The 57,671-nt window shown below is 68.1% G+C and carries 48 protein-coding genes (2 of these 48 cut by a window edge); 39 read left to right on the forward strand and 9 right to left on the reverse strand.

Translation table 11 applies throughout. From position 1 onward, the window contains the following. Positions 1-467, reverse strand: partial view of a [protein-PII] uridylyltransferase gene (locus J2739_RS17510; RefSeq protein WP_309903871.1) — the 5' portion only. Its footprint begins 2,122 nt before the window's first position; 467 of the gene's 2,589 nt are visible here — the first part of the coding sequence; it begins with the start codon at positions 465-467; its stop codon lies off the left edge, out of view. A 29-nt stretch (positions 468-496) separates the two neighbouring features. Further along, positions 497-1,321, reverse strand: coding sequence for a type I methionyl aminopeptidase (gene map, locus J2739_RS17515; RefSeq protein ID WP_309903873.1), 825 nt, complete (start codon positions 1,319-1,321; stop codon positions 497-499). A 120-nt stretch (positions 1,322-1,441) separates the two neighbouring features. Between map and purL the strand changes: the two genes are divergently transcribed. The 3 genes from purL to vapC all read left to right on the forward strand — a co-directional run bounded on the left by purL (position 1,442) and on the right by vapC (position 6,131). Beyond that, positions 1,442-5,488 carry a phosphoribosylformylglycinamidine synthase gene (gene purL / locus J2739_RS17520; RefSeq protein WP_309903875.1) on the forward strand — a complete coding sequence of 1,349 codons (4,047 nt, stop codon included), beginning with the start codon at positions 1,442-1,444 and terminating at the stop codon, positions 5,486-5,488. Between the two features lie 62 nt (positions 5,489-5,550). Continuing rightward, on the forward strand, positions 5,551-5,745 hold the full coding sequence (locus J2739_RS17525; protein ID WP_309903877.1) for a type II toxin-antitoxin system VapB family antitoxin: 195 nt from the start codon (positions 5,551-5,553) through the stop codon (positions 5,743-5,745). Continuing rightward, positions 5,742-6,131, forward strand: coding sequence for a type II toxin-antitoxin system VapC family toxin (vapC, locus tag J2739_RS17530; RefSeq protein WP_309903879.1), 390 nt, complete (start codon positions 5,742-5,744; stop codon positions 6,129-6,131). Before J2739_RS17525 ends, vapC begins: the two co-directional genes overlap by 4 nt. A 66-nt stretch (positions 6,132-6,197) precedes the next feature. On the opposite strand, the gene J2739_RS17535 is transcribed toward vapC, so the two are convergent. The 5 genes from J2739_RS17535 to J2739_RS17555 are packed head-to-tail and all read right to left on the reverse strand — an operon-like array spanning position 6,198 to position 9,729. Then, positions 6,198-6,977: a peptidylprolyl isomerase gene (locus tag J2739_RS17535; RefSeq protein ID WP_309903881.1), complete on the reverse strand. Its 780-nt coding sequence runs from the start codon at positions 6,975-6,977 to the stop codon at positions 6,198-6,200. 51 nt (positions 6,978-7,028) lie between these two features. After that, positions 7,029-7,301, reverse strand: a complete 273-nt coding sequence (locus J2739_RS17540; protein WP_309903882.1) for a BolA family protein — start codon at positions 7,299-7,301, stop codon at positions 7,029-7,031. Beyond that, positions 7,298-7,837, reverse strand: a complete 540-nt coding sequence (locus J2739_RS17545) for a septation protein A (protein ID WP_309903884.1) — start codon at positions 7,835-7,837, stop codon at positions 7,298-7,300. The genes J2739_RS17540 and J2739_RS17545 overlap by 4 nt, the downstream gene beginning before the upstream one ends. 3 nt (positions 7,838-7,840) lie before the next feature. Then, complete coding sequence (gene msrB / locus J2739_RS17550; protein ID WP_309903887.1) at positions 7,841-8,251, reverse strand: peptide-methionine (R)-S-oxide reductase MsrB; 411 nt, start codon at positions 8,249-8,251, stop codon at positions 7,841-7,843. Continuing rightward, positions 8,248-9,729: a protein adenylyltransferase SelO gene (locus J2739_RS17555; RefSeq protein WP_309903889.1), complete on the reverse strand. Its 1,482-nt coding sequence runs from the start codon at positions 9,727-9,729 to the stop codon at positions 8,248-8,250. Before J2739_RS17555 ends, msrB begins: the two co-directional genes overlap by 4 nt. Positions 9,730-9,897: 168 nt before the next feature. On the opposite strand from J2739_RS17555, the gene J2739_RS17560 reads away from it, so the two are divergent. The 22 genes from J2739_RS17560 (at position 9,898) to J2739_RS17665 (ending at position 36,318) form a co-directional block, all read left to right on the forward strand. Further along, positions 9,898-11,199 carry a UDP-N-acetylglucosamine 1-carboxyvinyltransferase gene (locus J2739_RS17560; RefSeq protein ID WP_309903891.1) on the forward strand — a complete coding sequence of 434 codons (1,302 nt, stop codon included), beginning with the start codon at positions 9,898-9,900 and terminating at the stop codon, positions 11,197-11,199. A 158-nt stretch (positions 11,200-11,357) separates the two neighbouring features. Further along, positions 11,358-13,004: a 3-(methylthio)propionyl-CoA ligase gene (locus J2739_RS17565; RefSeq protein WP_309903893.1), complete on the forward strand. Its 1,647-nt coding sequence runs from the start codon at positions 11,358-11,360 to the stop codon at positions 13,002-13,004. A 162-nt stretch (positions 13,005-13,166) separates the two neighbouring features. After that, positions 13,167-14,405, forward strand: coding sequence for a branched-chain amino acid ABC transporter substrate-binding protein (locus J2739_RS17570; RefSeq protein WP_309903896.1), 1,239 nt, complete (start codon positions 13,167-13,169; stop codon positions 14,403-14,405). A gap of 100 nt (positions 14,406-14,505) precedes the next feature. Continuing rightward, complete coding sequence (locus tag J2739_RS17575) at positions 14,506-15,453, forward strand: branched-chain amino acid ABC transporter permease (protein ID WP_309903898.1); 948 nt, start codon at positions 14,506-14,508, stop codon at positions 15,451-15,453. 1 nt (position 15,454) lies between these two features. Further along, positions 15,455-16,819 carry a branched-chain amino acid ABC transporter permease gene (locus tag J2739_RS17580; RefSeq protein WP_309903900.1) on the forward strand — a complete coding sequence of 455 codons (1,365 nt, stop codon included), beginning with the start codon at positions 15,455-15,457 and terminating at the stop codon, positions 16,817-16,819. A gap of 79 nt (positions 16,820-16,898) precedes the next feature. Beyond that, positions 16,899-17,669 carry an ABC transporter ATP-binding protein gene (locus J2739_RS17585; RefSeq protein ID WP_309903902.1) on the forward strand — a complete coding sequence of 257 codons (771 nt, stop codon included), beginning with the start codon at positions 16,899-16,901 and terminating at the stop codon, positions 17,667-17,669. Between the two features lie 4 nt (positions 17,670-17,673). Further along, positions 17,674-18,369, forward strand: coding sequence for an ABC transporter ATP-binding protein (locus J2739_RS17590; protein WP_309903903.1), 696 nt, complete (start codon positions 17,674-17,676; stop codon positions 18,367-18,369). 181 nt (positions 18,370-18,550) lie between these two features. Beyond that, positions 18,551-20,653: a 3-hydroxyacyl-CoA dehydrogenase NAD-binding domain-containing protein gene (locus J2739_RS17595; protein ID WP_309903906.1), complete on the forward strand. Its 2,103-nt coding sequence runs from the start codon at positions 18,551-18,553 to the stop codon at positions 20,651-20,653. 22 nt (positions 20,654-20,675) lie between these two features. Then, entirely contained in the window at positions 20,676-22,145 is a 1,470-nt protein-coding gene (locus J2739_RS17600; protein WP_309903909.1) for a M20 family peptidase, read from the forward strand. A gap of 28 nt (positions 22,146-22,173) precedes the next feature. Next, positions 22,174-23,349, forward strand: a complete 1,176-nt coding sequence (locus J2739_RS17605; protein WP_309903911.1) for an acetyl-CoA C-acyltransferase — start codon at positions 22,174-22,176, stop codon at positions 23,347-23,349. A gap of 113 nt (positions 23,350-23,462) precedes the next feature. Next, positions 23,463-25,295 carry an acyl-CoA dehydrogenase gene (locus tag J2739_RS17610; protein WP_309903913.1) on the forward strand — a complete coding sequence of 611 codons (1,833 nt, stop codon included), beginning with the start codon at positions 23,463-23,465 and terminating at the stop codon, positions 25,293-25,295. Next, positions 25,295-25,498 (forward strand): hypothetical protein, encoded by a 204-nt coding sequence (locus tag J2739_RS17615; RefSeq protein ID WP_309903915.1) that lies wholly within the window; start codon positions 25,295-25,297, stop codon positions 25,496-25,498. The genes J2739_RS17610 and J2739_RS17615 overlap by 1 nt, the downstream gene beginning before the upstream one ends. Then, a complete protein-coding gene (locus J2739_RS17620; protein ID WP_309903917.1) occupies positions 25,495-25,779 on the forward strand; it encodes a Dabb family protein in 285 nt (94 codons plus the stop codon). The genes J2739_RS17615 and J2739_RS17620 overlap by 4 nt, the downstream gene beginning before the upstream one ends. A gap of 16 nt (positions 25,780-25,795) precedes the next feature. Beyond that, a complete protein-coding gene (locus J2739_RS17625; protein WP_309903919.1) occupies positions 25,796-26,590 on the forward strand; it encodes an SDR family oxidoreductase in 795 nt (264 codons plus the stop codon). 89 nt (positions 26,591-26,679) lie between these two features. Further along, a complete protein-coding gene (locus J2739_RS17630; protein ID WP_309903921.1) occupies positions 26,680-27,141 on the forward strand; it encodes a PaaI family thioesterase in 462 nt (153 codons plus the stop codon). 12 nt (positions 27,142-27,153) lie between these two features. Beyond that, a complete protein-coding gene (locus tag J2739_RS17635) occupies positions 27,154-28,170 on the forward strand; it encodes an NADP-dependent oxidoreductase (RefSeq protein WP_309903923.1) in 1,017 nt (338 codons plus the stop codon). A 34-nt stretch (positions 28,171-28,204) separates the two neighbouring features. Beyond that, positions 28,205-29,845, forward strand: a complete 1,641-nt coding sequence (locus J2739_RS17640; protein ID WP_309903925.1) for an isovaleryl-CoA dehydrogenase — start codon at positions 28,205-28,207, stop codon at positions 29,843-29,845. Between the two features lie 21 nt (positions 29,846-29,866). Beyond that, positions 29,867-30,805 (forward strand): glutathione S-transferase family protein, encoded by a 939-nt coding sequence (locus tag J2739_RS17645; RefSeq protein WP_309903927.1) that lies wholly within the window; start codon positions 29,867-29,869, stop codon positions 30,803-30,805. A 25-nt stretch (positions 30,806-30,830) separates the two neighbouring features. Beyond that, positions 30,831-31,739, forward strand: a complete 909-nt coding sequence (locus J2739_RS17650) for an SDR family oxidoreductase (RefSeq protein WP_309903929.1) — start codon at positions 30,831-30,833, stop codon at positions 31,737-31,739. A gap of 98 nt (positions 31,740-31,837) precedes the next feature. After that, positions 31,838-32,308, forward strand: coding sequence for a hypothetical protein (locus tag J2739_RS17655; RefSeq protein WP_309903931.1), 471 nt, complete (start codon positions 31,838-31,840; stop codon positions 32,306-32,308). Positions 32,309-32,584: 276 nt separating this feature from the next. Beyond that, the gene (locus tag J2739_RS17660; protein WP_309903932.1) at positions 32,585-32,944 is read left to right on the forward strand and encodes a DUF1428 domain-containing protein; all 360 of its coding nucleotides are present in this window, start codon (positions 32,585-32,587) and stop codon (positions 32,942-32,944) included. Positions 32,945-33,999: 1,055 nt separating this feature from the next. Then, on the forward strand, positions 34,000-36,318 hold the full coding sequence (locus J2739_RS17665) for a hypothetical protein (protein ID WP_309903935.1): 2,319 nt from the start codon (positions 34,000-34,002) through the stop codon (positions 36,316-36,318). Between the two features lie 28 nt (positions 36,319-36,346). Here J2739_RS17665 and sctR read toward each other — a convergent pair whose 3' ends face one another. Continuing rightward, complete coding sequence (gene sctR, locus J2739_RS17670) at positions 36,347-37,006, reverse strand: type III secretion system export apparatus subunit SctR (RefSeq protein WP_309903936.1); 660 nt, start codon at positions 37,004-37,006, stop codon at positions 36,347-36,349. A 17-nt stretch (positions 37,007-37,023) separates the two neighbouring features. Further along, positions 37,024-38,100: a type III secretion system cytoplasmic ring protein SctQ gene (gene sctQ / locus J2739_RS17675; RefSeq protein ID WP_309903938.1), complete on the reverse strand. Its 1,077-nt coding sequence runs from the start codon at positions 38,098-38,100 to the stop codon at positions 37,024-37,026. Positions 38,101-38,384: 284 nt separating this feature from the next. On the opposite strand from sctQ, the gene sctV reads away from it, so the two are divergent. From sctV to J2739_RS17745, 14 genes are all read left to right on the forward strand, one after another. Then, positions 38,385-40,460, forward strand: a complete 2,076-nt coding sequence (sctV, locus tag J2739_RS17680; protein ID WP_309903940.1) for a type III secretion system export apparatus subunit SctV — start codon at positions 38,385-38,387, stop codon at positions 40,458-40,460. Between the two features lie 43 nt (positions 40,461-40,503). Continuing rightward, entirely contained in the window at positions 40,504-40,770 is a 267-nt protein-coding gene (gene sctS, locus J2739_RS17685; RefSeq protein WP_086922159.1) for a type III secretion system export apparatus subunit SctS, read from the forward strand. Continuing rightward, complete coding sequence (gene sctC, locus J2739_RS17690; protein WP_309903942.1) at positions 40,767-42,602, forward strand: type III secretion system outer membrane ring subunit SctC; 1,836 nt, start codon at positions 40,767-40,769, stop codon at positions 42,600-42,602. The genes sctS and sctC overlap by 4 nt, the downstream gene beginning before the upstream one ends. A 5-nt stretch (positions 42,603-42,607) precedes the next feature. Next, complete coding sequence (locus J2739_RS17695; RefSeq protein ID WP_309903944.1) at positions 42,608-43,756, forward strand: FHA domain-containing protein; 1,149 nt, start codon at positions 42,608-42,610, stop codon at positions 43,754-43,756. A 141-nt stretch (positions 43,757-43,897) separates the two neighbouring features. After that, positions 43,898-44,104, forward strand: a complete 207-nt coding sequence (locus J2739_RS17700; RefSeq protein ID WP_068672726.1) for a hypothetical protein — start codon at positions 43,898-43,900, stop codon at positions 44,102-44,104. Positions 44,105-44,174: 70 nt separating this feature from the next. Further along, on the forward strand, positions 44,175-44,597 hold the full coding sequence (locus J2739_RS17705; protein WP_309903946.1) for a hypothetical protein: 423 nt from the start codon (positions 44,175-44,177) through the stop codon (positions 44,595-44,597). Positions 44,598-44,605: 8 nt separating this feature from the next. Continuing rightward, on the forward strand, positions 44,606-45,388 hold the full coding sequence (gene sctJ / locus J2739_RS17710; protein ID WP_309903948.1) for a type III secretion system inner membrane ring lipoprotein SctJ: 783 nt from the start codon (positions 44,606-44,608) through the stop codon (positions 45,386-45,388). 18 nt (positions 45,389-45,406) lie between these two features. Continuing rightward, complete coding sequence (locus J2739_RS17715) at positions 45,407-46,099, forward strand: SctK family type III secretion system sorting platform protein (protein ID WP_309903950.1); 693 nt, start codon at positions 45,407-45,409, stop codon at positions 46,097-46,099. After that, a complete protein-coding gene (gene sctL, locus J2739_RS17720) occupies positions 46,081-46,719 on the forward strand; it encodes a type III secretion system stator protein SctL (RefSeq protein WP_309903952.1) in 639 nt (212 codons plus the stop codon). The genes J2739_RS17715 and sctL overlap by 19 nt, the downstream gene beginning before the upstream one ends. 58 nt (positions 46,720-46,777) lie before the next feature. Then, positions 46,778-48,121, forward strand: coding sequence for a FliI/YscN family ATPase (locus tag J2739_RS17725; RefSeq protein ID WP_309903954.1), 1,344 nt, complete (start codon positions 46,778-46,780; stop codon positions 48,119-48,121). Next, positions 48,118-48,618: a serine kinase gene (locus J2739_RS17730; RefSeq protein ID WP_309903957.1), complete on the forward strand. Its 501-nt coding sequence runs from the start codon at positions 48,118-48,120 to the stop codon at positions 48,616-48,618. Before J2739_RS17725 ends, J2739_RS17730 begins: the two co-directional genes overlap by 4 nt. A gap of 2 nt (positions 48,619-48,620) precedes the next feature. Continuing rightward, the gene (gene sctT / locus J2739_RS17735; RefSeq protein ID WP_309903958.1) at positions 48,621-49,403 is read left to right on the forward strand and encodes a type III secretion system export apparatus subunit SctT; all 783 of its coding nucleotides are present in this window, start codon (positions 48,621-48,623) and stop codon (positions 49,401-49,403) included. A gap of 6 nt (positions 49,404-49,409) precedes the next feature. Continuing rightward, a complete protein-coding gene (locus tag J2739_RS17740) occupies positions 49,410-50,441 on the forward strand; it encodes an EscU/YscU/HrcU family type III secretion system export apparatus switch protein (protein WP_309903960.1) in 1,032 nt (343 codons plus the stop codon). Between the two features lie 347 nt (positions 50,442-50,788). Next, a protein-coding gene (locus tag J2739_RS17745; RefSeq protein WP_309903962.1) for a DUF4781 domain-containing protein crosses the window boundary here: on the forward strand, positions 50,789-57,671 show its 5' portion. Its footprint extends 1,895 nt past the window's final position; the window shows 6,883 of its 8,778 coding nt (coding positions 1-6,883); it begins with the start codon at positions 50,789-50,791; its stop codon lies beyond the right edge, outside the window.

Here is a 57,671-nt window from a genome sequence, read left to right on the forward strand (position 1 = left end):
AAGCTCTTGCGGAACGTGGCATAGAGCTTCTTGTCGCCGGCGACGAGGCGGGATTCGAGCAGCGAAGTCTGGACCGTGACGTCCTTCGCGGCCTCGGCCAGGCATTCGTCCAGGGTGCGCACGCTGGAGCCGATCTCGAGGCCCACGTCCCAGCAATGGCCGATGAAGGCTTCGATGCGCGCCGGGTCGACCTCGGTCGCATGGTCCGGCGGCAGCAGCAGCAGCACGTCGACGTCGGAGTAAGGGAACAACTCGCCGCGCCCGAAGCCGCCGACAGCCACCAGCGCGAGCCGATTGTCGAAGCCGGCGTCGGCCCACAGCGCGTTGAGCGCCTCGTCCGCCAGCGCGGCGAGTTGCCGCAGCACGGTGTGGACGCTGCGGGTCGGCGCGCGTGCGCTGCGCGCCTGGTCGTACAGCGCCTGCTTGTGCGTGCGGTAGGCGTCGCGCAGCGAAGGGATGTCCACCATGGCAGCCTCTCGCAGGCCCGAGGCCGCGTTCAACCCGACGTGCTGGCGAAGGCGGGCGGCGGCGGGCTGCCGGCCGAGAGCGTGAGCACCTCGTAGCCGGTCTCGGTGACCAGCACCGTGTGCTCCCACTGGGCCGACAGCGAGTGGTCGCGGGTGACGATGGTCCAGCCGTCGTACTGGCCGCCCCGCGCGTCTTCCTTGATGTCGCGTTTGCCGGCGTTGATCATCGGCTCGATGGTGAAGGTCATGCCGGGCTTGAGTTCGTCCAGCGTGCCGGGCTTGCCGTAGTGCAGCACCTGCGGCTCCTCATGGAAGCCGCGGCCGATGCCATGGCCGCAGAACTCGCGCACCACCGAGAAGCCGTTGCTCTCGGCAAAGCGCTGGATGGCGAAGCCGATGTCGCCCAGGTGCACGCCCGGCTTGACCTTGACGATGCCGTGCCACATGGCCTCGTACGTGAAGGCGCACAGGCGCTTGGCCGCGATGGAGGCGTCGCCCACGATGAACATGCGGCTGGTGTCGCCGTGCCAGCCGTCCTTGATGACGGTGATGTCGAGGTTGACGATATCGCCCCTCTTCAGCGGCTTGTCGTTCGGGATGCCGTGGCACACCACGTGGTTGACCGAGGTGCAGATGGACTTGGGGTAGGGCACGCTCGAGGCGCCCATGTAGTTGAGGGGGGCAGGGATCGCGCCCTGGACTTGCGTGATGTAGTCGTGCGCGAGCTTGTCGATCTCGTTGGTGGTCACGCCGGGCTTGACGTGCGGGGTCAGGTAGTCCAGCACTTCGGCCGCGAGACGGCATGCGACGCGCATGCCGGCCACGCCCTCGGCGTCTTTGTAGGTGATGCTCATGGGCCCGAATTATCCCATTCGTCCCCGTTAAAATTCCCGGCTTGCGCGGATGTCCCCAGTCAGCGGCCGCCGCCTGATCTCCTCCTGGTTTCCAACGCGGCCCGCCGGCCGACCCCGATCGTGACCTTGCCCCTGAATGCGCCTTCCCATCCCGTCGCCCCGGTGGTGACCTTCTTCGAGGGCGGCAGCGCGCTCAGCGAGTTCCGGGCCCGGCAGTTGCTGCCCAGGCTGCAGGCGGTCGAGCCGCGGGTCGAGGGCCTCTCGGCGCGCTTCGTGCACCTGGTGGCGACCGATCACGCGCTGGAAGGCGCCGAGCGCGAGCGCTTCGCCGCCCTGCTGGGCTACGGCGAGCCCTTCGAGGCGCCCGCCAGGGCCGCGTCCACGCTGATCGTCACGCCGCGCCTCGGTACCGTCTCTCCCTGGGCTTCCAAGGCGACCGACATCGCCCACAACTGCGGCCTGGCGCTGCGCCGGGTCGAGCGTGTCACGCAGTACCACCTGGTGCTGAAGGCACCGCTGCTGGGCAAGGCGCCGGTGCTCGACGGCGACCGGCTGGCAGCGCTGGCCACGCTGCTGCACGACCGAATGACCGAATCGGTGCTCCCCGGCGTGGAGCAGGCGGCGGCGCTGTTCGCCGAACTGCCGGGCCAGCCGATGGCGCAGGTCGACGTGCTGGGCGGCGGGCGCGCCGCGCTGGTCGAGGCCAACACGCGCTTCGGACTGGCGCTGGCGCAGGACGAGATCGATTACCTGGTCGACGCCTTCACCAGGCTCGGCCGGAACCCCAGCGACGTCGAGCTGATGATGTTCGCGCAGGCCAACAGCGAGCACTGCCGCCACAAGATCTTCAACGCCGACTTCGTGATCGACGGCCAGCCGCAGCCGCAGAGCCTGTTCTCGATGATCCGGCACACGGAGCGCCAGAACCCGCAGCACACGGTGGTGGCCTATTCCGACAACGCTTCGATCATGGAGGGCTCGCGGGTCGAGCGCTTCGTCGCCGCCTCCGCGGCCGGCCGCTACGACAAGCAGGACGCGCTGAACCATGTGCTGATGAAGGTCGAGACCCACAACCACCCGACCGCGATCTCGCCTTTCCCGGGCGCTTCCACCGGCGCCGGCGGCGAGATCCGCGACGAGGGTGCCACCGGCCGCGGCTCCAGGCCGAAGGCAGGGCTGACGGGCTTCACCGTCTCGAAGCTCTGGCCCGCCGAAGGCAGCTATGGCAAGCCCGAGCACATCGCCAGTCCCTTGCAGATCATGACCGAAGGCCCGCTGGGCGGGGCCGCCTTCAACAACGAGTTCGGGCGGCCCAACCTGCTGGGCTACTTCCGCGAGTACGAGCAGGCGATCGCCAGCGACCGCGACACGCTGCAGCGGGGCTACCACAAGCCGATCATGATCGCGGGCGGCCTCGGCACCATCGACGCGGCGCAGACCCAGAAGATCCGCTTCCCCGCGGGCACGCTGCTGATCCAGCTGGGCGGCCCCGGCATGCGCATCGGCATGGGCGGCGGCGCCGCCAGCTCGATGGCCACCGGCGCCAATGCGGCCGAGCTGGATTTCGACTCGGTGCAGCGCGGCAACCCCGAGATCGAGCGGCGTGCGCAGGAGGTCATCAACCATTGCTGGCAGCAGGGCGAGGCGAATCCGATCCTGGCAATCCACGATGTCGGCGCCGGCGGGCTGAGCAATGCCTTCCCCGAGCTCAGCAACGACGCCGGCCGCGGTGCGCGCTTCGACCTGCGCGCCGTGCCGCTGGAGGAGTCGGGGCTGGCGCCGAAGGAGATCTGGTGCAACGAGAGCCAGGAGCGCTATGTGCTGGCGATCGCGCCGGAATCGCTGCCGCTGTTCAAGGGCTTTTGCGAGCGGGAGCGTTGCCCGTTCGCGGTGGTGGGCGTCGCGACCGAAGAGCGACAGTTGATCGTGGCGGACGGAATGCCTGGAGAGCACAGGGGCGCAGACAGCGCGCCTGTCGACATGCCCATGGATGTTCTCCTGGGCAAACCTCCCAAGATGCTGCGCGACGTGGGCTCGGTCGCCCGCACCTTCGAGCCGCTCGACCTCACCGGCGTCGAGCTGCAGAAAGCTGCCATCGACGTTCTTTCCCATCCCACCGTCGCGTCCAAGCGCTTCCTCGTCACCATCGGCGATCGCACCGTCGGCGGCCTGAGCCATCGCGACCAGATGGTCGGCCCCTGGCAGGTGCCGGTGGCCGACTGCGCCGTCACCCTGGCCGACTACGCGGGCTTCGCCGGCGAGGCCATGAGCATGGGCGAGCGCACCCCGCTCGCCGCCCTCGATGCGCCGGCCTCCGGCCGCATGGCGGTGGCGGAGGCCATCACCAACCTGCTGGCCGCACCGATCGAGCTCTCGCGCGTCAAGCTCTCCGCCAACTGGATGGCGGCCTGCGGCGAGCCGGGCGAGGACGCGGCGCTGTACGAGACCGTGAAGGCCGTCGGCCTGGAGCTCTGCCCGGCGCTCGGCATCTCGATTCCCGTGGGCAAGGATTCCTTGTCGATGCGCACCCAGTGGCAGGACCGGGGTGAGCAGAAGAAGGTGAGCTCGCCCGTGAGCCTGATCGTCAGCGCCTTCGCCACGCTGGCCGATGTGCGGGGCACGCTCACCCCGCAGCTGGATGCGAGCGAGCCCGACAGCACCCTGGTCCTGATCGACCTCGGACGTGGCCGGCAGCGCATGGCCGGGAGCATCCTGGCCCAGACGCTGGCGCAGAGCGGCGATGTGGTGCCGGACCTCGACGATCCGCAGGACCTCGTCAGGCTGGTCGCGGCCGTCAATGCGCTGCGCGCCGAGGGCAAGATCCTCGCGATGCACGACCGCAGCGATGGCGGCCTGTTCGCCGCGGCCTGCGAGATGGCCTTCGCCGGCCACGTGGGCCTCGCCCTCAACGTCGACCTGCTGGTGACCGAGGGCGACGGCATCAGCGACAGCCGTGCCGAGTACGGCGACGCCAAGAACTGGGCCGGCCAGGTCAGCGCCCGGCGCGAGGAGCTCACGCTGAAGGCGCTCTTCAACGAAGAGCTCGGCGTGCTGCTGCAGGTGCGCACCGCCGAGCGCAACGAAGTGATGCAGACGCTGCGGGCGCACGGCCTCAGCGCCCACAGCCATTTCGTCGGCAAGACCCGGCCCGACGCCTCGGCCATCGAGGCCGGCAAGGGGAAGGTGGAGGTCTGGCGCGACGCCAAGGCGGTCTTCAGCGCGAGCCTGCACGACCTGCACCAGGTCTGGGACGCGGTGAGCTGGAAGATCTGCCGCGAGCGCGACAACCCCGATTGCGCCGACGCCGAGCACGCAGCCGCCGGCGAGCCGCAGGACCCGGGGCGCCATGTGCAGCTGGCGCCGGGCGTCGAGGAGAACGTGGCCGCGCCCTTCCTCAACCTCGCGCGGCCCAAGGTCGCGATCCTGCGGGAGCAGGGCGTCAACTCGCACGTCGAGATGGCCTATGCCTTCCACGAGGCGGGCTTCGAGTCCTTCGACGTCCACATGACCGACCTTCAAACCGGACGGGCCGACCTGGCCGACTTCAAGGGCGTGGTGGCCTGCGGCGGCTTCAGCTATGGCGACACCCTGGGGGCAGGCATCGGCTGGGCCCGCAGCATCACCTTCAACCCGAAGCTCAGCGAGCAATTCAAGGCCTTCTTCCGCCGCGCCGACACCTTCGGCCTTGGGGTGTGCAACGGTTGCCAGATGTTCGCCGAGCTGGCCGACATCATCCCCGGCGCCGAGGCCTGGCCGCGCTTCACCACCAACCAGAGCGAACGTTTCGAAGCGCGGCTGTCGATGGTGGAGGTGCTCGATTCGCCCAGCCTGTTCTTCGCCGGCATGGCGGGCAGCCGGCTGCCGATCGCGGTGGCGCACGGCGAGGGCTATGCGAACTTCAAGCACCGCGGCGACCCAGCCGAGGCCATCGCCGCCATGCGCTTCGTCGACAACCACGGCCAGCCGACCGAGCGCTATCCCTTCAACCCCAACGGCAGCACGGGTGGCCTGACGGCCGTGACCACCGCGGACGGCCGTTTCACCGCGCTGATGCCGCATCCGGAGCGCGTGTTCCGCAACATCCAGATGAGCTGGACTTCGGGCGACCGGAGCGCTCTGAGCCCGTGGATGCGGATCTGGCGCAACGCGCGGAAATGGGTGGGGTAGCCGCTTGCGCCCCCTCGGCGGGGCGCCTATCATGTGTATGAATTGGTGAATCCATACACATCATGCGAACGAACATTGTCATCGACGACAAGCTCATGAACGACACGTTGCGCGCGACCGGGCTCGGCACCAAGCGCGAGGTGGTGGAACTGGGCCTGCGCACCTTGTTGCGGCTGCGGCAGCAGGAAGAACTTCGGCGCTTGCGCGGCAACCGCAACTGGCAGGGCGATCTCGCCGCGATGCGGACCGACAAGTGATCCTGGTCGACTCCAGTGTCTGGATCGACTATTTCAGGGGCACAGATTCCATCGCAGCGGACCGCCTGGACCAACTGCTTCAAACCGAGCCCCTCGCCATCGGGGACCTGATCCTTGCCGAAGTGCTGCAGGGCTTCACCAAGGAGCGCGACTTCGCCGAGGCCCGCAAACTGCTGACGGCACTCGAGGTCGTAACGCTGGGCGGTGAGGCGATTGCGATCGAGGCTGCCAGGAATCACCGCCGCTTGCGTGCGCTGGGTTTCACGGTTCGCAAGACGATCGACACCTTGATTGCAACCTGGTGCATCGAGAACGACGGCATCCTGCTGCACAACGACAGGGACTTCGACGCCTTTCAGAAGCATCTCGGCCTTCAATGTTGTTGAGGAAAGGCTTAAAAAAAACGCGGCCAGCCGGCCGCGTTTTCGTTTCGTCGAGGCTCGACAGCGCGCTTATTCCACCTTCGCCTTGGCCCGCAGCTCTTCCTGGTACTTCTGCAGCCGCTGCTGCTGCAGCTGCTGCACGATCTGCGGCTTGACCTCTTCCAGCTTGGGCAGCTGGGCCTGGCGGATATCGTCCACGCGGATGATGTGGTAGCCGAACTGCGACTTGACGGGAGCCGGGGTGGTCTCGCCCTTCTTGAGCTTGATCATGGCTTCGGAGAACTCGGGCACGAAGCTGGCGGGCGCAGCCCAGTCGAGATCGCCGCCGTTGGCGCCGGAGCCCGGGTCCTTGCTCTGCTTCTTGGCGATGTCCTCGAACTTGGCGCCCTTCTTGAGGTCGGCCAGGATCTTCTGGGCCTGGTCTTCCTTCTCGACCAGGATGTGGCGGGCCTTGTATTCCTTGCCGCCGTTGGCCGCGGCGAACTTGTCGTACTCGGCCTGTGCATCGGCGTCGGACACCGCATTGGCCTTGCGGTAGTTTTCGAACAGCTGGCGGATCAGGATCGCCTGGCGGGCGAGCTCGAGCTGGTTCTTGTAGTCGTCGGTGGCGTCCAGGCCCTGCTTCTGGGCTTCCTGCATGAAGATCTCGCGGGCGACCACTTCTTCGCGCAGCTGGCCCTGCATCTCGGCCGTGACGGGCCGTCCGGCGGCGGCCAGCTGCTGGGCCAGCACGTCCATGCGCGCCTTGGGCACCGGCTTGCCGTTGACGATGGCCGCGTTCTGCGCGACGGCGGGAAGTGCAGCGAGAAGGGCGACGGCGGCTGCGGCCTGCAGGAGATGTTTCTTCATAAGGAGGGGAGGGTACTTTTGCCGCCCGGAGAGGCGGGAAACAAAGGCGCTTCAGAGCGTCTCGATGGCGATGGCGTGAAGGCCCTGTGCGATGAAAAGTTGCAACGCATCATACACAAGCCGATGGCGCGCCACGCGCGGCTTTCCCTCGAAGAGAGGAGAGGCAATACGCACCCGGAAATGGCTGCCGTAGCCCTCGGCATTGGCGCCTGCATGGCCGGCATGGGCAGCGCTTTCGTCGATCACTTCGAGCAGGGTGGGCTGCAGCGTCGCCCGCAGGCGGGCATCCAGGTCGGCAGCGGTCGGAGGGCGTGCGGTGTTCATGCGGCAGGCTTGTCCGATTTGAGGTGGGGCGAGATGTAGAGCCCCTGCGCCACCAGGAACACGATCGGGAAAGCGTAGCCCCAGAGCTTGAAGTTCACCCACGCCTCGGTGCTGAAGTTGGCTGCGACGTAGCCGTTGATCGCGGCCATGAACACGCAGTACGCGATCCAGGCGACATTGAGGCGCCCCCAGATCTGCGCCGGCAGATCCAGCTGCGCGCCGAGCAGCATCTTCAGGAAGTTCTTCTTGAAGCCCCACAGCGCCACGGCCAGCGCCAACGCCATCGCGCCATAGAGCACGGTCGGCTTCCACTTGATGAAGCGGTCGTCGTGCAGCAGCAGCGTGAGCGAGCCGAACAGCAGGATCAGCACCAGCGTGGCCTTCTGCATCGGCGCCAGGCGGCGCTCGCTGAACCAGGCGATGCCCATCTGCAGCACGGTGGCCGCCATCAGCACGCCGGTGGCGGTGTAGATGTCGTACAGCTTGAAGGCGCCGAAGAACAGCAGGATCGGGAAGAAGTCGAGCAGCAGTTTCATTCTTCAGCGCTTCTGGAAATCGAGCGAAGCGGAGTTCATGCAGTAGCGCAGGCCGGTTTCGGTCGGGCCGTCGGGAAACACATGGCCCAGGTGGGCGCCGCAATTGGCGCAGACGTTCTCGGTGCGCACCATGCCATGCGAGCGGTCGACCACGTTCTTGATGGCGCCGGGCACTGCCTCTTGCGAGAAGCTGGGCCAGCCGCAGCCGGCATCGAACTTCGTGGCCGACTCGAAGAGCTTGGCGCCGCAGCAGATGCAGTGATAGCTGCCGTCTTCCCAGTGCGCCTCGTATTTGCCGGTGAACGGGCGCTCGGTGGCGGCGTGGCGCGTCACTTCGAAGGCGCTGGGCTCGGCGCCTTTTTCGGCCAGGATGGCCTTCCATTCGGCATCGGTTTTCTGGACGGGTGCGGTCATGATGAGCAGCTGATTTCGATGGTGGAAGCCCAGTCGGGCGGGAAGCCGGCATAGGCCTCGTGGCCGGCGTGGTCTTCAAATGGGGTCTTGAGCAGCGCGAGCAAGGTGGCCACGCCCGAGAAGTCCTTTTTCTGCGCCGATTCGATAGCCTGCTGGCCCAGGTGGTTCCGCAGGACGAACTTCGGATTGGCGCCGCGCATCGATTGTGCCGCCTGCGCCGCCGGAACCTGTTCGTGGCGTTGCGCGAAGGACTGCAGCCAGGCGTCGATGCCGGCACGGTCGAGGAACAGGTCCCGCACCGCAGCCGGATCACCGCCGGCCTGCCGGTCGGCGAGGCGGCGCCAGAAGATCGTGTAGTCCACCTTCTCCTGGGCGAGCAGCTTGAGGACCCCTTCGATCAACGCGCGGTCGTCCGGCGCCGCACCGGGCAGGCCCAGCTTGGCCCGCATGCGCGCTTCATACGCTTCGGGGAACACGGTCTTGTACGACTGCAGCGCGGCCACCGCGATTTCCTGGTCGCCGATCAGCGGCAGCAGCGCCTGGGCCAGGCAGAACAGGTTCCAGTAGGCGACATTGGGCTGCTGGTTGTAGGCGTATCGGCCGCCCGTGTCGCTGTGGTTGCAGATGTGGCGCGGGTCGAAGCCGTCGAGGAACTGGAAAGGCCCGTAGTCGATGGTGAGCCCGAGGATGCTCATGTTGTCGGTGTTCATCACGCCGTGGCAGAAGCCGACGGCCTGCCACTGCGCCAGCAGGGCCGCGGTGCGCTCGCTCACCGCTTCGAGGAAGGCCGCGTAGGCGTTGCCGCCGAAGCGTTCGCTGTCGCGGCAGGCCGGGTAGAAGCGGTCGATCACGAAATCGGCAAGCGCACGCAGCTCGTCGAGGCGGTTGGCGGCCGCGAAATGCTCGAAGTGGCCGAAGCGGATGAAACTGGGCGCGGCGCGCGTCACCACGGCGGCGGTTTCGATTTCCTCGCGCACCACCTGCGCGTCGGAGCCGGTCACGCACAGGGCGCGGGTGGTGGGGATGCCGAGGGCCTGCATGGCCTCGCTGCAGAGGAACTCGCGGATGCTCGAGCGCAGCACCGCCCGGCCGTCGCCCATGCGCGAGTAGGGCGTGCGGCCGGAGCCCTTGAGCTGCAGCTCCCAGCCGCTCGCGGTTTGCCCCAGCAGGATGGCGCGGCCGTCGCCCAGCTGTCCGGCCCAGACGCCGAACTGGTGGCCGCTGTAGACGCTGGCCAGGGGTCGGGTGCCGGCGACCGGCACGTTGCCCGTGAAGGCCGCGAGGCCGTCGTCCGATTCCAGGCAGGCTTCTTCCAGCCCGATCTCACGGGCCAGTGCCAGGCTGCGCCCGACCCAGTAGGGCTCGGGCAGCGGGGTGGGCCTGAGCTCGGTGAAGAAGGCGGGTCCGAGGGTGGAGAAGCCGGCGGTCCAGTCCAGTCCGAGGTCGACCGCTTCCGCTTCGTCTGCAATCATGGGCATGGGGCGATTGTCCCGTACCCGTTGAATCCCCGGGCTGCAGAGGCCATCGCGGCCTTTCTGTTTCCATTTGTGTGGATCGGGCCCATGGCGGGATTTACGCTCCCGCGAGCCGGTAGAGTGCGGCGTCGCGATTTCTTCGCGCCTCCACATCCAAGTCTTTCCCACTCCATGTCCAGTCTCATCGTCCACGGCGGCGCACCCCTGCGCGGCCGGATCAGCCCTTCGGCCAACAAGAACGCGGTGCTGCCTGTGCTCTGCGCCACCTTGCTCACGCGCGAGCCCCTGCGGCTTCATGGCGTGCCCGACATCACCGACGTGCGCAAGATCCTCGAGATCTTCCAGGCCCTGGGCAGCGAAGTCCGGCTCGACCGCGAGAGCGGCACGCTGGACCTGCATCACCGCAACACCGGCTTCGACGCCACGCGCCACCGCCTGCCGGAGGAGATGCGCTCCTCGATCATGCTGGTGCCGCCACTGCTCGCCCGCTTCGGCGTGGCGCGGCTGGAGGACAACGTCAAGGGCTGCACCCTGGGCGTGCGCGAGATCGACCCGCATGTGGAGGTCCTGCGCCATTTCGGCGGCAGCGTCGAGCGCACCGAAGGTTCGCTGCTGGTGCGCCTCGCCGGCAGCATGCGGCCCGTGAATCACTGGCTGGACTACGCCTCCGTCACCACCACCGAGAACTTCGTGCTCTGCGCGGTGGCGGCCGCCGGCACCTCGACGCTGACGAACGCGGCTTCCGAGCCCCACGTGCAGGAGTTTTGCCGCTTCATGGCCATGATGGGCGGCCGCATCGAGGGCATCGGCACCTCGAAGCTCACCGTCCACGGCGGCGCGCCGCTGACCGGGGGCGAATTCCGCTTCGACGAGGACTTCCACGAGATCACCACCTTCCTGGCGCTGGGCGCGATCACCGGCGGCGAGGTGCAGGTGCGCAACAGCGCGCCCGGGCAGTTCCCGCTGATCGACCGCACCTTCGCCAAGTTCGGCGTCCAGATCGTGCATCGCGACGGCTGGTCCGAGGCCCGCCGCAGCGGCCCGCTGAAGGTGCAGGTCCCCTTCACGGCCAACGTGCTGACCAAGGTCGAGGCCGCGCCCTGGCCCTACTTCCCGGTGGACCTGCTGCCGATCTTCATCGCGCTGGGGGTGCGCGCCCAGGGCAACGCCATGTTCTGGAACAAGGTCTACGACGGCGCGCTGGGCTGGACCGGCGAGCTCTCGAAGTTCGGCGCCCACGTGTTCTCGTCCGACCCGCACCGGCTCATCACCTTCGGCGGCGGGCCTCTGGCACCGGCCGTGGTCGAGAGCCCGTACATCATCCGCGTGGCGATCGCGCTGTTCATGGTGGCCGCGAGCATCGAGGGGCGTTCGGAGATCCGCAACGCGGCCCCGATCCGGCGCGCGCATCCGCGCTTCGTGGAGAACCTGCGCAGCTTGGGCGTTCGCGTGGAGTGGACCCAGGACGAGTAGGGAGGGCGTCGGCAAGACGCCCACGCGACAGCCTGGTGCCGCTCTGCGGGTTTCTGTCATTGCCGGATCTCCCGAAGATTGCGTGAATCTGAGGTGCCGACGAGGCCGCCGCGGCGGCCGCCGGGCTTTCACGATTCCGTTGCTTGAAGGAGCTTCCGATGCTGGGTTTGATGCAGGACCAACCATTGCTGATCTCGTCGCTGATCGAGTTCGCCGAACGCCACAACGGCGACGGCGAAATCGTCTCGCGGCGGGTGGAGGGCGACATCCATCGCAGCAACTGGCGCCAGATCGCTTCCCGCGCCCGCCAGGTCGCCAACGCGCTCGAGCAGGAGCAGCTGATCTTCAGCGACAGGGTGGCGACCCTGGCTTGGAACGGCTACCGCCACCTGGAGCTGTACTACGGCGTCAGCGGCAGCGGCCGCGTGCTGCACACCATCAACCCGCGCCTGCATCCCGACCAGATCGGCTGGATCGCCAACCACGCCGAAGACCAGATCCTGTGCTTCGACCTCAGCTTCCTGCCGCTGGTGCAGGCGGTGCACCCCAAGTGCACGACCATCAAGAAGTGGATCGCGCTGTGCGATGCCGACAAGCTGCCCGCCGACAGCGGCATTCCCAACCTGGCGAGCTACGAGGCCTGGATGGGCCCGCTGTCCGACCGGTACGACTGGCCCAGCTTCGACGAGAACTCGGCCTCCAGCATGTGCTACACGAGCGGCACCACCGGCAATCCCAAGGCCGCGCTCTACAGCCACCGCTCGACCCTGCTGCATGCCTACGCGGCCGCGCTGCCGGACGTGATGGACCTGTCGGCCCGCGATTCCGTGCTGCCCGTGGTGCCCATGTTCCACGTCAACGCCTGGGGCATTCCGTACTCGGCCGCGCTCGCCGGCGCCAAGCTGGTCTTCCCCGGCCCGGCGCTGGACGGCAAGTCGGTCTACGAGCTGATCGAAGCCGAGCGCGTGAGCTTCGCGGCCGGCGTGCCCACGGTCTGGCAGATGCTGCTGGGCCACATGCAGTCGCAGGACCTGCGCTTCTCCACGCTGAAGCGCACCGTGATCGGCGGCTCGGCCTGCCCGCCGGCCATGATCAACGCCTTCCAGCAGCATTACGGCGTGGAGGTGCTGCACGCCTGGGGCATGACGGAGATGTCGCCGCTGGGCACGCTCTGCACGCTCAAGAACAAGCACCTTTCGATGCCCGAGGACAAGCAGACGGCGATCCGCATGAAGCAGGGCCGGGCCATCTTCGGCGTCGACATGAAGATCGTCGACGGCGAGGGCAAGGACCTGCCCTGGGACGGCAAGACCTCCGGCGACCTGCTGGTCAAGGGCCCCTGGGTGGTCAAGGAGTACTTCAAGGGGGAGGGCGGCGACCCGCTGGTGCCGGACGCGCGCGGCCGCGGCTGGTTCCCCACCGGCGACGTCGCCACCATCGACGCCGACGGCTACCTGCAGATCACCGACCGCAGCAAGGACGTGATCAAGTCCGGCGGCGAGTGGATCAGCTCCATCGACATCGAGAACATCGCGGTGGCGCACCCGGCGGTCGCGATGGCGGCCTGCATCGGGGTGGCGCACCCCAAGTGGGACGAGCGGCCGGTGGTGGTCGTGGTGAAGAAGCCCGGCGCCGAACTCACGCGCGAGGAGCTGCTGGCCTTCTACGGCGGCAAGACCGTTGCCAAGTGGCAGATCCCCGACGACGTGGTGTTCGTCGAGGCGATCCCGCTGGGCGCGACCGGCAAGATCCTCAAGACCCGGCTGCGCGAGCAACTGCGCGACTACAAGCTGCCGGAGTGCTGACGCCCCCGAATCCTACCGACCGGTAGCACCGGCCAAGTGCGGCCTGTCGCCTGGGTGATAGAAAGCGCCCCCGCGGCGGGCGCCTTACGGGCATTCCCTGACGGGCAGGGGTGCAAAGACCAGTAACCTCATCTCGCATTGCAGCATGACAAGGAGACAGGAATGAAATTCGTACTGAGACTTGCAAGCGCGGCCATCCTCGCCGCTGCCGCCACCGGCGCGCTGGCCCAGAAGGGCGAGACCGTGAGGATTGCGATGATCGAGGGCCTCTCGGGCCCCTTCGCCAACGTCGGCCAGAACCAGCTCAAGAGCTGGCAGCTCGTGGCCGACAAGCTCGGCGGCGCCAAGAACGCCGCGGGCGTCAAGTTCGAAGTCGTCGGCATGGACAGCAAGAGCTCGCCGCAGGAAGCGCTCAACCTGCTGAAGGCTGCCAGCGACCAGGGCTTCCGCTACATCACCCAGGGCAACGGCTCGAACGTGGCGGTTCCGCTGGCGGACGCCGTCGCCAAGCACAACGAGCGCAATCCGGGCAAGGAAATCATCTACCTGAACTATGCCGCGGTCGACCCGGTGCTTACCAACGAGAAGTGCACCTACTCGCATTTCAGGCTCGACGCGGACACCTCCATGAAGATGGCGGCGCTGACCTCCTTCATGAAGGACCAGCCGAAGGTCTCGAAGGTGTATCTCATCAACCAGAATTACTCGCACGGCCAGCAGGTCTCGAAGTACTTCAAGGAAGGCCTGGCGCGCAACCGGCCGGATGCCAAGATCGTCGGCGACGACCTGCACCCCCTGGGCCAGGTCAAGGACTTCGCGCCGTACGTCGCCAAGATCAAGCAGTCGGGCGCCGACACCATCGTCACCGGCAACTGGGGCCAGGACATGACCCTGCTGATCAAGGCGCTGAACGACTCCGGCCTGAAGATCCCGATCTACGCCTACTACGCCGGGGTCTCCGGCACGCCGACGGCGCTGGCCTCGGGCGGCGATCTCGAGGTCTACCAGATCGCCTACAACCACTCGAATTACACCGGCGAGCTGGGCGCGCTGATGAACGAGTTCAAGGCCAAGTACAACGACGACTTCTACACCTTCTCGATCTACAACGCGATCGTCATGCTGGGCGATGCGATGGCCAAGGCCAAGTCCACCGATCCCATGAAGGTCGCCGCGGCCCTGGAGGGGCTGAAGTTCAAGGGCTTCAACGGCGAATCCGAGATGCGCAAGACCGACCACCAGCTGCAGCAGGGCCTGTGGATCTCCAAGTGGCAGAAGGTCGATGCCAAGTACAAGTACAGCGTGGAGAACACGGGCTATACCTTCGCGCCCGTGAAGTACCTCGAGCCCTACATCGCCAGCACGCCGACCACGTGCGAGATGAAGCGCCCGGCCCCCTGAGTCAGGCACCATCAGCAAAACGCCGGCGGGTGATGCAAGTCGCTCCCCGGCGCTTTTTTTAGGCCCTGGCCGACGCGGCTGAAACGACGACGAAGACCCTGTGGAATTCTTTGCCATCTCCCTCCTGAACGGCCTCAGCTACGGGCTGCTGCTGTTCATGCTGAGCTCCGGCCTCACGCTGATCTTCAGCATGATGGGCGTGCTCAACTTCGCGCACACCAGCTTCTACATGCTGGGCGCCTACTTCGCCTACACGATCTCCGGCGTGCTCGGCTTCTGGCCAGCGCTGGTCATTGCGCCCCTGCTGGTCGGCGCCCTGGGCGCACTCTTCGAGCGCTACAGCCTTCGGCGCGTCCACAAGTTCGGCCACGTGCCCGAACTGCTGGTGACCTTCGGGCTGTCCTACCTGATCCTGGAGCTGGTCCAGCTGGTGTGGGGCCGCGCCACCGTGCCCTACGGCCTGCCGCCGCAGCTGCAGGGCCCACTGTTCACGCTATTCGGGACCCAGTTCCCCAAGTCGCGCTCCTTCATCATGCTGCTCGCGCTGCTGATGCTGCTGTCGGTCTGGCTGCTGCTGACCCGCACGCGCATCGGACTGGTGATCCAGGCCGCGCTCACGCACCCCGAGACGGTGGAGGCGCTGGGCCACAACGTGCCGCGCGTGTTCATGCTCGTCTTCGGCGGCGGCGCCGCGCTGGCCGCCCTGGCCGGCGTGATCGGGGGCAATACCTACGTGACGGAACCCGCGATGGCGGGCGCGGTCGGGTCGATCGTGTTCGTGGTGGTGGTGGTCGGCGGCATGGGCTCGCTGGCGGGGGCCTTCTTGGCGTCCCTGCTGATCGGCGTGCTGCAGACCTTCGCCGTGGCCATCGACCAGTCGCTCGCCTCGGGCCTGCAGGCGCTCGGCGTGGCGGTGACGGCCGCGACGCCCGGCTACGACCTGCTCCAGCTCACGGTCGCACAGGTGGCGCCGATCCTGCCGTACCTTCTACTGGTACTGATCCTGATCTTCAGACCCAAGGGTCTGCTCGGCAAGCGGGAGGGATAGCATGAACACGCATGCAAGCACTTCCGCGAGCCCTGCCGGCGACGCAGCAGCGCCGTCCAGCGCGAACAAGCAACCCGTCGCGTACTACCGCTTCAAGCCCTGGAACATCGGGCGCGCGCTGATCTGGACGCTCTTCGCCGTGGGCCTGATCGTCGCCCCGCTGATCTTCCGCAGCAGCCTGGCCTTGACCATGCTGTCCCAAATCGGCTACCTCATCATCATCTGCCTGAGCTACAACATCCTCCTCGGGCAAGGCGGAATGCTGAGCTTCGGCCACGCGGTGTACACGGGGATGGGGGCCTTCATCGCAGTGCACGCGATGAACCTCGCCACCAAGGGCGCGGTGCCGCTGCCGCTGGTGACGATCCCGCTGGTCGGCGGTCTTGCGGGGGCGGGCTTCGCGATCCTGCTGGGCTACGTGACCACCAAGAAGTCCGGCACCACCTTCGCGATGATCACCCTGGGCATCGGCGAGCTCGTGGCGGCCATGTCCCTGATGTTCCCCGCCTTCTTCGGCGGGGAGGGCGGCGTGACCACCAACCGCGTCTACGGTGCGCCGTTCCTGGGCCTGACCTTTGGGCCGCAGATCCAGGTGTACTACCTGATCGCCGCGTACTGCTTCGTCTCCACCGCCCTGATGTTCGCCTTCACCGGCACGCCGCTGGGACGCATGCTCAACGCGGTGCGCGACAACCCCGAGCGGGTCGAGTTCATCGGCTACGACACGCAGTGGGTGCGCTACCTGGCGTTCATCATTGCCGGCTTCTTCGCCGGCATCGGCGGCGCGCTCGCGTCCATCAACTTCGAGATCGTCAATGCGTCGGACAGCCTGAGCACGATCCGCTCGGGCGGCTACCTGCTGTTCACCTTCCTGGGCGGCGCGACCTTCTTCTTCGGGCCCATCATCGGCGCCGTGCTGCTGGTGCTGGCCTCGGTGCTGCTGTCGGAGCTGACCAAGGCCTGGCTGCTGTACCTGGGCCTGGTGTTCCTCTTCATGGTGATGTTCGCGCCGGGCGGCATCGCGAGCCTGATCATGATGAACCTGCGCGTGGCCAAGTTCGGCAAGTTCAATCGCCTGTGGGGCCTGTACGGCGGCCTGATCCTCACCGGGGCGGTGATGGTCGTGGGCGCGGCGGCGCTCGTGGAGATGATCTATCACATGCAGCTCAACGCAGCGCTCGGCCCCAAGCTCAATTTCATGGGGGTCGAACTCGACACGTCCAGCGCGGCCAGCTGGGCCGGCGCCACCGTGCTGCTGGTCGTCGGCATGGCGATGGTCGAATGGGTGCGCCGCCGCTTCGTGAGGGTCTGGGGGCAGGCGCAAGAGGAGATCGAGATGGAGATCAAGCGCAGGGAGATGGCATGACCGCAGCGAAGAAGCGCTTCGAGCAAGGTCGCGCGCCTCGGCGGTGCAGCGAATACACGTCGGTGACGTGGGGCGCCTCATGACACATGCTCTCGAATTGAAGGCGCTGCGCAAGAACTTCGGCAAGACCGAGATCATCCGTGGCGTGGACCTGGCGGTCGAAGCCGGCGAGCGTGTCGCCATCATCGGTCCCAACGGCGCCGGCAAGTCGACGCTCTTCAACCTCATCAGCGGGCGGCTCGAGCCCACCAGTGGCGAGGTGCTGCTGCATGGCCAGCGCATCGACGGCAAGAGACCCTACGAGATCAACCGCCTGGGTCTATCGCGCAGCTTCCAGATCACCAACATCTTCCCCAAGCTCAGCGTGTTCGAGAACCTGCGCTGCGGGGTGCTGTGGAGCCTGGGCTACCGCTACAGCTTCCTGCGTTTCCTGTCGAACCTGGACGATGCCAACGAGCGCACCGAAGAACTGCTGCACCAGGTCCACCTGGAAAAGAAGCGCGACGTGCATGCGGTGAACCTCACCTATGCCGAACAGCGGGCGCTGGAGATCGGCGTCACCATTGCCGGCGGTGCCAGCGTGATCCTGCTGGACGAGCCGACTGCCGGCATGAGCAAGACCGAGACGGCGCATTTCATCGCCCTGATCAAGCAGGTGACCGTCGGCAAGACCCTGCTCACCGTGGAACATGACATGGGCGTCGTCTTCGGCCTGGCCGACAAGATCGCCGTGGTGGTCTATGGCGAGGTGATCGCCTTCGACAAGCCGGCGGCGGTCCGCGCCAATGCGCGCGTGCAGGAGGCCTACCTGGGCTCGTCGGTGGCCGATGCGCAGGCCGGGGGCCATTAGAGACATGCTGAAACTCGAAGACATCCACGCCTACTACGGCAAGAGCCATGTGCTGCATGGCGTTTCCTTCGGCGTCAACCCCGGCGAGATCGTGGCCCTGCTGGGCCGCAACGGCTCGGGCCGCTCGACCACGGCCAAGGCCATCATGGGCCTGGTGCATGCCGAGGGCGGTCTGCACTGGAAGGGCCAGGACATCCTGCGCCGCAAGGCCTACGAGATCGCGCACCTGGGCATCGGCTACGTGCCCGAGAACCGCGACATCTTTCCCAAGCTCACCGTGCACCAGAACCTGCTGCTCGGGCAGAAGGGCAACGGCAAGGGCAGCCGCTGGTCCTTCGACGACATGTACGGCATGTTCCCGCGCCTCCAGGAACGCCAGCACACCGAGGCGGGCGTGCTCTCGGGCGGCGAGCAGCAGATGCTGACGCTGTGCCGCACCCTGATGGGCGACCCCGACCTGATCATCATCGACGAGCCGACCGAGGGCCTCGCGCCGAAGATCGTCGAGCTGGTGGGACAGTACCTGCGCACGCTCAAGGACAAGGGCATCTCGGTGCTGCTGATCGAGCAGAAGCTGACCATCGCGATGGCGATCTCCGACCGCGCCCTGGTCATGGGCCACGGCAGCATCGTCTTCGACGGCACGCCCGACAGCCTGCGCGCCGATGCCTCGACACGCAAGGAGTGGCTCGAGGTCTGAATCCGGCGAGCCCTTGTCTCGCCAGCGACTGGGCGCCTTTGCCGGCCTCCGGGAAACGCCTAGAATTTCCGAAAAAAAGAACGTCCGTGCTTTTTAGATGCGGTGCAGCGTAGCAAGGTGCATGCTGCATTCCCTCCCAATCCGTTTTTTCGATCCTCTCCCATCCCCAAAGGAACGCAGCATGACGGCTGAATACAAAGTGCTCGGCGACGTCGCCGTGATCACCATGGCCAACCCACCGGTCAATGGCCTCGGTCTATCGACGCGCACCGGCATCACCGATGGCCTCTCCAGGGCCCTGGAAGACGCGGCCGTCAAGGCGATCGTGATCACCGGCGCCGGCAAGGCCTTCTCGGGCGGCGCCGACATCAAGGAATTCGGCACGCCCAAGGCGCTGCAGGACCCCAATCTCCTGAGCGTGATCCTCGCGCTCGAGGCATCGACCAAGCCCATCGTCGCGGCCATCCATTCGGTCTGCATGGGCGGCGGCCTCGAGCTGGCCCTGGGCTGCCACTACCGCGTGGCCGCGCCCGGCACCAGCGTCGCACTGCCCGAGGTCAAGCTGGGCCTCCTGCCCGGCGCCGGAGGCACGCAGCGCCTGCCTCGCGTGCTGGGCGTGGAGACCGCGCTCAACATGATCGTGAGCGGCGAGGCCGTCAAGAGCGAGATGCTCGCTGCGCTGCCCAACCAGAAGCTGTTCGACAAGCTGACCGCATCGCCCGAGTCGCTGTTCGACGAGGCGATCGAATTCGCGCGGTCGGTCGCCGGCAAGGACGGCGAGCTGCCGCTGGTGCGCAAGCTGCCGTGCAAGCATCCTCAAGGTGACGCCTACTTCCAGTTCGCCCGCAACATGGTCGGCGGCATGTCCAAGAACTATCCAGCGCCGCTCAAGTGCGTGGACGCGGTGCAGGCCGCCACGCAGATGAAGTTCGACGAAGGCATGGCGGAGGAACGCCGCCTCTTCACCGCGCTGATGTTCACCCCTGAGTCGCTGGCCCTGCGCCACCTCTTCATGGCCGAGCGCGCGGCTTCGCGCATCCCCGACGTGCCGGAAGACACGCCCCAGCGAACCATCAAGTCGGTGGGCGTGATCGGCGCCGGCACCATGGGCGGCGGCATCTCGATGAACTTCTTGAACGCGGGCATCCCCGTCAAGATCCTCGAGATGAAGCAGGAGGCGCTCGACCGCGGCATCGCCACCATCCGCAAGAACTACGAGGCCCAGGTCAAGAAGGGCAAGCTCAAGGCCGACAAGTACGAACAGCGCATGGCGCTGCTGTCCACCACGCTGGATTACAACGACCTGAAGGACGCCGACCTCATCATCGAGGCGGTGTTCGAGGAACTGGGCGTCAAGGAGAAGGTGTTCAAAGAGCTGGACCGCGTCGCCAAGCCCGGCGCCATCCTGGCATCCAACACCTCCACGCTCGACGTCGACAAGATCGCGGCCTTCACCCAGCGCCCGCAGGACGTGGTCGGCATGCACTTCTTCAGCCCGGCCAACGTGATGAAGCTGCTGGAAGTGGTGCGCGGCAAGGAGACCGCCAAGGACGTGCTCGCCACCGTCATGGGCGTCGCCAAGAAGATCAAGAAGACGGCGGTGGTCTCGGGCGTGTGCGACGGCTTCATCGGCAACCGCATGATCGAGCAGTACTCGCGCCAGGCCGGCTTCCTGCTCGACGAAGGCGCCACACCGCAGCAGGTGGACAAGGCCATCGAGAAGTTCGGCTTCGCCATGGGTCCGTTCCGCATGGGCGACCTGGCCGGCAACGACATCGGGTGGGCCATCCGCAAGCGCCGCGCCGTCGAGCATCCCGACATGAAGTACAGCCGCACGGCGGACAAGCTCTGCGAACTCGGCCGCTTCGGCCAGAAGACCGGGGCCGGATGGTACGACTACCAGGCGGGCAAGCGCGATGCGATCCCGTCGGAGCTGGTCAACAAGATGATCGAGGACCACCGCAAGGAGCTTGGCATCACGCCGCGCAAGATCTCCGACGAAGAGATCGTGCAGCGCCTGGTCTACGCGCTGGTCAACGAGGGGGCGCACATCCTCGAGGACGGGATCGCTTCCAAGTCCGGCGATATCGACATGGTGTACCTCACCGGCTACGGCTTCCCGATCTGGCGCGGCGGCCCGATGCATTACGCCAACCAGGTGGGCCTCTACAACGTGGCCGAGGCGATGAAGCGCTTCGCCCGCAATCCGCACGACGATGCGAGCTTCTGGCAGCCCGCGCCGCTGATCCGGAAGCTGGTGGCCGAAGGCAAGCAGTTCGGCTGACGAAAGCGGGCGAGGGCAGGCCATGGTCAAACGGGTGTCGTGGGCGCTGTTGCTGGCCGTGGCCGTGCTGGCGGTGCTGATCGCGGGCAATACCTGGCGCCGGCCCTCGCTGCAATTGCAGGTGGCGCCCGCTCCGCGGCTGGAAGTCGACGAAAAGGCAGCGGCCGGCCGGCTGGCGGGCGCCATTCCGATCCGCACCGTCTCGGGCATGGAAGGCCTGCAGTCCAACGGCGAGGAATTCAAGAAGCTCCACGCCTACCTGGCGCAGCAGTTTCCCAAGCTGCATGCCTCGCTGAAGAAGGAGGTGGTCGGCGACAACGCGCTGCTCTACACCTGGACCGGCAGCGATCCATCCGCCAAGCCCATCGCGTTGATGGCGCACCAGGACGTGGTGCCCATCGCGCCGGGCACCGAGAAGGCCTGGTCCGCCGATCCCTTCAGCGGCCAGATCAAGGACGGCTTCGTCTGGGGCCGCGGCACCTGGGACGACAAGGGCAACCTGCTGGCCCAGATGGAGGCCATCGAGATGCTGCTGGCCCAGGGCTTCCAGCCGCGGCAGACCATCTACCTGGTCGCCGGCGACGACGAGGAAGTCAGCGGCCAGCGCGGCGCGAAGGTGATCGCCGAACTGCTGAAGTCGCGCGGCATCCGGCTCGAATGGGTGCTCGACGAGGGGCTGCTGGTCACCGAGGGCGTGCTTTCCGGTCTGGACAAGCCGGCCGCGCTGATCGGCCTGGCCGAGAAGGGCTACGGCACTTTCTTCCTGTCGCTGGACCAGCCGCCGGGCCATTCGTCGATGCCGCCTTCGCGCACGGCCATCGGCAGCATGAGCGCCGCGCTCGCGCGGCTCGAAGCCAACCCGATGCCTGCCGCCATCAGCGGGGTCGCGGGCGAAATGTTCGCCACGCTGGCGCCCGAGATGAGCGGCTTCAACCGCTTCGCACTGTCCAACCTGTGGCTGTTCCGGCCGCTGGTGCAGGCCCAGCTGGAGAAGGGGCCGAGCAGCAACGCGATGCTGCGCACGACCACCGCACTGACCATCGTGCGCGCCGGCAACAAGGACAACGTGCTGCCCGGCCGTGCCGAGGCCGCCGTCAACTTCCGCGTGCTGCCGGGCGACACGCTGGCCTCGGTGGAAGCGCACATCCGCAAGACCATTGCCGATGACGCCATCGTCATCAAGCCGTACCCCGGCAACTCGGAGCCTTCGCCGATCTCTCCTGTCGAAAGCCTGGGCTACCGCACCATCGCCCAGTCGGTGCGCCAGGTGTTCCCGGAGGCGATCGTGGCGCCCGGCCTGATGATCGCCGCCACCGATTCGCGCCATTTCTCGACCGTGAGCGATGCGGTCTACCGCTTCTCCCCGGTCCGCGCGCGCCCCGAGGACCTGTCGCGCTTCCACGGCACCAACGAGCGCATCTCGATCGCCAACTACGCCGAGATGATCCGGTTCTATCACCAGCTGCTGCGCAACACCGCGCAGCCCCAGTAATCCTCTTCTTTCTTCAAAGGACCTCACCATGACCCGCGCCGTCATCGTCTCCACCGCCCGCACGCCGCTCGCCAAGAGCTGGAAGGGCGCCTTCAACATGACGCATGGCGCCACCCTGGGCGGCCACGCCGTGCAGCACGCCGTGGCGCGCGCCGGCATCGATGCCGCGGAGGTCGACGACGTCATCATGGGCTGCGCCAACCCCGAGGGCGCGACCGGCGCCAACATCGCGCGCCAGATCGCGCTGCGCGCCGGCCTGCCCATCACCACCTCGGGCATGACCATCAACCGCTTCTGCTCCTCGGGCCTGCAGACCATCGCCACCGCGGCGCAGCGCATCGTGGCAGGCGAGGGCGAGGTCTACGTGGCCGGCGGCGTGGAGAGCATCTCCTGCGTGCAGAACGAAATGAACAAGCACATGCTGGCCGACCCCTGGCTGGTCAAGCACAAGCCCGAGATCTACTGGAACATGCTGCAGACGGCCGAGCAGGTGGCCAAGCGCTACGACATCGGCCGCGATGCCATGGACGAGTACGGCGCCGCCAGCCAGCAGAAGGCCGCGGCCGCGCTCGAAAAGGGGCTGTTCAAGGACGAGATCGCCCCGATCACCGTGGTGGCCGGCGTGGCCGACCCGGTGCTGGGCCTGCGCACCAAGGAAGTCACCGTGGAGAACGACGAGGGCATCCGCGCCGGCACCACCAAGGAAGGCATCAGCGGCATCCGCCCGGCCATTCCCGGCGGGCTGATCTCGGCCGGCAACGCCAGCCAGTTCTCCGACGGCGGCGGCGCCTGCGTGGTGATGGAGGAAACGTACGCCGAAAAGAAGGGTCTCAAGCCGCTGGGCCGCTTCCTCGGCTTCGCCGTCGCGGGCTGCGAGCCTGACGAGATGGGCATCGGTCCCGTGTTCGCCATCCCCAAGGTGCTCAAGCGCCTGGGCCTGAAGATCGACGACATCGACCTGTGGGAACTCAACGAGGCTTTCGCCGTGCAGGTGATCTACTGCCGCGACAAGCTGGGCATTCCCGGCGACCGCCTGAACGTCAACGGCGGCGCCATCGCGGTCGGCCATCCCTACGGCGTGAGCGGCCAGCGCCTGACCGGCCACGCGCTGATCGAGGGCAAGCGCCGCGGCGCCAAGAAGGTCGTGGTGACGATGTGCATCGGCGGGGGCATGGGCGCGGCGGGGGTGTTCGAGGTTCTGTGAAGTCGGACCTCCGAACGCAGAAGGCGCCGAGGTTTCGCAGAAGATGTCCTGGTCTGCGACCTTTGCGTGATCGTTGCGGCTTCTGCGCTCGGTTCCCGAACTGAAAGTCACCCATGAGCCTCCGTCCCACCCTCGACTTCCTCCTCTACGACTGGCTCCGCGCCGAGTCGCTCAACGAGCGCGCGCGCTTTGCCGACCACTCGCGCGAGACCTTCGACGCCGTGCTCGACACCTGCGAGCGCATCGCACGCGAGAAATACGCGCCGTACAACCGCACCGTCGACACGCAGGAGCCGCACTTCGACGGCGAGAAGGTCGTCCTGCCGCAAGCAACGCACGACGCGCACAAGGCCTTCGTCGAATCGGGCATGCTGAGCGCCGCGCAGGACTACGAAATCGGCGGCATGCAGCTGCCGTACACGCTGCAGGCGGCGGCCAACAGCTTCTTCGCGATGGCCTCGGTCAGCATCGGTTCCAACATGCTGACCAGCGGCAATGCCAACCTGCTGATGGTGCATGGCACGCCGATGCAGCAGGCGGTGTTCGCCCGCAACGAGTTCGCGGGCCGGTGGGCAGGCACCATGTGCCTGTCGGAGCCGCAGGCGGGTTCCAGCCTCAGCGACGTCGCAACCCGCGCCGTGCCGGACGGGCCCGACTACCAGGACGATCCGCTGGGCCCGCGCTACCGGCTCACCGGCAACAAGATGTGGATCTCGGCCGGTGACCACGAGCTGACGGAGAACATCGTTCATATCGTGCTCGCCAAGATCCCGGACGAGAACGGCAAGCTGGTCCCGGGTACGCGCGGCATCTCGCTGTTCATCGTGCCGAAGAAGCTGGTCGACACGGAAGGGCGGCTCACCGGCCAGCGCAACGATGTGGCGCTGGCCGGGCTCAACCACAAGCTCGGCTGGCGCGGCACCACCAACACGCTGCTCAACTTCGGCGAGGGCAAGTTCCCGGTGGACGGCAAGGCCGGCGCGATCGGCTACCTGGTGGGCCAGCCCGGCAAGGGCCTGCACTGCATGTTCCACATGATGAACGAGGCGCGCATCGGCGTCGGCACCGCGGCCGCCATGCTTGGCATGGCGGGCTACGAGGCCTCGCTGGACTACGCGAAGAACCGCCCGCAGGGCCGCCCCGCCGGCCCGGCCGGCAAGGACGCCGCGAAGCCGCAGGTGCGCATCATCGAGCACGCCGACGTGCGCCGCATGCTGCTGGCGCAGAAGTCCTATTGCGAAGGCGCACTGGCGCTGGAGCTCTACTGCGCGCGCCTGGTCGACGAGCAGAAGACCGGCGACGCCGAGGCCGCCGACGACGCGCGCCTGCTGCTCGAGGTGCTGACGCCCATCGCCAAGAGCTGGCCCAGCGAATGGTGCCTGGAAGCCAACTCGCTCGCGATCCAGGTGCACGGCGGCTACGGCTACACGCGCGACTTTCCGGTGGAACAGTACTGGCGCGACAACCGCCTCAACATGATCCACGAGGGCACGCACGGCATCCAGGCCGCGGACCTGCTGGGCCGCAAGGTGCTGATGGAAGACGGCCGCGGCCTGCAGCTGCTGGCCGCGCGCATGACCGACACCATCGCCCGCGCCACGGGCGTGCCCGCGCTGGCGGGGCATGCCAACGCGCTCGCCGAAGCCCTGCAGCACATCGGCAGCGCCACCCGTGCGGCCTGGGCCACCGGCAACCCGCAGGAAGCGCTGGCCAATGCCGTGCCCTACATGCAGGCCTTCGGCCACACGGTGCTGGCCTGGATCTGGCTCGACGTCGCCGAGCACGCCCTGCGCGCCGATGCCGCCAGGGCCCTTGCGGCGACGGCCGGGCGCGTCGGCGCCACCGACTATTTCTTTCACTATGAATTGCCCAAGATCGGCGCCTGGCTCCAGGTGGTGGAGCGCCGCGACCCGACCTGCGCAACCCTGCCCGAGGAAGCCTTCTGATGAGCGCCACCGACCCCAACCCCCATGCGAGGCTCGAGAAGTGGATCTGGACCCTGATCTACGGCGGCCTGTTCCTGCTCATCCTCGGCATCGCGACCGGCCGCGCCAGCGAGGCGCTGGGCTGGTCGCTGGCCATGCCCGGCGTGTTGCTGGCCGTGGCTGGCGTCGTTCTCATCTACGTTCGTTCGAGGCTCAAGCCATGATCAAGCACATCGTCATGTGGAAGCTGAAGGACCCGGCCAAGGCGCAGCTCTTCAAGCAGAAGCTCGACAGCTGCCAGGGCCTGGTGCCCGGCATGCGCCAGTTCGAGGTCGCCGTGCGCACGCCCGGCCTCGAGGCCAACTGCGACGTGGTGCTGTGCTCGGCCTTCGACGACCCGGCCGCGCTGCAGGCCTACCTGGAACACCCGCAGCACGTCGAAGTGTCTGCGGTGCTCGGCACGCTGCGCGAATCGCGCAGCGTCCTCGACTATCAAACCCCCTGACCCCGGAGAAGATTCCATGAGCGCACGAAGCATCCAGAAGCTGTTCGACCTGAGCGGCAAGACCGCGCTGATCACCGGCGGCTCCCGCGGCCTGGGCCTGCAGATGGCCCATGCCCTCGGTGAGGCCGGCGCCAGAGTCATGCTGAGCTCGCGCAAGGCCGAGGACCTGGAACAGGCCGCGGCCGAGCTGCAGGCGGCCGGCATCGACGCCCGCTGGATCGCTGCCGACTGCTCGAAGGAAGAAGACACGCGCCGCCTCGCCGACCAGACGCTGGAGCGCATGGGCGCGATCGACATCCTGGTCAACAACGCGGGCGCCAGCTGGGGCGCGGCGGCCGAGGACCATCCGGTGGAGGCCTGGGACAAGGTCATGAACCTCAACGTCCGCGGCTACTTCATCCTCGCCCAGCAAGTCGCGCGCGGCTACATGATCCCGAAGAAGAGCGGGCGCATCATCAACATCGCCTCCATCGCCGGCCTGAACGGCAACCCGCCCGAGATGCGCACCCTGGCCTACAACACCTCCAAGAGCGCGGTGATCGGCTTCACCCACACGCTCGCGGCCGAATGGGGCCGCTACAACATCAACGTCAACGCGATCTGCCCGGGCTTCTTCATGACCAAGATGGCGGCCGGGCTGATCAAGTCCATGGGCGAGGAAAAGATGGCCTCGCATGCGCCGCTCGGCCGGCTAGGCGACGACGAAGACCTCAAGGGCATCACGCTGCTGTACGCCAGCGACGCCGGCAAGCACATCACCGGCCAGTGGCTGGCGGTCGACGGCGGCGTGAGCGTGGTCCTCGGGGCCTGAGATGAAAAGCCCCCACGCTCATCACTTCGTGTATTGCTGCCCCCCCAGGGGGCGCTCAGCGCCCTTCGGGCGGCCGGGCGGACGCTGACATGGCATCCGGGTCCGACGACATCAACGTCCGCTCGTACACGAGCCAGATCCCCTTCGCGCGCCACCTCGGCTTCGAGCTCACCCGGTTCGAGGGCGGCGAATCCGAGATCCGCTACACGGCGAAACCCGAGCATCTCAACACCTTCGACGTGACCCACGGGGGTGCCTGCATGACGCTGCTGGACATCACCATGGCGGCCGCGGCGCGCAGCCAGACGCCCGAGATCGGCGTGGTCACCATCGAGATGAAGACCAGCTTCATGCAACCCTCGATCGGCCCGCTGCATGCGCGCGGACGGCTGATCCACCGCACCGCCACGCTGGCCTTCACCGAGGCCACGATCTACGATGAACAGGAGCGCGTCTGCGCCCACGCGACCGGCACCTTCAAGTACGTGAAGCGGCGCCTTCCCACCGGCCCTGGCAGTGCGAATGCCATGCGGCCGCCATCCACAGACTGAGCGAGAGTTAACATGCCTACCAACCGTCAGCAACTGCTCGACAACCGGCCCGACGGCGAAGCCGTCGCCTCCAACTTCAAGCTCGTCAGCGTCGAGACCCCGCCGCTGAAGGAGAACCAGGTCCTGGTGCGCCACCACTACATGAGCCTGGACCCGTACATGCGCGGCCGCATGAACGACGCCAAGAGCTATGCCCAGCCGCAGCCCCTGGGCCAGGTGATGCAGGGCGGCACCGCCGGCGAGGTGGTCGAGAGCCGGCACCCGAAATTCGCGGTGGGCGACAAGGTAGTCGGCTTCGGCGGGTGGCAGGAATACAGCGTAGTCGATGCCACGCAGCCCGGCGCCCTGAAGAAGGTCGACACCACCCATGTGCCGCTGTCGCACTACCTCGGCGCGGTCGGCATGCCGGGCGTGACGGCCTGGTACGGGCTGGTGAAGATCATCAATCCCAAAGCCGGCGAGACCCTGGTGGTCACCGCCGCCAGCGGCGCGGTGGGCAGCGCCTTCGGTGCGCTGGCCAAGGCGCGCGGCTGCCGGGTCGTCGGCATCGCGGGCGGTGCCGACAAGTGCAAGTACGTGAAGGACGAGCTGGGCTTCGACGCCTGCATCGACTACAAGCAGCATCCCGACGTGAAGAGCATGAGCGCCGCGCTGAAGGAAGCCTGCCCCGATGGCATCGACGGCTACTTCGAGAACGTCGGCGGCTACATCTTCGACGCGGTGCTGCTGCGCGCCAATGCCTTCGCGCGCATCGCGCTGTGCGGCATGATCGCCGGTTACGACGGGCAGCCGCTGCCGCTGGCCAACCCGGCGCTGTTCCTCATCAACCGGATCAGGCTCGAGGGCTTCATCGTCAGCGAGCACATGGAAGTCTGGCCCGAGGCGCTGGCCGAGCTGGGGCAGCTGGTCGCCAGCGGCAAGCTCAGGCCGCGCGAGTCGATCGCGCAAGGCATCGAGTCGGCGCCCGAGGCCTTCCTCGGCCTGCTCAAGGGCAGGAACTTCGGCAAGCAACTGGTCAAGCTGATCTAGTCGACCCGGGCTCGATCCGCGCAAGGAGGCCATGATGGACACGACGCACGAGGTCTTCAACCAGCCGGCGCCGCTGGCGGACTACAACCTGTTCCTGACCAACAAGGCCTTGCGCGATGCGCTGAAGTTCAACGCGCCGCAGCTGCAGCTGGCGCCGCTCGAGCACCTGGGCGGTGTGCTCGGCTCGGCCGAGATGCAGCTCCATGCGCGGCTGGCCAACACGAACCTGCCGGTGCTGCACACGCACGATCGATTCGGGCGGCGCATCGACGAGGTCGAGTTTCATCCGAGCTACCACGTGCTGATGAAGGCGGCGGTGGGGGCGGGATTGCATGGCACGCCATGGACCGGCGAATCGGCTTCGCCCCACGTGCAGCGCGCCGCCGGCTTCATGCTCTTCACCGAGCTCGAACCCTCCATCCTCTGTCCCGTCTCCATGAGCTACGCCGTCACGCCTGCCCTGCGCGGCAACACGGCCATCCACGCGCACTGGGGTCCCAAGCTCGCGAGCCTCTGGTACGACCCCGCGCTCAAGCCCTGGCGCGACAAGCCGGGCGTGACCATGGGCATGGGCATGACCGAGAAGCAGGGCGGTTCCGACGTCCGCGCCAACACCAGCCGCGCCGTGCGCGTCGGCAGCGACGCCTGGGGCGAGCGCTACGAGATCACCGGCCACAAGTGGTTCTTCTCGGCGCCGATGTGCGACGCCTTTCTCGTGCTGGCGCAGGCGCCGGCCGGCCTCAGCTGCTTCTTCCTGCCGCGCGTGCTGGACGACGGCAGCCGCAACGCGATCCGCATCCAGCGCCTGAAGGACAAGCTGGGCAACAAGGCCAACGCCAGTTCCGAGGTCGAGTTCCACGGCGCCAGCGCCTGGCTGGTGGGCGAGGAGGGCCGCGGCGTGCCGCAGATCCTCGAGATGGGCACCATGACGCGCCTGGACTGCGCCCTGGGCACCAGCGGCCTGATGCGCCAGGCGCTCAGCCTCGCGCTGAACCACACCTCGCAGCGGCAGGCCTTCGGCAAGCCGCTCGTCGAACAGCCGCTGATGAAGAACGTGCTGGCCGACCTCGCCCTCGAAAGCGAAGCGGCCACCGCGCTGGCGATCCGCCTGGCGCGCGCCTTCGACCATCCGCAGGACGCGCACGAGCGCCTGATGGCGCGCCTGCTCACGCCGGTCGCCAAGTTCTGGATCTGCAAGCGGGGCAGCCACTTCGCGCAGGAGGCGATGGAATGCCTCGGCGGGAACGGCTACGTGGAGGAGGGCGGCGAGGGCGTGATGGCGCGCATCTACCGCGAGATGCCGCTCAACTCGATCTGGGAAGGCGCCGGCAACATCATGGCGCTCGACCTGCTGCGCGGCCTGCGCAAGGGCGACGCCATCGCCGCGCTGGCGCAGGAGCTCGCGCCCGCGCGCGGCAGCGACGCCGCACTCGACCGCCTGGCCGACGCGCTGCCCGCCCGCATCGAGGCCATGGCCACCGAGACCGAGGCGCGCCGACTCGCACAGGACGTGGCGCTGGCCGTGCAGGCCGCGCTGCTGGTGCAGACCGCACCGCCGGCGGTGGCCGCCGCCTTCTGTGCCTCCCGCCTCGGCGGCGAATGGGGCCAGGCCTTCGGCACCCTGGGCGCCGGCACCGATTTCGATGGCGTCATCGCGCGCGCCATGCCGCAGTGAGCGCCGCAAGAAAGCAAGAACATGCCTGACCTGATCCTCCACCACTACGCCACCTCGCCCTTCTCCGAGAAGGTGCGCCTCGTGCTCGGCTACAAGAAGCTGGCCTGGAAGTCCGTGATCATTCCGCAGATCGCGCCCAAGCCTGACCTGATCGCGCTCACCGGCGGCTATCGCCGCACGCCGGTGCTGCAGATCGGCGCCGACATCTACTGCGACACCGCGCTCATCTGCGACGTGCTGGAGCATGTCGCGCCGTTGCCGTCGCTGTACCCCGAGCCGGGCAAGGGGCTGGAGCGCGTGGTCGCCCAATGGGGCGACACCATCCTCTTCTGGGTCTCGATGGCCTACAGCTTCAGCGGCAAGGGCACGGCCGACCTGTTCGCCAACACGCCGCCCGAGATGGCGAAGGCTTTCAGCGAAGACCGCAAGGCCATGGCCGTCAACATGACGCGGCACCGTCCCGGCGATGCAGCTGCGGCCTACAAGTCCTACCTGCGGCGCATGTCCGACATGCTGGACAACACCGACTACCTGGTGGGCGCGTACCCCACTGCGGCCGACTTCGCCTGCTACCACCCGCTGTGGTTCACCCGCAAGCGCACGCCCTCGATGGCCGGCATTCTGCAGATCACGCCCGCGGTGACCGACTGGATGGACCGCATGGCCGCCATCGGCCACGGCGCCATGGAAACCTTCGACGCGGCGCAGTCCATCGCCGTGGCCGCCGCCAGCATGCCGCACACGCTGCTGTCCGACAGCACCTTCCAGGATGATCACGGCATACCGCTGGGCACGCGCGTCACGGTCGCTGCCGAGAGCTTCGGCCCCGAGCCCACCGAGGGCGAACTCATGGCCGCGACCCGCACGCACTACACGCTGCGCCGCACCGACCCGCGGGCCGGTACGGTGCATGTGCACTTTCCGCGCATCGGGTACACGCTGCGCAAGGTTGAAGGCTGAGCTTCGTTTTTTGACAAGGACTCCCATGATCCAGGACTTCCAAGGCACCACCGCCGTTCTCACCGGCGCCGGCTCCGGCTTCGGCCTCGAATGCGCGCGCATCGGCGCGGCGCGCGGCATGAACCTGGTGCTGGTCGACGTGCAGCAGGACGCGCTGGACAAGGCGCGCGCAGAAATGGAAGCCGCCGGCGCCCAGGTGCTGGCGCGCAAGGTCGATGTGGCCGATGCGGGCCAGATGGAACAGCTTGCAAGAGACGTCAAGGAGCGCTTCGGCGCGCCGCACTTCGTGTTCAACAACGCAGGCGTGGGCGCGGGCGGCCTGGTGTGGGAGAACACCGTCGCCGATTGGGAATGGGTGCTCGGCGTCGACCTCTGGGGCGTGATCCACGGCGTGCGCCTGTTCACGCCGATGATGCTCGAGGCAGCCGCGAAAGACCCGGCCTATCGCGGCCACATCGTCAACACCGCCAGCATGGCGGGCCTGCTGACGCCACCCAACATGGGCATCTACAACACCGCCAAGGCCGCGGTCGTGAGCCTCACCGAGACGCTCTACCAGGACCTGAAGCTCATCACCGACCAGGTCGGCGCGAGCCTGCTGTGCCCGTACTTCGTGCCCACCGGCATCACCAGCAGCGAGCGCAACCGGCCCGGCGCGCTGGCCGCCGACCAGCCCACCAAGAGCCAGCTCATCGGCCAGGCCATGAGCAACAAGGCGGTGAGCAGCGGCAAGATCACGGCCGCCGAGGTGGCGCACAAGGTGTTCGAGGCGATCAGCGCCAACCAGTTCTACGTATTCAGCCACCCCCGGGCGCTGGGCAACGTGAGGAGCCGCATGGAGAACATCGTTTCCCTCACCAACCCGGCCGATCCCTTCCTGGAGCGGCCCGAGATCGGCGCGCGACTGCGCGCCCAGCTGCGCGGCGCGGACTGAGCACGCCGCGCGCCCCCAGGGGCCAGGTCGGACTCGGGAGGGCGCCCGCGTAGGCCTGCGCTGGCAGACAGTGCGCCTGCTTTGGTGACACTGATCGGATGCTGAATCAAGCCTACGCAACGCCCGAAGCGGCGCGGCGCGACTACGGCCCCGTGCATGCGCAACCGACCAAAGCCGACCTCGGCGCCCAGCTGGCGCGGCGCGCCGATGAATGGATCCGGCATGCAAGTCCGGCCGAGTTGCTGAGCGTCATCCTCTCCGGCGGGCTCAGCCCGGTGATCGTGGAAGAGGATGGCCAGATCCGCACCGGCATCGAGCTCGGCGAACAGCCGGGCCTGCTGTCGAAGCTCGGAATCATCTGGTCGGACCTGCCGCCGGCGGAAACGCTGCCGATCGCCGCGCTCGTCTGGGAGGCCACGCCGCCGCCCGCCGACAGCCGCCTGTGGGAGGCCTGGCTGGCCCTCGATGGCCACGCCCGGGAGGGCGCGCGCCGTTTCCTGCACGATGAGGTCGACCAGAACATCCCCCTGTTCGAAGCCTGCGCCGAGGCGTGGCTGCGCGAAAAGTAAACCTTCGTTGTACCTGTTGCATTCGGTTGTAACCCGCTGCTTCTTCAACAGGCAATCCGGTGGCAGGCCTTGCGGGACAAGGCTTCGCGAAGTTGCTCCTGCAGTTTTCCACAAGCTTGTCCACCTTCGGCGGGGACATTTCCGCGGAAGGTGGGACAAGGGCGACGTGACGTCAGGGGTTCTGTTTCCGCACTTGCCATCGGGCCGGGGCGCACTACGCTGTCCTGAGGCAGGCCTTTGCCTTTGCCGCGTTTGCCCCAACCCAAGGAGATCTGCATGGCTTATGTCGACGGGTATGTTCTTCCGGTCCCCAAGCGCAACATCGAGCAGTACCGCGAGATGGCCACCAAGGCGGGCACGATCTGGCGCGAGCACGGCGCCCTCGAGTACCGCGAGTGCGTGGCCGACGATGTCAAGTCCGGCGAGCTGACGTCCTTCCCGCAGGCCGTCAACCTGAAGGACGACGAGCTCGTCGTCTTCTCGTACATCGTGTACGAATCGCGCGCGCACCGCGACGAGGTCAATGCCAAGGTGATGAGCGATCCGCGCCTGGCGGACATGATGGACCCCAAGACCTTGCCGTTCGACGGCAAGCGCATGTTCTGGGGTGGGTTCGAGACGCTGGTCTCGGTGTGAGCTGATTCGCTGCAGGCTGCGCCTGCCTGCGCCGCGATGGACGATCGGGATGTCGTCCGAATTCGCGTCGACGACTCGCTGCGTGCTCGAGTGGCGTACCCCCTGGTAGCACGCCCGACATGCGGTGCGGGCCGAGCGACCCCACTGCGGCGGTCGCTTCGCGACTTCCCTGCGGTGCTCGCCTTTCGCGGGGTCTCGCTCGAACTCGCTTCGCTCAAACAGTCGCGAGCCCTGATCCGCGAAAGGCTGCGCTCCTCGGCGCCGCAGAGGGGATCGCCCGACCCGCACCGCATGCCGGGCTTGGGGGTGTGCGGGCGATGCGTGCACTCGGAGGGCCGGTGCCCCCGCCCCAGCCCTCCCCAAAGGGGGAGGGAGCAATACCGCCTGCCCTCAACGGAAGCGCGATGTCCCTTCCCCCGACTTGCTCCCCCTTCCTGGGAGGGCTGGGGTGAGGGCACCGGACCTACCCACGGCACCGGACCTACCCACGGCACCGGACCTACCCACGCAGGCACGCGGCATGCCCTGGGCCGGCCGGGTGCGCCGGCATGCAACAAGCGTCGCGCATTGTTTGAGCAATGCGAGTTTGCGCCGATCTCACTGCTGCGTGCAGCACAGGGAAGGGGCGAATCAGCGCGTGTAGAGCGCTCGCTCTTCACCAAGGAACGAGGGCGACAAAGCAGTCACTCATAGTGAGACAGCAAGACGATCAGGAGGCACAGCAATCACCGCGGCACGCGGTGGCGCGGATGCATTCAGGGCAATCGGCACATCCTGGACTCGCTGCTTGCGGCGCAATGCGCCCACTTCAGACGCGCGATCACCATGAAGCTTCTTTTCAAAATCAAACATCTACTTCACAAGCCACCTGCGGCGCGAGTCGAATCGACACCGCTGTCCAAGGCCAAACAGCCGGGCCCCGCCGGTTCGCCAAGGCCAATTCGGCGGCTGGAGATCAGTCGAGGTCAGGCCAGCAGAGAAATGAAAGGCCGGCGCGCGCCACCTCCGACTTTGTGGATTCAGGACTTCGGCGATCGATTCAAAGAAGTGCACAGGTGTCTGCAAGTCTGCAAGACATCGCAGGCCTGGATTTCCGGGACGACGGCAGCATCGTCGCGATATCGAAGCTCGGAGAGAAAGCGCTCGATTCCATCACCAACGCCATCAATATCCTCGTAGACCCGAACGGCCCCGAGGTGAACCAACTCAAAGCGGCATGCACGCTGATCCGCATGGTCAAGCCGTCCGAGCGGGTGGCCCTTCTTTCGAAGCTGAGTTCCAATCACATCAGGGCGTTGGCGATCAGTGACGATACGGAAGTGCGCGGAGCCATGAACCGGGCATTGCAGGTGGCAGGCCGCGATGCGCTGCGTTGCCAGGATTTCCCCCGATTCCTGAAGACACTGTCGTTTTGTTCGCTCGAGACCGGCGTGAGCTTGATGGAGCTTTTCCCGCCGCTGACCGCGGAGATGGTCGAAGGCTTGCACAAGGACGTCGTTGTCGAAGCTGTGCGCCTGACGGTGGAACGGATCATGAGGTTGCCCGACCCTGCTGCGATCCTGACGGAACTTGACTCACTTCTATCGACGGCCGACGCTCTCGGGGAAGTCGATCTCCCGCGAGCAGTGGCGATGAAATGCACCATCTGGCCCGCTCTGAACCCGAAGGGGGTCTCCGATCCGGTAGCTGGCAGCATACTGAAGGAACTGCAATACAGAGCCTTGCTTCCGGTACTCACTCCGCAGTTGTTCAAGAGCATCCCTGTTGGCCTGAAAGATGACGAAGTCGCGCGCGTCGTCAAGGAACAAGAAGTTGTTTCGCAGAACTTCAACACGAGCCTGCATCACCCGCCGGGAGCTGCGCCGCCGATTCCAGAGGTCAAGGAGTTCCTTGACTTTCTGGATGCCATGGACAAGGGGGACTTGAGCAAGGCTGCAAGGCTGGGTTGTGGCTCGACGAACAAGGGTTTCCGTACCTACGCATACGACGAACTTTCGGAGCCCGTCATCCAAAAGGTCAAAGATGAGCGAGTCTACGTTCTGGAAAGCGAGTTTCCGGTCAGTGAAAGAATTGGTTCCGACCCTGGACAGTTCCAGATGCTGCTTGAAAACCTTGGGATCGCGAGCAATGGTGATCCGCGCAGCCAAATGATCAAGGCGCTGCCGACGCTCTGTGATGCCGATCATTCCTTTGTGCTGGACTTCATTCTGATTGCAGACCAAGGCAAGGAGCTGGTTGCACAGGCCGTGGTTGACTGCCTTTTGAAAGGGCACTACAGCAGCGCCATAGTCGCCTCACTGTTCACGGAAGTCGCTGATCGCGTTGATCTCAAGTCCGTCCTTCTCAAGGAGATCGGAGCGTCGGAGCTACCGGCTTCAGCGGTGATGAAGATCGTCATCGATCATTTGAAGGGCGGCCTTCCGCATGGCGCCGAAGCCGCTGCAAGGATCTACTCGCTGACCGAAGAGTTGAAAGGCACCCGCGAGAGCCTGCGTAGTCAAATGCGCGTACTGCTGCCGACGCTCTGCGATGCGGATCATTCCATCGAGCTTGACTTCGTGCTGAGGACGGGGCTGGGCCAGCGTTTGGTCGCGCAAGCCGTGGAGGACTACATTCGGCACGGGGAGCTCAATGCCGCTACGGTCGCCTCGCTGTTCAAGGCACTCGCGCACCGTGTCGACCTTCGGTCCGCGGAGTTGTTTTCGATCGATCCCAAGTGGTTGCTAAGCAGCCTCAGGCCGACCCCGAGTGTTCACACATTGATCAAGGGATTGGTGAACGTCGGATTCGATGCAGATCAACTCACTGAATGCACCCAGCTTTTGCACCAATGGCGCTCGGGCTGGAGGCTGCTGCTGATTCCCTGCCAGGATGAATCGGCTTATCAGCATCAATTCGGTTTTGGGATCTATTCGACTCTCTCAATCAAAGCCATCGAAGACGCCGCCCTGGACGCTGAACGAGGTGGCTTGAGAGATAGGATGGATCTTCCTGCACTCAGGATTCCCCAGACCCTGAATGCGATGCTGAACGTCAGCGTCGCTGACAAACCATTGTTGTCCGATCAAGACCTGGTTAACGTCATGCGCGCGGTTGTGAGCAGTGAATCCTTGGCAAAAAGTACGCTCGAATGGGCATCGGATGTGAGCACGGATGGGGTCGTGCAGAGGAGGGTGTACAAGGCGATGGCCTATGTCCTCATGAGCCTTCAGCATGACCTCTCTCCATCCCGATTCGTTGCGGGATCGTCAGCCCATCCTGCCGTTGCGGCTGTGGCCTCCACGATGATGAAGACCATGCCCTTGAACCTGAAGCCAGCGTTTCGCAAGGAAGCCTGGTGGAACGATTTGGCAGCGTGGGCTGAGATCGCCTGATCTTGCCGGTGTACGCGAGAAGCGCCACTCACCGATACGACAGCACCAACCCATGCACCAGCCGCGTCCACCCGTCCAGCATCACGAACAGCAACAGCTTGAACGGCAGTGAAATCGTCGTCGGCGCAATCATCGACATCCCCAGCGCCAGCAGCACGGTCGCCACGATGAGGTCGACCACGACGAACACCAGGTAGATGATGAAGCCGATCTGGAAGGCTCGGGTCAGCTCGCTCAGCGTGAAGCTGGGCACCAGCACCATGAAGTCGTCCGCGCGCAGCTGCTCCGCCCGCGCCTGCGGCCAGATGTTGGAGGCGGACTTCAGGAAGAACTGCCGCTCCCGCTCGTGCGTGTGCTTCTGCAGGAACTCCTTCAGCGGCGCCTTGGCCGCGTCGATGACGGCCACGATGTCGTTCAGTCCCTCGCCCTTGGCGCCGAAGCTGCGGTTGCGCAGCGCATCGCCCACGTCCATGCCGACCGGCGCCATGATGTAGACCGACAGGATGATCGCGATGCCGTTGAGCACCATGTTCGGCGGCGTCTGCTGCAGGCCGAGTGCGGTGCGCAGCAGGCCGAACACGATCACCAGCTTGGTGTAGCTCGTCACCATCAGCGCCACGAAGGGCGCGACGCCGAAGGCGACGATCAGCGCGACCAGCGTGAGAGGTTCGGGGAGTCCGCCCTGCATCTTCGCTGCCCGCTCGCTCAGACTTCGCCGGGCGCGAACTCCGACACGCGCACACCGAGCCGGTCGCCCACCGCGACCAGGTAACCCTTGCCCAGCACATTGCCGTGCGCCAGGATGCGCACCGGGCTGCGGTTGAGCGGCTGGCCGAGCTCGAACACATGGCCGGCACGGATGCTCTTCAGTTCGCCGAGGGAGAGCGACAACTCGCCGACCTCGAAGCGCAGCGTCACCTCCAGCGCATCGAGCCGGTCGATCGGCAGGTTGACGCTGGCGTCGGCAGTGGGGGCGGGGGTGTCTGGCTTCATGGCGCTGTCTTTGGATTGCGAAACGGTGATGCGCGAGCCCTCGGCGAAGGCCGTGAGCTGCCGGCCCGCGGGCCCGCCGAGCGCGGCCGTGACCACGATCGCCGCACCCGAGGAGCTCCATTGCTCGATACCGACGATGTCGCCGGGACGGATGCTGTTGATCTCGCGCAACTGGATCGGCGTGCTGCCGATCAGGAAATGGACGGGCAGCCGCAACGCGTCGAAAGCCGCGCCCGGTTGCGCCGCGTGCCGGGCCGCATCGGCCGGCACCAGCGCATCGAGCGTCGCGCCGTCGTCGAACTGCACGAAGCCGCGCAAGGCCGTACCGCCCGCGGCCGCCGTGGCGATGAAGAAAGCCGCGCGTTCCGGATCGCAGGCCGGCGCCGCATCGCCGGCCTCCGGCGGCTGCCATTCGAAATGCAGGCGCAGCGCCTTCTCCAGCGCATCGGCGACCGGATGCAGCGCATCGGCCAGCAGGATGTAGCGCAGCTCGCGCGGCAGCAGCTCGAGCCGGCGCTCGCCGAGCAGCGCCTGCAGGCTCGGCGCATCCAGGCCCAGATGCCCCACGTGCGCGCCGAGCCTGAAGCGATAGCTTTCGCGCACCGCCTGCAAGGGCGCGGTGTCGTGCCGCCAGGACAGGCGGTAACGCACATCGCGCGCCAACAACAGATCGCGCGGCGGTGCCGTGCCATACAGCCGGTTGAGTGCCCGCACGTGCGCAGGCTCCGCCCGCGGCAGCGCTCGCGCCTCGCTGAGCGCCGTCACCGGCTCAGCGGCCTGCGCGGGCATGTGTGCTTTCGTTGAACAAATCGCTGGGTCCTGTCACTGTCCACAGTCCGCGCGGGCAGCGGGCCGCTGTCGCATCGCGGCGCAGCTTAGCGAAAGCGACCGGGCGCAGGTAGTACGCAAATGCGTAGTTCCATCCACGCGACACGGCCGCGGATTCCTACGAGAACTCGTGGTTGCCGTAAACAGAGGGTGCCACTTAGAGTCCGCCGCGACGTGATCTTTTTCACGTTCGAGGCCGGCGCGTCGCGCCGGATCGCAAGGCCAGAACGCACACACCAACAACCATGGCGAGCCCCGCCCGATCCTTGCCGCAGCCGTACCGCGGCAGCCTGCGCGACCTGTTCGCGAGCGCTGGCCGCTACAACGACCTGCTGCTCGCGGGCCTGCTGGTGGTGGTGGTGGCGCTGTTCGTGCTGCCGCTGCCGACGCCGCTGCTGGACCTGCTGATCGCGTGCAACCTGGCGATCAGCCTGGTGCTGCTGATCGTGGCGATGTACGTGCCCTCGGCGCTGTCGCTCTCGACCTTTCCGTCGCTGCTGCTCTTCACCACGCTGTTCCGGCTGGCGCTCAACATCGCTTCCACCAAGCTGATCCTGCTTCAGGCCAATGCCGGCCACATCATCGACACCTTCGGCAAGCTGATCGTCGGCAACAACGTGGTGGTCGGCGGCGTGGTCTTCCTGATCATCGCCATCGTGCAGTTCATCGTGATCGCCAAGGGCTCGGAGCGCGTGGCCGAGGTGGCGGCGCGCTTCGCGCTGGACGCGATGCCGGGCAAGCAGATGAGCATCGACGCCGACGTGCGCGCCGGCGTGCTCTCCTCGGCGCAGGCGCAGAAGCGGCGCCAGCTGCTGGAGCAGGAATGCCAGCTGCACGGCGCCATGGACGGCGCGATGAAGTTCGTCAAGGGCGATGCCATCGCGAGCATCGTGATCGCGCTGGTCAACATCCTGGCGGGCATCGCCATCGGCACGCTGATGCACGAGATGAGCCTTTCCGGCGCGCTGCAGCGCTACGCCATCCTGACGGTGGGCGACGGCATGGTCTCGCAGATCCCCTCGCTGCTGGTCTCGATCGCGGCCGGCATCGTGATCACCCGCGTGGGCAGCGGCGAGCGGCGCGACGCGCAGCTCGCCAGCCAGATCGGCGAGCAGCTGATGGCGCATCCGCGCGCGCTCGTCATCGCCGGCCTCGCAGTGGCCAGCTTCCTGGTGGTCCCCGGCTTTCCCAAGTGGGTGTTCGGCCTGCTGGCCGCGGTGATCATCGGCCTGGGCCTGGCGATGCGCAGTCTGCGCGAGCGGGGGCGCACGCCGGGCTGGATCTCGCATCGCGAAGGCGTGGCCGAGGAGGAGGGCGAGAACGCCCATGCGATCGCCTCGCCCCTGGCCGTGCGGCTGTCGGACACGCTGCGCGGCGCGGTCGACCGCCATGCGCTGGACCAGCAGCTCGCCGGCGTCAAGACCGCCGTCGAGTCCGACCTGGGTCCGGTGTTCCCACGCCTGCAACTGGCCCACGCGGCCGGCCTGCCCGAGCACGGCTACCAGGTGCTGGTGCACGACGTGGTGGTGTCCGAGGGCCTGCTCAGGCCGGGCTGGCAGTTGCTCGATCCGGCCGAGGCCGCCACGCCGCCGGCCGGCGCGCAGGTGGCCGAGCCCTTCGGCCCCTTCGCGCGCGTGGTGTGGGTGCAGGGCACGCAGCCCGGCTTGCGGACGTGGGAGGCGGAGGAGGTGGTGGGCCTGCACGTCGACCACGCGGTGCGCCGCAACGTGCGCGAGCTGATCGGCCTGCAGGAAGTGCAGAACCTGCTGCATTCCGTGCAGCGCGATGCGCCCGAGCTCGCGGCCGAGGTCGCGCGCGTGGCCTCGCCGCAGCGCATCGCCGAGGTGCTGCGACGCCTGCTGCAGGAGGGCATCCCGATCCGCAACCTGCACGCCATCTTCGAATGCCTGGCGATCTGGGCGCCCAAGGAGCAGGACTCGATCGCGCTGACCGAGCTGGTGCGCATCCACCTGGGCCGCTACATCACCAGCCGCTACGTGGGCCCGGGGCGCCAGCTCGAGGCCATCCTTTTCGAATCCAGCCTGCTCGAGCGCGTGCAGAACGCGGTCGAGCGCTCGCCGCGCGGCAACCTGCTGCTGCTGAGCCCCGCCGTGACGCAGGACATCCGCGAGCAGGTGCGCCGCATCCTCGGCTCGAGCGCCAACCGCGTGGTGGCCATCGCGTCCTCCGACGTGCGCCGCTACGTCAAGACCCTGATCGAGCCGGTCGCGCCGACGCTTCCTGTGCTGTCCTACCAGGAAGTCGACGAAGACGTGGCCCTGCAGCCGGTGGGCTGGGTCACCAATCCGCAAGCCCATTGATCGATGAACCGCCCCCTGCGCACCGAGCGAACCCACCAGCCCCATGACCCCGCAGAACATCCTGGACATCACCCGCGAAGGCCTGCTGCTCGTGCTCTGGATCTCGCTGCCGGTGGTGGTGGTGGCCACGGTCACGGCACTGGTGGTGGCCGTGCTGCAGGCGGTCACGCAGGTGCAGGACCAGAGCATCGGCCAGTCGATCCGCCTGATCGCGGTGATGGTCGCCATCATCGCCACCGCCGGCTGGCTGGGCCGCGACGTGATGCGCTTCGCCGAGCGTGCCTTCCACACGCTCACTTCATTGCCGTGAGCTGGGCCATGGTCGCCGTGCCGATTCGCAGGGCCGCGCAGCAAGCCTGGCTGCTGCTGGGCCTGGCCGCGCTGCTGCTCGCCGCGGCGCAGCCCGCTGCGGCGGCGGAGCTGCGCTGGAACCAGCGGCCCTTCCAAATCATCGCCAACGAGAAGCCGCTGCCCGACTTCCTGCGCGAGCTCGCCTCCTCCCAGAACATCACGGCGGTGATCGACCCCAAGGTGGCCGGCGTGATCAGCGGCAAGTTCTCGGGGCCAGCGCAGCACATCCTCAACAGCGTGTGCGCGGTCAACGGGCTGACCTGGTATTACGACGGGGCCTTCCTCTACATCGACCTGGCGGCCGACTCGCGCAGCGACGTGCTGCCGATCGCCCCCGAGAACGCCAGCCGCATCGCCGAGACGCTGGTGCGGCTGCGAATTTCGGACGAACGCTACCCGCTGTCGATCAGCGAGAGCGATGCCAGCGTGCACGTGACGGGCCCGAAGCGCTACGTCGAGATGGTGCGCCAGGCCGTCAAGCTCGCCGACCAGCGCAGCGCGCTGGCCGACGGCGCCGAGATCCGGCTGTTCCCGCTCAAGTACGCCTGGGCCGCCGACTTCAGGATCAACCGCTCGGGCAAGGAGACCGTCATCCCCGGCGTGGCCAACGTGCTGCGCAGCCTGTACGGCCGCAACGGCAATGCCCCGGGCAGCAGCAGCGGCCGCGGGCCGAGCGCGCCGTTCTCGGTCGGTCCCAACCGCCAAATCAAGCTGCGCAGCGGCGAGTCGATCAACGCGCCCAAGATCGAGATGCCGGGCATGGGGCCGGTGGGCGGCGACGCCGCGGGCGCGGGCATGCCGGTCGCTTTCGGCAACGAGCTGCCCCAGTTCCAGGCCGACACCCGCATGAACGCGGTCCTGGTGCGCGACACGCCCGAGCGCATGGGCCAGTACCAGCGCCTCATCGAATCCATGGACGTGCGGCCGCGGCTGATCGAGATCGAAGTGACGATCATGGACATCAGCTCCGACACGCTCAGCAGCCTGGGGATCGACTGGCGCCTGCACGGCCGCCACGGCGACTTCCAGACCGGTCGCGGTGACCGCGGGCCGTTGAGCTGGGACGGCGCCACCACCGAGTCCGGCCAGGTCGGCGGCACCAACAGCCTGGGCCAGGTCACCACGCCGCTCGGCGGCATGCTCACCGCCGCCATCGGCAACAGCGCGCGCAACTACCTGCTGGCCCGCGTGACCGCGCTGGCCACCAACGGCGACGCCAACTTCGTCGCACGGCCCAAGGTGATGACGCTGGACAACACGGAGGCCGTGCTCGAGAACCTGAGCGAGTTCTACGTGCGCGTCGACGGTTTCCAGGACGCCGGGCTGTTCAGCATCACCGCCGGCACCGCGGTGCGCGTGACGCCGCTGATCATCGAAGAGAAGAGCGGCCGCGGCGTGATGATGTCCATCGACATCGTCGACGGCGACCTCAGCCAGCAGGCCGTCGACCGCATCCCGATCGTGCGCCGACGCACCGTCAACACCCAGGCGCTGGTGGACGAGGGCGCGAGCCTGCTGATCGCCGGCTACTCGTCGGAGGAGCGCTCCAACGCGACCACCGGCGTGCCCGTGCTCAAGGACATCCCGGGCGTCGGCAACCTCTTCAAGTACAGCGACAAGAAGCAGGTCAACATGGAGCGCTTCTACCTGCTGACCCCGCGCCTGGTGGTGCCGGGCTCCGCCGCCTCGGCGCCGGTGCTGCCGCTCGGCCCTCTCTCGACGCCGGCGCCCACGCCGGCACCCAGGGCGACGCCCGTGTCGGTGGCGCCCGCGGTGGCGCCCGGAGCCTGACTGCGATGCGCGAAGACCCCGCCTTCGATCCCGCGCCGGCCCCCAACGCCGGCTGGTGCCTGCGCTTCCTGAGCGGCGCGGTCAAGGGCCGCACCATCGCGCTGAAGCCGGGCATGAATGTGCTCGGCTCGGGCGGCGAGTGCGAGGTGATGCTCCCGGGCGGCGACGTGCTGCCGCGCCACCTCGTCTTCACCGTCGGCGAGCTGGTCGTCTCCATGCAGCGCCTGGGCACGGCCTCGGCCCGGCTGAACGGCGAGGAGATGCAGCAGCCGCGGCGCAGCGTGGTGGCCGGCGACATCGTGAGCGTGGGGCAGATCGACTTTCAGCTGGACCGCAGCTACCCGGCCGCCGTGCAGGAGGACCGCATGTTCGCCGCCGCGCCCGATGCCGCAGCGGCTGCGCAGGCGGCCGCGCTGGCGCCGCGGGGGCGCGGGCCGCGCGTGGGCTACTGGGCCGGCGGCGTCGTGGCGCTGCTGGCCGTGCTCGGGTTGGCGGCCCTGTGGGTGGGCGGCGAGGGCGGCGCCTCGGCGGCGGGCCAGGGCCGCGTGAACCTGGCGGAGGTGGAGAAGGCGCTCGCGCCATTTCCCGAAGTCGAGGTGGTTGCCGTGCCCGGCGGGCAGTTCAGCGTCAAGGGCTACGTCGAATCGAAGCAGCGCCGCGAGACGCTGCAGCGCGCGGTCGCGCCCTTCGGCAGCAAGGTCGCCGTCAACGTGCATTCGGCCGAGGACATGGTCGAGCAGGCGCGGCGCTACGTGGGCGACCCCGGCGTGGCCGTCACCTACGCGGGACAGGGCCGGCTGGTGCTGAGCGGCACGGTCGAGGACGCCTCGGTGCGCCAGAAGATCCGGCGCCTGAGCGAGGACCTGCATCCTTCCGTGCTGGTCTCCGACAAGGTGCAGTACCGCGAGAAGGCGCAGCCCGACAACAAGGACGCCGACCTGCGCGCGCAGTGGGAAGGCTGGCAGAGCGTGCTGCCCGCGCGCATGGTCAGCATCACCGAGGACGGCAACGGGCTGCGGCACATCCAGCTGTCCAACGGCAACCGCTACTACGAGGGCTCGGTGCTGCGTTCCGGCGCCGAGCTCAAGCGCATCGACGCCGACGGGCTGGTCCTCAGCGGCGGCGTGCCCAACAACGGAAAACCTGCGAGGTGACGCATGCGCGCACGAAGCCATGCCACGCCCGCGCCCCGATTTCATGCGGCGACAGCGACCCTGCGCGCCGCGTGGAATGGCCTCGTCCTACCCGGACGGGGCTTTCAACCCCAGTGACCCTCATCAACCAGGAGAAATGAAATGGCAGGCTCTGTCGACAACTCGATCCAGCAGATGAACCAGGCCGCGGCCGACAACGCGCGCCTCATGTCCGCCAGCATGGCGGCATCGACCAGCATCCAGGGTGCGGCCTCCACCGCGCACACGGTGAACGGTGCCAGCGCTGCCGGCGGCGAAGTGGCCAAGTCCACCGGCAACGACATCCGCCAGTCGGCGAAGTCGTCCTGATGGCACGGGCCTGCACGGGGCCGCAGGGCCTCGTGCAGGCATTTCCTTTTTTCATCGCAGGAGCTGAACCATGACCGATCCCATCGCGTCGGCCGCCGCGAGCGCGCCGCCGCCCGAAGTCGCCGGGCCCGGCGCGGCGCAGCAGCTACAGCAGGGCGCGGGCAACCCGCGCTTCGATCCGGGCGACACCCGCATGTTCGCCAACATGATGCAGGGCGTGCAGGCGCCGCCGCCCGCCCTGGCCGGCCCCAGCGCCATCGGCGATGCGGCCAGGTCGCTGGCCGCGCAGTTCTCGGGCAACGTGCGCTCCTACGAGGAGATGCGCCACAGCATGCTCGAATCCATCGACCTGTCGGACCCGATCAAGACCATGTTCGTGATGACCGACCATGCGATGGAGGCGCACATGATGTTCGCCAAGATGCACATCTCCACCGGCCTGGCCAGCGCCGCGACCAGCCTGTTCGGCACGCTGCTGAAGAACCAGCAATGAGGCGGCCCGTGAACCGCGCCGTCCTCTTCACCCGCACTCGCTGGCTGGGCGCCTTGCTGCTGCTCTTCGCGCTGGCCGGCTGCAAGGTGCCGCTGTACTCCAACCTCAACGAGCAGGAGGCCAACGAGATCGTCGCCGCCCTCTCGGGCGAGGGCATCGACGCCGCCAAGAGCAAGCTCGAAGGCGTCAACTGGCAGGTCGAGGTCGAGCAGGGCCGCCTCGGCCAGGCGCTCGACGTGCTGCGCACGCAGGGCCTGCCGGCCGAGCGCTACACCACCATGGGCGAGGTGTTCCAGAAGCAGGGCCTGGTGTCCACGCCCTCCGAGGAGCGCATGCGCTACATCTATGCCGTCTCGCAGGAGCTGTCGCAGACCCTGCGCAATGTCGATGGCGTGGTGGCGGCGCGCGTGCACGTGGTGATCCCTGCCAACGATCCGCTGTCGGAGAAGATCCGGCCCTCGTCGGCGGCGGTCTTCATCAAGCACCGGCCCGACGTCGACCTGCGCCTGCTGGCGCCGGCGGTGAAGGACATGGTGGCGCACAGCATCGAAGGGCTGACGCACGACCAGGTCTCGCTCTCGCTCTTCGAGGCCCGCCGGTCCGTGGCCACGCCGGCGGCCCATGCGGCCGCACAGCCGCTGGTGCTGGGCCTGTTCTCCACGCAGACCGCGATGCTGCTGCTGGGCCTGCTGCTGGCCGCGGCGGTCTGCCTGATGGTGCTGCCGGGCCTGCTGCGCCGCCAGGGCCTCGACTGGAGCAGCTGGTCGCGCAGGCAGGTCTTCAGGCGCTGAGGGGCGCCCCCGACGTACATGCATGCCGCCATCGAATCCACTGCGCCGCCGCCCGCGCCCGGCCCGATGGACCTGGTGCGCCTGGTGATGCGCTTCAACCTGCATCCCGAGCACGACCTGCACCCCAGCTGGCTGCCCGCACACTGGCCAGCGCGCCACCGCGTGCCGGCGCGGCTGGGGGAGGGCGGCCGCGCGGCGCTGGCCGATCTGCTGCGGCGCGACCGGGCGACGCCGTGCGCTGCCGACTTCAACTTCGATTCGCGGCTCAAGCGCCTGGCGCTGCTCGACGCACGCGCCTTGCGCCGGCTCGCCGCCTACCTCGGCTTCTGCGCCCACCTGCCGCTGTTCCGCGTGCGTGGCGGGGCGGGCCGGGAGATCCGCCGCCAGGCCTGCCGCCTCGACGACGACGCGGTGGACTTCGTGCTCGAGCGCGTGCCTGCGCTCAGCGAGCTGCGGATGAACCACTCGGCCCTGGAGCAGCGCCCCATCGCGGCCGGCCGCATCGTGCTCGAGCGCGGCCATCGCCTGCTGCTGGGCGCCTTCGCGCCCGAGGGCGAGGCGGTGCTGCGCCGCCTGCAGCACAAGCTGCCGCGGCGCCTGTCTTCGCTTCAGCTGCCGCAGTTCGAGCCGCGCCAGGCCCGCCAACTGCACGAGCTGATGCTCTCCTGCATCGTTCCCGAAAGACTGCCGCAATGGGACTGGCTTTTCTGATCACCACCGAGAACCTGCAGCTCCTGAGCGAGCGCAAGGTGCTCAAGGAACACGAGTACGCGGCCCTGCTCGATGCCTCGGCCGTGGTCGACACCGCGCGGCGCGAGGCGCGGCGCATCTCGCAGCAGGCGCAGCAGGAGGCGCAGGCCAGCCGCAGCCAGGGCTACGCGCAAGGCCTGCAGCAGGCCAAGGCCGAGTACGCGACGCAGCTCGTGTCCGAAGCGCTGGCCGCCGAGCGCCAGGTGCAGGCGCTGCGCACGTCATTGGCGCAGATCGTGGTCAAGGCGGTGGGGCAGTTCATCGCCGGTGCCGATCCGGCCGCGCTGTTCGAGGCCGCGCTGCTGCGCGTCGACGCGCTGATCCGCAGCGAACCCTTCGTCACCGTGCGCGTCGCACCGGCGCAGGAAGCGACCTTGCGCGAGGTGCTCGCCCGGCTGCGCCACGAGGCGCAATGGACCATGAGCGTGAGCCTGGCGGCCGACCCCACGCTGGCGCCGGGCGCCTGCGTCGTGCAGACCGCCTCCGGCGTGCTGGAGATCGGCGTCGAGGCCCAGCTCGAGGCCTTCCGCCGCGCGGTGGAGCGCGGCGGGCTGCTGCCCGCGGCGGGGGCTGCATCGTGAGCGCCGCCCGGTCGCCCGAAGGCGCTCGCGCCTCAGCCGAAGGCGAAGGTGATTCCCGATGAGCCGAGGCCCGGCCGCCAGCGCCCTGGACATCGTCGCCGACCTCGAGCAGGCCTTCGGCCGGATCACGCCGGTCGCGATGCGCGGGCGCGTGAGCAAGGCCGTGGGCATGCTGATCGACGCCTCGGGCATCCAGGCCCACGTCGGCGAGCTGTGCGAGCTGGTCACGCCGGGCGAGCCGCCGCTGCTGGCCGAGGTGGTGGGCTTTCGCGGCAACACCGCCATCCTCACCCCGCTCGGCCCCATCACCGGCATCTCGGCGCTGACCGAGGTGCTGCCCACCGGCCGCGGCCATACCTGCCCGGTGGGCGATGCGCTGCTGGGCCGCGTGCTCGATGCGCTGGGGCAGCCCATCGACGGGCGCGGGCCGCTCGCGGCGCGCGCACAGCTGCCGGTGCATCGCGAGCCCGTGAGCCCGCTGGAGCGCCGCATGATCGAGGCGCCGCTGCCCACCGGCATTCGCGCCGTCGATGCGCTGCTGACCCTGGGCGAAGGGCAGCGCATCGGCGTGTTCTCGCCGCCCGGCGTGGGCAAGAGCACCTTGCTCGGCATGCTGGCGCGCGGCTCCAGTGCCGACGTCAACGTGATCGCGCTGATCGGCGAGCGCGGGCGGGAGGTGCAGGAGTTCATCGCCCACAGCCTGGGTGCCGAGGGCCTGGCGAAAACGGTGATGGTGGTCTCGACCTCCGACCGTCCGCCGATGGAGCGCATCAAGTCGGCCTACGTGGCCACCACCATCGCCGAGCACTTCCGCGACCAGGGCAGGAAGGTGCTGCTGCTGGTCGATTCGCTCACGCGTTTCGCGCGCGCCCAGCGCGAGATCGGGCTGGCCAGCGGCGAGCCGCCGACGCGGCGCAGCTACCCGCCCTCGATCTTCTCGATGCTGCCGCAGCTGCTGGAGCGCGCGGGGCAGGGCCGCACCGGCTCCATCACCGCCGTGTACTCGGTGCTGACCGAGGGCGACGAGGAGAACGACCCGATCGCCGAGGAGGTGCGCTCCATCCTCGACGGCCACATCGTGCTGTCGCGCAAGCTCGCGGCCGCCAACCGCTACCCGGCCATCGACGTGCTGGCCAGCATCAGCCGCGTGATGCCGCTGGTGAGTTCGCGCGAGCACCGCGAGGCCTCGGCGCATTTCCGCGGCCTGCTGGCCAAGTACCAGGAGATGGAGCTGCTGGTGCAGATCGGCGAGTACAAGCCGGGCAGCGACGCGCTGGCCGACGCGGCCATCCGGGCGCGGCCGGCGATGCTGAATTTTCTTTCGCAGCCGCCCGATGCGCACCAGGACTACGAGGCCTGCCTGGCTGCATTGCAGCGCTTCCAGGAGGAGACCGGCTCATGAGCGGCAACGCCAACGGCATCGACTGGAAGCTGCTGATCGACGTGCGCGAGCGCCAGAAGACGGCGGCCCTGGGCGTGGTGGCGCGCGACCGCGAGGCGGCCGGGCAAAGCCATGCGCAGCTGCGGCAGGCCGAAGCGTGGTGCGAGCAGCAAGTGCAGAGCAAGGCCGCGCACTGGCAGGCCACGGCCGGCGCGCTGGCCGGCGGCCAATGCAACGTGGCGCAGCTGCGCCACGCCGGCGCCTGGAGCGGCGCGCTCGATGCGCGCATCGCGCAGGCGCAGCAGCAGGCCGCGCAGGCGGGCGCGTTCCATGCGCAGCGCGAAGAGGTGCTGGCCCGCAGCCGGCAGGCGCTGCGCGCGGCCAGCGGCGAGCTGGAGAAGGCGCGGCAGATGCAGCAGCGTGCCCGCGCCGAGCAGCGCGCGCTGCAGGCGTCGCGGCAGGACGAGGCGACCGAGGAAGCCGCCTCGCAGCAATGGGCGGCGAACAGGGCGCTGTAGCGATGGAAAGCGCCCTCGAACTCGCCAACATCGAGAAGTTCTTCTCGTCCGTGGTCCTCACGCTGCCGCGCCTGTTCGCGATCTTCGCCGTCGTGCCCTTTCTCTCGGGCGGCATGCTGACCGGCATCGTGCGCAACGGCCTGCTGCTGATGCTGGCGATCTTCATGTCGCCGGCGGCGGGCGCGATGCCGTCGGTGGGCATCGGCACCTGGGTGCTGATCGCGGGCAAGGAGGCGCTGATCGGCCTGCTGCTGGGCCTGGGCTTCGGCATCTTCATCTGGGCGATCCAGAGCGTGGGCGACCTGATCGACTTCCAGACCGGCTCGGCCAATGCCTCCTTCTTCGACCCGGTGGCGGGCCACGAGAACGGGCCGACCGGCGAGTTCCTGGGCTGGCTGGTGATCACGCTCTTCGTCGCGGCCGGCGGGCTGCTGGCGATGCTGGGGGTGATCGTCGACTCGTACCGGCTGTGGCCGGTGGGCTCCTTCTTCCCCAACGTGGGCGCGGTGCTGGAGCAGTTCGCGATCCGGCAGGGCGACACGCTGTTCCTGTGGATCGTGAAGCTCGCCTCGCCGGTGATCTTCGTGCTGCTGCTGGTCGAGCTGGGCATGGGCCTGATCAGCCGCGTGGCGCCGCAGCTCAACGTGTTCGTGTTCTCGCAGCCGCTCAAGAGCCTGCTGGCGCATCTGATGATGCTGCTCTTCGTGTTCTTCGTGTACGAGTCGCTGCAGGAATTCCTGCGGCCGGAGAACGGGGTCCTCGACTTCCTGAGGGCCACCTTGTAGCGCGCGATGGCCGAGAAGGACCAGAAGCCCACGCCCAAGCGCCTGCGCGATGCGCGCAAGCGGGGCGAGGTGGTGTTCAGCGCCGACGTCGCCTCCACCACGGTGTTCGCGGTGGTGCTGGTCTCGGTGTGGCTGGGCGGCGAGACGCTCTACAGCCTCTTGCGCGAGCTGTGGCTGCATGCCACCAGCGCCGCGCTGCTGACGCGGCCCGACGACCGCTTTGCCGAGCTGCTGCTGCATACCGGCGAGGCGTTGCTGTGGGGCACGCTGCCCATCATGGCGATCGCCGCCGTGGCGGGCATCGCGGGTTCGCTGTTCCAGGTGGGCGGGGTGGCGGCGTGGGAGCGCATCAAGCCGGACGTCAACCGCATGAATCCGGCCGAGGGCGCCAAGCGCATCTTCTCGACACGCAACCTCATCAACCTGCTGAAGATGAGCGTCAAGACGATCCTGCTCGCCGCCCTGATGTTCCTGGTGGTGCGCGGCTTCGTCGACAGCGCGCTGAAGCTGGGCTATGCCTTCCCCGGCACCATCATGCGTGCCGCGGCCCACATGGTGCTGGTGGCCTTCGGCTGGGCGGTGGTGATCTATGCGCTGATGGCGATGGTCGACTACGCGCACGAGCACTACGAGTTCATGAAGCAGCAGCGCATGTCCATCGAGGAGCTGCGCCAGGAGCACAAGGAGGTCGAGGGCGATCCGCTCAACCAGTCGCGGCGCCGCTCGGCCCATTTCGAGGCGGTGTACGCCAGCCTGGGCGACCGGGTGCGCATGGCCTCGGCGGTGATCCATTCGGCGCGCGTCGCGGTGGCACTGCAGTATTTGGGCGAGAAGGACCTGCCGCGGGTGATCGCCCGTGGCGAGGGCGATGTCGCGGCGCAGATCCGGCGCCATGCGGGTGAGGGGCTGGTGCCGATGGAGTTCGAGCCGCAGCTGGCGGAGCGCCTGTATGCCGAGGTGCCGGTGGACCAGGCCATTCCACGATCGCTGTTCGCGCCGGTGGCGAAGCTGCTGCGATGGGCGCAAGGGGCTGAGTAGTGTGCTCTGACAGCCCGTTCGCTTCTTACGAAGTTCCGTCGCTGGATGCACGCCCGGCATGCGGTGCGGGCCGAGCGACCCCACTGCGGCGGTCGCTTCGCGACTTCCCTGCGGTGCTCGCCTTTCGCGGGGTCTCGCTCGAACTCGCTTCGCTCAAACAGTCGCGAGCCCTGATCCGCGAAAGGCTGCGCTCCTCGGCGCCGCAGAGGGGATCGCCCAGCCCGCACCGCATGCCGGGCTTGGGGGTGTGCGGGCGATGCGTGCACCTCGGAGGCCCGGTGCCCCCGCCCCAGCTCGCCACCGGAAGGGCCCTTCCTTCAAAACACTGAACGAAACCAAGACACACCATGGTTGCACCCGCAGGCTCATCCCAGCTCTCAGGCCAGGCCGCGATTGACAACGCGGCCGCATTGCGCGCCGCCGAGGAAGCGCGGCGACGAGCGGAAGAAGCGGCACGCCGCGCGGCCGAGGAGGCCCGGCGCCGCGCCGAGGAAGCGCGGCGACTCGCGGAAGAGGCGCGCAAGAAGGCCGACGAGGCGCGCAAGGCGGCCGAGGCGGCGGAGGCGAAGGCGGCCAGGAGCAAGGACAAGAACGAGCAGGCCGACGCCGAGAAGCTGCGCAGCCAGTCCAACAAGGACGAGACCGACGCGCTCAAGAAAGAGGCAACGGCCAACCTGCGCGACAAGGAGAAGACGCTCGCCGACGCTAAGCTCGACGATGTGCGCCAGCGCCGGCCGCAGAACGATCCCTCGGAGGGCACGCGCGCCGCGCAGGGCGAGGTCGATGCCGCGAAGAAGACCCTGGCCCTCTACGATGCGCCGGCCGGTGCGGCGCCCGCCGCCGACCGGCGCGCCGACCCGCAGACCCAGGGGCTGCTCGACAAGGCCGAGAAGGCCGCCAAGCCGGTGTTCGCCGCGCAGGCCCGCGGCGAGGAGCCCAAGGCGGACGATCTGGCTGCACTGCGCAAGGCGGTCGACGCATGGCAGGCTGCCGGCGCGCAGGACATGCGCGAGGCGGCAGTCCAGGCCCAGGCTCAGGGCGAAGACCCGAACAAGGCGATCGCCGCCCAGGCCGCGAAGTTGCGCGAGACGGTGGAGAAGGGCGGCGTCATCGACCCCGCCAGCATCGACGAGACGCTCGACGAGGCGAAGAATGCCGTGAAGGCCGAGAGCCCCGCGATGCGCCAGCTGCGCAGCGAGCAGTACACCGTGCAGAAGGACGGCGAGAAGCAGGTGGCCGACGGCCGCCAGGCCGCGAAGGACGCCGATGCCGCGGCGGACAAGGCCGAGGCTTATTCGGACAAGTTCAACGCCGACCCCGGCACCAACGACACCCTCATCACCGCCCAGCAGAACGCCAAGGCCGAGGCCACGCGCCTGCGCAAGCTCTCCAACGAGGCCAACGACCGGCTCGACGGCCTGGTGCGCACCTACGGCGGCACCGCACCCGACCCCAAGGACCCGAACAAGACACAGAGCTTCGTCGGCTCGGTGAATGCCGACTACAACGCGCAGGTGGCCGACCTCGAGGTGAGCGAAGCCTCGAAGGCCTACGAAGCGGCCAAGGCCGGCGGCGACGCGAAGAAGATCGCGGCCGCGCAGGACGCGCTGGACCTGGCCATTGATGCGCGCGACATCGTGCATGCGGTGCGCGACGACGCCAGGGCGGAGCTGGAGCGCAGCGACAGCGCGGCCGAGCTGCGCGACGCCCAGGCCGCCTACGACGCCGAGAAGGAGAAGCAGCCGCAGCCCTACAAGGTCAAGCACCACGGCGGCTTCCTGCAGGACGACTACGAGACCACCGAGCTGCCCGAAGGCTACGACTGGACCTTCGAGGTCAAGCCCGGCAGCGAGATGGCCAAGCAGGTCAAGGAGATCGACGGCAAGTGGTACTACGTCTTCGACATCAACGGCGAAGAGAGCAGGACCGAGATGAACCCGGTCACGGCACGGCTGTGGGAGGCGCAGCAGAAGGCCGATGCCGCCAACGCGAGCGCCGATGGCGCGGCGAAGAAGCTGCAGGAAGTCCAGACCGACCTGGTCGGCACCGAGGGGCAGGGGCCCGGCATCGATGCGGGGCGCTTCATCGACGATGCCGGCAACATCGGCACGCGCCTCGGCGACGCCAACAACACCGTGGCGGCGACGCAGGCCAAGCTCGGCAATCCCAAGCCGCCGACCGGCGCGCAGAGTGTGCAGGCGCCGTCGAGCACGTCGGAACAGATGGGCGTGGCGCTGCAGAACCAGGCCGGCGCGCAGAAGAACGCCGACGCGCTCAAGGCCATGCAGGACCTGCGCGAGGCGCAGTACGAGCAGGCCGCCGGCAAGACCGTCGATGCCCAGCACCTGGCGGACCTCAAGACCCAGGCGCGCGATGCGCAGCGCAAGGCCGACGAGGCGCAGCCCAGCCTCACGCCCAAGGAAGAGGCCGACATCACCGACAACAAGCTGCCGGCGGCGCGCAAGGCGCTGAACGACCAGAAGGACGAGGTCACCCGCCTGACCGCGCCCGGCAGCAAGGCCACGCAAGCCGAGCGGGACGCCGCGCAGAACAAGTACGACCAGCTCGACCTGGACGTGCGCGACTACGAGACCCGGCTCGAACTCGAGCACGCGGAGCAGGCCAGATTGGGCGCGCCCTACGCGTACGCGAGCGCGTCCTTCCTGAAGCCGCAGCTCAGCGCCTTCTCCGAGACGCGCAACAACGGCAACCACGGCGACACCGTCACCACCGACATCTACCCCGACCACTACGACCCCACCTGGAACATCGTGCCCGGCAAGGACGGCGGGGTGAAGGCCGATGGCCTGCCCAAGGGCCTCTCGCCGGAGGACGTGGCGGTTCGCTACGACCCCTGCGGCGGCGGCTACACGGTCACCTTCAAGAAGAACTCCGACGTGCTCGGCCGCCAGAGCGACATGTTCACCAACTACGTGGTCCAGAAGGGCACGTACAAGATGAACCCCGCCACCGCCGAGCTCTGGAACGCGACCAACACCGACAAGAAGGTGGGCGGCGGGCGGCTGATCGCGGCGCAGGAGGCGCGCGACCAGGTGCTGGCCGAGCGCAAGCAGATGGCCGCCGACGCACCGCCGCCGAAGGATGCACCGCCGGTGATCGGTCTCGACGGCAAGCCGGTGCCCACGCTGAACTTCGCCGACGACCTCGGCCCGCGCAAGAAGTCGGTCGACCAGAAGGTCACGGACGCCGGCGACAAGCTCGCCGATGCCCAGCGCGCGCTCGATGCAGGCGAGGGCGACAAGACCCGGCTGACGCAGGCGCGCGACGACGCCAAGGCCGAGCACGGCATCGCGCTGGCCGAGCAGAAGGCGGTGGATGCGGTGATGCTGTGGCAAGAGGCCAATCGCACGCGCCAGCTCTACGAAGCCAACGAGCGCGCCGGCCGGCCCAACGCGAGCTACGCCAAGCCGCCGCGCGAATACGCCGACGAGATGCATGCGAAGGCCGAGACCGCGCGCAACGACTGGTACACCGCCCGCAACCAGCACGACAAGGAGGTGGCGGCGCGCGAGCTGGATGCGGCAGAGAAGGCGCACGACCAGTGGAAGAAGACGCACCCGGGCCTGTCCGACAGCGGCAGCGACACCGCGAAGGCGCTGCAGGCCGCCCAGGTGAAGAACGGTTTCGCGGACCGCATGCTCGCCGCCGGCGCCAACGAGGAGGCCGCTGCGCGCGAGTCCGAGTACATCGCCGAGAACCTGAGTGCCGCGCAGCACGACGATCCGCGCGCGCTCTACAAGCTGTTCGACAAGGACCCGGCGCGCATGGCGCAGTCCATCATCAACAGCCATTTCGTGCAGTACGGCGCCGATCCGGTCGAGATGGAGAACCGCACCCAGCTCGCCAACACCGTGGCCAACGCGCTGGGCTGGCAGCCCACCACGGAGCTCGATCCGAATGCGACCGCCACCAACGAGCGACTGCGCCGCACCCAGGACCTCTACGGCGGCCTGGCCAAGGCGCAGAAGGAAATGCGCGACAAGATCGTCGACCAGATCATCAAGGACGGCGGCGAGCATGCGAAGGTGACGGTGCTGCCGGTGGTCTACGCGCTGGACAGCGACAAGGGCGGCATCGTCAAGACCGCCATCTTCAAGGTCGAGAACAAGAACGATCCCAAGGGCAAGGAGGTCGAGTTCGTCGACGAGCAGGCTTGGACCTACGACAGTCTGGACGACTACCGCGCCAACAACAGCCTGCCGGTGGAGGGCGTGAAGCTCGCGATGCCGAAGGACGGCAACTTCACGCTCGACGACAAGGGCAACGTCGAGCTCTACGCCGGCGACGCGCGCACCGAGACCGACTGGGAGACCTTCAGGCGCACCTCGCACATCGACTGGGTGGTGGGCGGCGTGGGCCTGGTGGCGGGAGTGGTGCTCACGGTGGGCTCCTTCGGCACGCTGTCGGCGCCCGGCGTGATGCTGGCCGCCGGCTCGCTGACGCTGCTGGCCGCCGGCTACGGCGCCGTGACCTCGGCCCAGAGCCTCTACAAGCAGGGCAGCCACGGGCAGGACATCAACCCCTTCAGCAGCACGCAGGCGCGGCTCGACTGGCTGAACCTCGGGCTGTCGATCGCCGCCGTGCCGGTGGTCGGTGCCTCCACGCGCGCGACGATGCAGGCCATGCGCGCGCGCAACGCGCTGCAGGCCGCGCTCAAGGAAGCCGGCAAGGAGGGCGGCGACGCGGCACTGGCCGGCAAGCATTTCGCCGACTTCCAGCGCTACACGCAAAGCGCGCAGGCCTGGGGCCAGCCGGCCTCGGCGATGGCGCGTCCCTTCGCGAAGCTGCCGGTGGGCCTGCTGAAGAAGGTTGGCCCGCTGGACGCGGGCAGCGCCTATGCCTTCGAGGAGGGCGCGCGCTACCTGCACGACAACTGGAATCAGCTCGCGCCCGGCGAGCGCGGCAGCCAGTTCGCGATGCTGGCGATGAACGCCAGCGGCTTCGCTTCGCCGCTGTTCGCCAAGGGCTACCTGCGCGTGCACGACGCGATCAAGCCGCAGGTGCAAGAGGCTACTCAGGCCGGCTTCACGACGCCGGGCCGCACGGTCGGCGCGCCGGAGGCGGAGCCTTCGAACGTGGTGGCCCTGGACAGCCGGCGCGGCAGCGGCGCCGACGCCTTCGACGACGGGCAGCCGGGCAGCGGCAGCGATGCGGCGCTGCTGCCCTTCCGCGAGACGCCGGTGGCGCCCGCCGCGGCCCCCGAGCCGGTGCCCGACAACGTCACGCCGCTGCATCCCGAAGGCCCGCCTGCGGTCGCAGCCGAGGCGCCCTCCGATGCGGACCTCGCGCCGGTGATCCCGCTGGTGCTGCGGCGTCCATCCGGCGACGGGCCGGAGCCCGGTGCGCCCGGCGCCGCCGCGGGATCGGCACGCGGCGTGTCGCGCGAGCCGCAACAGCAGCAGCTGGCCCTGGCCTCGGGCGGCGAGGACCAGGTGGCCAACGCGCCCTTCACGCGCTCGCCGCACCGCATCGCGGCGGTGCGGGAGCTCAGCGCGCAGGCCAAGGCGCAGAACCCCGGTGGCGGCGGCAGCCACGGGCAGGGTCAGCCGCCCGTGCCGCCGGCAAAGGCGGCGCCAGGGCCGGTGCAGGGTGCGGGCACCGCGTCGGGCGCGGGCCATGCGCCGACCTCGGGGGCACGGGCGCCGGCATCCACCGCGGGGTCTGCCGCCCCGGCCTCCGGCGCCGAGGCGCTGGCGCGCCTGATCCAAGAGCCGGCCGCGGGTTCGACGGAGCGCTTCGTGGTGTCGAAGCTGAGCCCGGACGACACCGTCGCCAGCGGTGCCGGCGTGAAGGCCAAGCGCAACAACAGCTACGCCAGCTTCGCCGAGGCCAGCGCCGCGGCGGCAGGCATGGGCGGCGCCTGGGTGCATCGCGTCGCGCCGCGCGACGGTCCCGGCGCACTGTTCAAGCGGGGCCGCGCGGCGCCCGATGAAATCATGGGCGCGGTGGAGGTCGACGCCGCCGGCCATCTGCAGCCGAACGCGGTGGCGAACCCGCACGCGTCGGCGTGGCAGCAACCCGCGACTTCGCCGGCGGCGCCGGCTGCCGCTCCCGCACCGGTTGCAGCCAAGACGGCTGCTGCGCCTGTAGCGGCTCCCGTGGCAGCCAAACCGCCTGCCGCGCCCGCCCCGGCACCCGCGCCCGCGGCGAGCCATGGCACGCCGCAGCACCAGTCGGGCCAGTCGACGGGCCTCGCCTACAACGGCCCGGACATCGACCTCCTGCTCGAAGGCAGCCCGAGCTTCACCGACAAGCGGCCGGCCTATGCCGGGCCCGCGACGATGGCCGAGCTCGAAGCCAGTACCGCCTTGCCCACGCAGGCCGACATCGAGCAGACCCGGTACCTCGCCTCGGCCGGCTCGCCCGACGGCCATGCGGCGCGCGACATCCCGCTGCGCCGCCGCTTCGTGCAGTGGGCGCGCGGCCAGGCGCCGAGCTTCATCGGCGCGCCGGATTTCGTGGGCGGCCGCTACGTGCTCGCGAAGGACGCCAGCGGCATCAACCAGGGCGCGCCCGATGCGCGCTTCACGCTGCTCGACCGCCAGCACGTCTACTCGAGCTTCGAGGGGGCCCGCGCGGCGGCCGCGGCCCATGCGCAGGCCAGCGGCAGCACGCAGGCCGGCGTGGTGCGCCTGATCGGCCCGAAGACCGCGATGGCGGAGGTGGCGGCCAGCGGCAGCTTCCGCAACGACCAGGTCGACGGGATCGTCGCCGTGCAGCCCGACGGCTCGGTCAACCCGATCAGCATCGTCAACCGCAATGCCGCCCATGCGCCGAAGCCGGGGGAGCAGTTCGTGGATCCGCACAGCGCGATGCCGGCCAACGACAAGGTCTACGGCCGCCGCGACAAGGCCAGGCTCTTCGCGAAATCCACCGCCTACATCGTGGGCACCGGCGCGGCCTTCTACGCGACCGTGCGCTGGGGCGGCGGCTCGATGGGCTGGAGCATGGCCGGCGCCGGGCTCGGCAGCTACATCGGCGCGCGCAACGTGTTCCTGCGCTATGCCTTCGATGCCTTCCTCTACCGCGGCGGCGTCGCGGGGGCGCGCCAGACTGCCAAGATCCGGCTGCAGAAGCACCTCGACCCCAAGGACGACAACGCCTTCGCGCAGATCGCGAACATCGCCGATCCCGAGAAGCAGCAGGCCGCGCTGTTCCAGCTCAAGTCGCAGCTGGTCAGCTGGCATGCGGCGCGGCGCGGTATCCAGG

The organism is Variovorax soli (genome assembly GCF_031454625.1).
Taxonomy (GTDB): Bacteria; Pseudomonadota; Gammaproteobacteria; order Burkholderiales; family Burkholderiaceae_C; genus Variovorax; species Variovorax soli_A.

Coding starts and splice junctions, on each gene's coding strand:
- J2739_RS17620 (WP_309903917.1), top strand. CDS start 25,495: ATGATCAAGCACATCGTCATGTGGAAGCTGAAGGACCCGGCCAAGGCG.
- map (WP_309903873.1), bottom strand. CDS start 1,321: ATGAGCATCACCTACAAAGACGCCGAGGGCGTGGCCGGCATGCGCGTC.
- J2739_RS17565 (WP_309903893.1), top strand. CDS start 11,358: ATGCTGGGTTTGATGCAGGACCAACCATTGCTGATCTCGTCGCTGATC.
- J2739_RS17615 (WP_309903915.1), top strand. CDS start 25,295: ATGAGCGCCACCGACCCCAACCCCCATGCGAGGCTCGAGAAGTGGATC.
- J2739_RS17600 (WP_309903909.1), top strand. CDS start 20,676: ATGGTCAAACGGGTGTCGTGGGCGCTGTTGCTGGCCGTGGCCGTGCTG.
- J2739_RS17655 (WP_309903931.1), top strand. CDS start 31,838: ATGCTGAATCAAGCCTACGCAACGCCCGAAGCGGCGCGGCGCGACTAC.
- J2739_RS17635 (WP_309903923.1), top strand. CDS start 27,154: ATGCCTACCAACCGTCAGCAACTGCTCGACAACCGGCCCGACGGCGAA.
- J2739_RS17630 (WP_309903921.1), top strand. CDS start 26,680: ATGGCATCCGGGTCCGACGACATCAACGTCCGCTCGTACACGAGCCAG.
- J2739_RS17740 (WP_309903960.1), top strand. CDS start 49,410: ATGGCCGAGAAGGACCAGAAGCCCACGCCCAAGCGCCTGCGCGATGCG.
- J2739_RS17555 (WP_309903889.1), bottom strand. CDS start 9,729: ATGCCCATGATTGCAGACGAAGCGGAAGCGGTCGACCTCGGACTGGAC.
- J2739_RS17730 (WP_309903957.1), top strand. CDS start 48,118: ATGAGCGGCAACGCCAACGGCATCGACTGGAAGCTGCTGATCGACGTG.
- J2739_RS17545 (WP_309903884.1), bottom strand. CDS start 7,837: ATGAAACTGCTGCTCGACTTCTTCCCGATCCTGCTGTTCTTCGGCGCC.
- sctV (WP_309903940.1), top strand. CDS start 38,385: ATGGCGAGCCCCGCCCGATCCTTGCCGCAGCCGTACCGCGGCAGCCTG.
- J2739_RS17625 (WP_309903919.1), top strand. CDS start 25,796: ATGAGCGCACGAAGCATCCAGAAGCTGTTCGACCTGAGCGGCAAGACC.
- J2739_RS17695 (WP_309903944.1), top strand. CDS start 42,608: ATGCGCGAAGACCCCGCCTTCGATCCCGCGCCGGCCCCCAACGCCGGC.
- J2739_RS17715 (WP_309903950.1), top strand. CDS start 45,407: ATGCATGCCGCCATCGAATCCACTGCGCCGCCGCCCGCGCCCGGCCCG.
- msrB (WP_309903887.1), bottom strand. CDS start 8,251: ATGACCGCACCCGTCCAGAAAACCGATGCCGAATGGAAGGCCATCCTG.
- J2739_RS17560 (WP_309903891.1), top strand. CDS start 9,898: ATGTCCAGTCTCATCGTCCACGGCGGCGCACCCCTGCGCGGCCGGATC.
- J2739_RS17535 (WP_309903881.1), bottom strand. CDS start 6,977: ATGAAGAAACATCTCCTGCAGGCCGCAGCCGCCGTCGCCCTTCTCGCT.
- J2739_RS17645 (WP_309903927.1), top strand. CDS start 29,867: ATGCCTGACCTGATCCTCCACCACTACGCCACCTCGCCCTTCTCCGAG.
- J2739_RS17590 (WP_309903903.1), top strand. CDS start 17,674: ATGCTGAAACTCGAAGACATCCACGCCTACTACGGCAAGAGCCATGTG.
- J2739_RS17640 (WP_309903925.1), top strand. CDS start 28,205: ATGGACACGACGCACGAGGTCTTCAACCAGCCGGCGCCGCTGGCGGAC.
- sctQ (WP_309903938.1), bottom strand. CDS start 38,100: ATGCCCGCGCAGGCCGCTGAGCCGGTGACGGCGCTCAGCGAGGCGCGA.
- sctS (WP_086922159.1), top strand. CDS start 40,504: ATGACCCCGCAGAACATCCTGGACATCACCCGCGAAGGCCTGCTGCTC.
- J2739_RS17540 (WP_309903882.1), bottom strand. CDS start 7,301: ATGAACACCGCACGCCCTCCGACCGCTGCCGACCTGGATGCCCGCCTG.
- J2739_RS17595 (WP_309903906.1), top strand. CDS start 18,551: ATGACGGCTGAATACAAAGTGCTCGGCGACGTCGCCGTGATCACCATG.
- J2739_RS17650 (WP_309903929.1), top strand. CDS start 30,831: ATGATCCAGGACTTCCAAGGCACCACCGCCGTTCTCACCGGCGCCGGC.
- J2739_RS17700 (WP_068672726.1), top strand. CDS start 43,898: ATGGCAGGCTCTGTCGACAACTCGATCCAGCAGATGAACCAGGCCGCG.
- sctT (WP_309903958.1), top strand. CDS start 48,621: ATGGAAAGCGCCCTCGAACTCGCCAACATCGAGAAGTTCTTCTCGTCC.
- J2739_RS17605 (WP_309903911.1), top strand. CDS start 22,174: ATGACCCGCGCCGTCATCGTCTCCACCGCCCGCACGCCGCTCGCCAAG.
- J2739_RS17580 (WP_309903900.1), top strand. CDS start 15,455: ATGAACACGCATGCAAGCACTTCCGCGAGCCCTGCCGGCGACGCAGCA.
- J2739_RS17725 (WP_309903954.1), top strand. CDS start 46,778: ATGAGCCGAGGCCCGGCCGCCAGCGCCCTGGACATCGTCGCCGACCTC.
- J2739_RS17610 (WP_309903913.1), top strand. CDS start 23,463: ATGAGCCTCCGTCCCACCCTCGACTTCCTCCTCTACGACTGGCTCCGC.
- sctL (WP_309903952.1), top strand. CDS start 46,081: ATGGGACTGGCTTTTCTGATCACCACCGAGAACCTGCAGCTCCTGAGC.
- J2739_RS17705 (WP_309903946.1), top strand. CDS start 44,175: ATGACCGATCCCATCGCGTCGGCCGCCGCGAGCGCGCCGCCGCCCGAA.
- J2739_RS17585 (WP_309903902.1), top strand. CDS start 16,899: ATGACACATGCTCTCGAATTGAAGGCGCTGCGCAAGAACTTCGGCAAG.
- J2739_RS17570 (WP_309903896.1), top strand. CDS start 13,167: ATGAAATTCGTACTGAGACTTGCAAGCGCGGCCATCCTCGCCGCTGCC.
- J2739_RS17660 (WP_309903932.1), top strand. CDS start 32,585: ATGGCTTATGTCGACGGGTATGTTCTTCCGGTCCCCAAGCGCAACATC.
- sctR (WP_309903936.1), bottom strand. CDS start 37,006: ATGCAGGGCGGACTCCCCGAACCTCTCACGCTGGTCGCGCTGATCGTC.
- J2739_RS17525 (WP_309903877.1), top strand. CDS start 5,551: ATGCGAACGAACATTGTCATCGACGACAAGCTCATGAACGACACGTTG.